Annotated in this window: 40 protein-coding genes and 1 pseudogene (1 of these 41 running past the window's edge); 21 read left to right on the top strand and 20 right to left on the bottom strand. The window is 41.5% G+C overall.

Going from position 1 to position 57,671, the window contains the following annotated elements; genetic code table 11:
- A protein-coding gene (locus LBQ60_19785; GenBank protein MDR2040170.1) for a hypothetical protein crosses the window boundary here: on the bottom strand, positions 1 to 367 show its 5' portion. 383 nt of this gene lie to the left of the window's left edge; only the first 367 of its 750 coding nucleotides appear in the window; it begins with the start codon at positions 365 to 367; the stop codon falls past the left edge of the window.
- 390 nt (positions 368 to 757) lie between these two features.
- Between LBQ60_19785 and LBQ60_19780 the strand changes: the two genes are divergently transcribed.
- From LBQ60_19780 to LBQ60_19770, 3 genes are read left to right on the top strand one after another with little or no spacing between them, the layout of a single operon-like run.
- Positions 758 to 1,918, top strand: coding sequence for an efflux RND transporter periplasmic adaptor subunit (locus tag LBQ60_19780; GenBank protein ID MDR2040169.1), 1,161 nt, complete (start codon positions 758 to 760; stop codon positions 1,916 to 1,918).
- Positions 1,919 to 5,068: an efflux RND transporter permease subunit gene (locus LBQ60_19775; GenBank protein MDR2040168.1), complete on the top strand. Its 3,150-nt coding sequence runs from the start codon at positions 1,919 to 1,921 to the stop codon at positions 5,066 to 5,068. It begins immediately after the preceding gene.
- 4 nt (positions 5,069 to 5,072) lie between these two features.
- A complete protein-coding gene (locus LBQ60_19770; GenBank protein MDR2040167.1) occupies positions 5,073 to 6,449 on the top strand; it encodes an efflux transporter outer membrane subunit in 1,377 nt (458 codons plus the stop codon).
- 78 nt (positions 6,450 to 6,527) lie between these two features.
- Here LBQ60_19770 and LBQ60_19765 read toward each other — a convergent pair whose 3' ends face one another.
- On the bottom strand, positions 6,528 to 8,513 hold the full coding sequence (locus LBQ60_19765; protein ID MDR2040166.1) for a S41 family peptidase: 1,986 nt from the start codon (positions 8,511 to 8,513) through the stop codon (positions 6,528 to 6,530).
- A gap of 441 nt (positions 8,514 to 8,954) precedes the next feature.
- Here LBQ60_19765 and LBQ60_19760 point away from each other — a divergent pair, with 441 nt between their 5' ends.
- Together LBQ60_19760 and LBQ60_19755 are read left to right on the top strand one after the other, a co-directional pair.
- Positions 8,955 to 11,720: a glycoside hydrolase family 78 protein gene (locus LBQ60_19760; GenBank protein MDR2040165.1), complete on the top strand. Its 2,766-nt coding sequence runs from the start codon at positions 8,955 to 8,957 to the stop codon at positions 11,718 to 11,720.
- Between the two features lie 47 nt (positions 11,721 to 11,767).
- Positions 11,768 to 12,472, top strand: coding sequence for a hypothetical protein (locus LBQ60_19755; GenBank protein ID MDR2040164.1), 705 nt, complete (start codon positions 11,768 to 11,770; stop codon positions 12,470 to 12,472).
- Between the two features lie 56 nt (positions 12,473 to 12,528).
- Here LBQ60_19755 and LBQ60_19750 read toward each other — a convergent pair whose 3' ends face one another.
- Complete coding sequence (locus LBQ60_19750; protein MDR2040163.1) at positions 12,529 to 12,996, bottom strand: MaoC family dehydratase; 468 nt, start codon at positions 12,994 to 12,996, stop codon at positions 12,529 to 12,531.
- A 101-nt stretch (positions 12,997 to 13,097) separates the two neighbouring features.
- A complete protein-coding gene (locus tag LBQ60_19745) occupies positions 13,098 to 14,483 on the bottom strand; it encodes a Gfo/Idh/MocA family oxidoreductase (protein MDR2040162.1) in 1,386 nt (461 codons plus the stop codon).
- A gap of 388 nt (positions 14,484 to 14,871) precedes the next feature.
- Here LBQ60_19745 and LBQ60_19740 point away from each other — a divergent pair, with 388 nt between their 5' ends.
- Both LBQ60_19740 and LBQ60_19735 read left to right on the top strand, forming a co-directional pair.
- Positions 14,872 to 15,471 carry a hypothetical protein gene (locus tag LBQ60_19740; protein ID MDR2040161.1) on the top strand — a complete coding sequence of 200 codons (600 nt, stop codon included), beginning with the start codon at positions 14,872 to 14,874 and terminating at the stop codon, positions 15,469 to 15,471.
- A 32-nt stretch (positions 15,472 to 15,503) separates the two neighbouring features.
- The gene (locus LBQ60_19735; protein MDR2040160.1) at positions 15,504 to 16,172 is read left to right on the top strand and encodes a hypothetical protein; all 669 of its coding nucleotides are present in this window, start codon (positions 15,504 to 15,506) and stop codon (positions 16,170 to 16,172) included.
- 45 nt (positions 16,173 to 16,217) lie between these two features.
- Here LBQ60_19735 and LBQ60_19730 read toward each other — a convergent pair whose 3' ends face one another.
- The 14 genes and pseudogenes from LBQ60_19730 to typA all read right to left on the bottom strand — a co-directional run bounded on the left by LBQ60_19730 (position 16,218) and on the right by typA (position 38,509).
- The gene (locus LBQ60_19730) at positions 16,218 to 17,228 is read right to left on the bottom strand and encodes a family 43 glycosylhydrolase (GenBank protein ID MDR2040159.1); all 1,011 of its coding nucleotides are present in this window, start codon (positions 17,226 to 17,228) and stop codon (positions 16,218 to 16,220) included.
- Positions 17,229 to 17,346: 118 nt separating this feature from the next.
- Positions 17,347 to 19,389, bottom strand: a complete 2,043-nt coding sequence (locus tag LBQ60_19725; protein ID MDR2040158.1) for a glycoside hydrolase family 127 protein — start codon at positions 19,387 to 19,389, stop codon at positions 17,347 to 17,349.
- Positions 19,390 to 19,499: 110 nt separating this feature from the next.
- Entirely contained in the window at positions 19,500 to 20,387 is an 888-nt protein-coding gene (locus tag LBQ60_19720) for a glycoside hydrolase family 43 protein (GenBank protein ID MDR2040157.1), read from the bottom strand.
- Positions 20,388 to 20,435: 48 nt separating this feature from the next.
- Positions 20,436 to 21,242, bottom strand: a pseudogene (locus tag LBQ60_19715) (glycoside hydrolase family 43 protein).
- A gap of 170 nt (positions 21,243 to 21,412) precedes the next feature.
- The gene (locus tag LBQ60_19710) at positions 21,413 to 22,453 is read right to left on the bottom strand and encodes an Ig-like domain-containing protein (GenBank protein ID MDR2040156.1); all 1,041 of its coding nucleotides are present in this window, start codon (positions 22,451 to 22,453) and stop codon (positions 21,413 to 21,415) included.
- Positions 22,454 to 22,762: 309 nt separating this feature from the next.
- Positions 22,763 to 25,189, bottom strand: a complete 2,427-nt coding sequence (locus LBQ60_19705; GenBank protein MDR2040155.1) for a glycoside hydrolase family 127 protein — start codon at positions 25,187 to 25,189, stop codon at positions 22,763 to 22,765.
- A 19-nt stretch (positions 25,190 to 25,208) separates the two neighbouring features.
- Positions 25,209 to 27,254 carry a glycoside hydrolase family 127 protein gene (locus LBQ60_19700; GenBank protein ID MDR2040154.1) on the bottom strand — a complete coding sequence of 682 codons (2,046 nt, stop codon included), beginning with the start codon at positions 27,252 to 27,254 and terminating at the stop codon, positions 25,209 to 25,211.
- 95 nt (positions 27,255 to 27,349) lie between these two features.
- Positions 27,350 to 28,282, bottom strand: a complete 933-nt coding sequence (locus tag LBQ60_19695) for a TraB/GumN family protein (GenBank protein MDR2040153.1) — start codon at positions 28,280 to 28,282, stop codon at positions 27,350 to 27,352.
- Positions 28,283 to 28,867: 585 nt separating this feature from the next.
- On the bottom strand, positions 28,868 to 30,679 hold the full coding sequence (locus LBQ60_19690) for a beta-galactosidase (GenBank protein MDR2040152.1): 1,812 nt from the start codon (positions 30,677 to 30,679) through the stop codon (positions 28,868 to 28,870).
- A gap of 70 nt (positions 30,680 to 30,749) precedes the next feature.
- Positions 30,750 to 33,221: a DUF4965 domain-containing protein gene (locus tag LBQ60_19685; protein ID MDR2040151.1), complete on the bottom strand. Its 2,472-nt coding sequence runs from the start codon at positions 33,219 to 33,221 to the stop codon at positions 30,750 to 30,752.
- Positions 33,222 to 33,485: 264 nt separating this feature from the next.
- The gene (locus LBQ60_19680) at positions 33,486 to 34,238 is read right to left on the bottom strand and encodes a DUF1003 domain-containing protein (protein ID MDR2040150.1); all 753 of its coding nucleotides are present in this window, start codon (positions 34,236 to 34,238) and stop codon (positions 33,486 to 33,488) included.
- Positions 34,239 to 34,304: 66 nt separating this feature from the next.
- Positions 34,305 to 34,694 carry a hypothetical protein gene (locus tag LBQ60_19675; GenBank protein MDR2040149.1) on the bottom strand — a complete coding sequence of 130 codons (390 nt, stop codon included), beginning with the start codon at positions 34,692 to 34,694 and terminating at the stop codon, positions 34,305 to 34,307.
- 672 nt (positions 34,695 to 35,366) lie between these two features.
- Positions 35,367 to 36,686: an RIP metalloprotease RseP gene (gene rseP / locus LBQ60_19670; GenBank protein ID MDR2040148.1), complete on the bottom strand. Its 1,320-nt coding sequence runs from the start codon at positions 36,684 to 36,686 to the stop codon at positions 35,367 to 35,369.
- A 26-nt stretch (positions 36,687 to 36,712) separates the two neighbouring features.
- Positions 36,713 to 38,509, bottom strand: coding sequence for a translational GTPase TypA (typA, locus tag LBQ60_19665; GenBank protein ID MDR2040147.1), 1,797 nt, complete (start codon positions 38,507 to 38,509; stop codon positions 36,713 to 36,715).
- 221 nt (positions 38,510 to 38,730) lie between these two features.
- Here typA and nhaD point away from each other — a divergent pair, with 221 nt between their 5' ends.
- From nhaD to LBQ60_19635, 6 genes are all read left to right on the top strand, one after another.
- A complete protein-coding gene (gene nhaD / locus LBQ60_19660) occupies positions 38,731 to 40,122 on the top strand; it encodes a sodium:proton antiporter NhaD (GenBank protein ID MDR2040146.1) in 1,392 nt (463 codons plus the stop codon).
- Positions 40,123 to 40,267: 145 nt separating this feature from the next.
- On the top strand, positions 40,268 to 40,924 hold the full coding sequence (locus tag LBQ60_19655; GenBank protein MDR2040145.1) for a MotA/TolQ/ExbB proton channel family protein: 657 nt from the start codon (positions 40,268 to 40,270) through the stop codon (positions 40,922 to 40,924).
- Between the two features lie 7 nt (positions 40,925 to 40,931).
- On the top strand, positions 40,932 to 41,333 hold the full coding sequence (locus LBQ60_19650; protein ID MDR2040144.1) for a biopolymer transporter ExbD: 402 nt from the start codon (positions 40,932 to 40,934) through the stop codon (positions 41,331 to 41,333).
- Positions 41,334 to 41,358: 25 nt separating this feature from the next.
- Positions 41,359 to 42,177, top strand: coding sequence for an energy transducer TonB (locus LBQ60_19645; protein ID MDR2040143.1), 819 nt, complete (start codon positions 41,359 to 41,361; stop codon positions 42,175 to 42,177).
- Positions 42,178 to 42,186: 9 nt separating this feature from the next.
- Positions 42,187 to 42,963 carry an RNA methyltransferase gene (locus LBQ60_19640; GenBank protein MDR2040142.1) on the top strand — a complete coding sequence of 259 codons (777 nt, stop codon included), beginning with the start codon at positions 42,187 to 42,189 and terminating at the stop codon, positions 42,961 to 42,963.
- Positions 42,964 to 42,981: 18 nt separating this feature from the next.
- Complete coding sequence (locus LBQ60_19635) at positions 42,982 to 44,082, top strand: MBL fold metallo-hydrolase (protein MDR2040141.1); 1,101 nt, start codon at positions 42,982 to 42,984, stop codon at positions 44,080 to 44,082.
- Positions 44,083 to 44,120: 38 nt separating this feature from the next.
- On the opposite strand, the gene pgeF is transcribed toward LBQ60_19635, so the two are convergent.
- A complete protein-coding gene (gene pgeF / locus LBQ60_19630) occupies positions 44,121 to 44,942 on the bottom strand; it encodes a peptidoglycan editing factor PgeF (GenBank protein MDR2040140.1) in 822 nt (273 codons plus the stop codon).
- Between the two features lie 201 nt (positions 44,943 to 45,143).
- Here pgeF and sufB point away from each other — a divergent pair, with 201 nt between their 5' ends.
- The 6 genes from sufB (at position 45,144) to yidC (ending at position 54,680) form a co-directional block, all read left to right on the top strand.
- On the top strand, positions 45,144 to 46,592 hold the full coding sequence (gene sufB / locus LBQ60_19625) for a Fe-S cluster assembly protein SufB (protein ID MDR2040139.1): 1,449 nt from the start codon (positions 45,144 to 45,146) through the stop codon (positions 46,590 to 46,592).
- A gap of 102 nt (positions 46,593 to 46,694) precedes the next feature.
- A complete protein-coding gene (locus LBQ60_19620; GenBank protein ID MDR2040138.1) occupies positions 46,695 to 47,984 on the top strand; it encodes a GWxTD domain-containing protein in 1,290 nt (429 codons plus the stop codon).
- 1 nt (position 47,985) lies between these two features.
- A complete protein-coding gene (gene rlmB / locus LBQ60_19615) occupies positions 47,986 to 48,729 on the top strand; it encodes a 23S rRNA (guanosine(2251)-2'-O)-methyltransferase RlmB (protein MDR2040137.1) in 744 nt (247 codons plus the stop codon).
- A gap of 130 nt (positions 48,730 to 48,859) precedes the next feature.
- The gene (locus LBQ60_19610) at positions 48,860 to 51,019 is read left to right on the top strand and encodes a DUF349 domain-containing protein (GenBank protein ID MDR2040136.1); all 2,160 of its coding nucleotides are present in this window, start codon (positions 48,860 to 48,862) and stop codon (positions 51,017 to 51,019) included.
- Between the two features lie 28 nt (positions 51,020 to 51,047).
- Positions 51,048 to 52,667, top strand: coding sequence for a CTP synthase (locus LBQ60_19605; protein ID MDR2040135.1), 1,620 nt, complete (start codon positions 51,048 to 51,050; stop codon positions 52,665 to 52,667).
- A 132-nt stretch (positions 52,668 to 52,799) separates the two neighbouring features.
- Positions 52,800 to 54,680, top strand: a complete 1,881-nt coding sequence (gene yidC / locus LBQ60_19600) for a membrane protein insertase YidC (GenBank protein ID MDR2040134.1) — start codon at positions 52,800 to 52,802, stop codon at positions 54,678 to 54,680.
- Between the two features lie 23 nt (positions 54,681 to 54,703).
- Here the strand turns inward: yidC and prmC are convergent, their stop codons facing one another.
- Complete coding sequence (gene prmC, locus LBQ60_19595; protein ID MDR2040133.1) at positions 54,704 to 55,591, bottom strand: peptide chain release factor N(5)-glutamine methyltransferase; 888 nt, start codon at positions 55,589 to 55,591, stop codon at positions 54,704 to 54,706.
- Positions 55,592 to 55,682: 91 nt separating this feature from the next.
- Between prmC and LBQ60_19590 the strand changes: the two genes are divergently transcribed.
- Both LBQ60_19590 and LBQ60_19585 read left to right on the top strand, forming a co-directional pair.
- Positions 55,683 to 56,474 (top strand): glucosamine-6-phosphate deaminase, encoded by a 792-nt coding sequence (locus tag LBQ60_19590; GenBank protein MDR2040132.1) that lies wholly within the window; start codon positions 55,683 to 55,685, stop codon positions 56,472 to 56,474.
- A 105-nt stretch (positions 56,475 to 56,579) separates the two neighbouring features.
- Positions 56,580 to 57,671 (top strand): hypothetical protein (locus LBQ60_19585; GenBank protein MDR2040131.1); only part of this gene is annotated, 1,092 nt, incomplete at its 3' end.

The raw sequence follows: 57,671 nt of genomic DNA, 5'->3' as shown, positions 1-57,671 counted from the left end.
TATACCCATCCGCACCTTCCTCAACAATGATCTCCCGATCATCTTCTTCACCTACGTTCCATGCAATCAAACGATATTTGTCGTCATAGGTAATACCCTTATACTGAAGACAGGCATTATAAGTATAGTATTCTTCTAAACTCCAGTAACCATATTTATTCTGATACCAGCTATACGCCAGGGCAAAAGGATATCCGGGAAATGATATGGTAATAGAGTCCCGGCCATCCGACATAAACCATATAGTATTATAAAATTTATGATCACCCCTGAGACTTTCCCACCGTTCCATTTCTTCATCATCTTTTTCACAAGCTACAACTATAACAGCTATGAAAATAACCAGATACTTGGTATAACGCATCATCTTATCAAAAAAAGTTGTTTACTAATATAATACAAATATTCATTTATATTTGTTCAAATATCACTCCATCTGTACAAAAATGGATGTATAAAGTGATTATATCTCTTTCCCCACTCTTTTTACCTGCGCCAACTCTCTTGTTAAATGATCCCTGCTGAAAGCATGAATAAAATCCTGATTGATCTCGTGATTCATTCCGGTTAGGTAAGACTGACACTGATCAAATAAAAAATCAATATAAATCAATGATTACATGCGTATTGCATTATCAATACAAACAGGATAGATGTATTTTTTTAAAAGAATTTATAGATAATAAAAACAATATTGTTATAGATTTGTTATTATCTTTAAATCATATTTTAATACAGGCTAAGAGATCGCATTTAGATGAAATTCAGGAAAATAGCTTCTTATTTAATATTGATATATATCATATCTTCCGGTGCATGTAAAAGGAGTGAGGAAAAGCCTCCGGTTGTAGCCGTTGAAAATGTATCCATAGATAATATTGAAATTTATGGGAAATATTCGGGATTGATCCGGGCATACCGTAGCGTAGAGATACATGCGCGTGTGGAAGGTTATCTTGAACGGATGACCTTTAGTGAAGGTAAAAGGGTAGAGAGCGGCGAGCCCTTGTTTTATATCAATGCCGAGGTATACAAGGCAAAAGTTGAAAAGGCGCGTGCACAATTGAAAAAAGATGAGGCCCAGGCTGCAAAGGCAGAGAGGGATCTACATCGTATCGAACCATTGTACGAACAGAATGCAGCCAGCCGCCTCGATCTGGATAATGCCATAGCGGCTTTGGATATGGCTAAGGCCAGCGTATCCATGAGTAAGGCAGATCTGTCCCAGGCCGAACTGGAACTGAGCTATACAGTGGTACGTTCACCGCTGTCAGGTTATATCAGCGAAAGGCATGTGGATATTGGTACACTTGTGGGTAAGTCCAATTCTTCCCTACTGGCGACAGTGGTGAGACGGGATACTGTGCTCGTGGATTTTAAACTTACGGCTCTCGATTATTTAAGAAGCCAGCGGCGTAACGTTCACCTGGGTGAACTGGATTCCACCCGGTCCTGGCAACCGACCATTACGGTTACTCTTGCCGATAATACCATTTACGGCAAAGAGGGAATTGTGGATTTTGCCTCGCCACAGGTAGATCCGCAGACCGGTACTTTCGGTGTAAGGGCCGAACTGCCTAACCCTAACCAGGAACTTCTCCCGGGACAGTTTACCAGGGTAACCCTTCTGCTCGATGTGATGGAAAATGTGATGATAGTCCCCCAGAAAGCAATCTCGATAGAAAAAGGCGGGGCCTTTTTATTCGTGGTGCGCCGGGATAGTATTGCCGAAAAAAGATTTGTGGAAACTGGACCTGAACATGATAATAAGATAGTAGTTACACGTGGAGTTAGTCCTTACGAAAAAATAGTGGTGGAAGGACATCATAAACTGACACCGGGACAAAAGGTAATAGCCCGCGACCCGGTTGTAGAACCATATTACGAAAACCAGGGAATTAAAGAGGAGTACGAATAGATGAAACCGGGATTTTTCATTGACCGTCCTGTTTTTTCAACCGTTATCTCAGTACTGATCGTACTGTTAGGTATTATAGGGTTGTTTTCCCTGCCGGTGGAACAATACCCGCATATTACGCCACCGGTGGTAAAGATCAGCGCGTCTTACCCTGGTGCTAATGCCACTACGGTATCCCAGGCGGTATCGACTCCCATTGAACAGGTACTGAACGGTACGCCGGGAATGATATATATGGAATCGAGCAGTTCCAACTCCGGCGGGTTATCCATAAGCGTCACTTTTGATGTAAATACCAATGTGGATTTTGCAGCAGTGGAAGTCCAGAACAGGGTGAAACTGGCAGAATCCCGTTTGCCTGCCGAAGTGATACAAAATGGTGTATCCATAGAGAAGCAGGCGACCAGCCAGTTACTGACCATTGCCCTTGTGTCCGATGATCCGAAGTTCGACGAAATATACCTGAGCAACTATGCTACCATCAATGTGCTGGATATTATTGGCCGTATACCCGGAGTAGGCCGGGTGTCGAATGTAGGAAGCCGGTATTATGGCATGCAGATATGGGTATACCCCGATAAGATGGCAAGTTTCGGGATAACGGTAAAAGATCTGCAGGACGCATTAAAAGACCAGAACCGGGAATCGGCAGCAGGTGAGATCGGTAAACCTCCGGTTTCGGATGTGGATGTAGCAGTTACTATTACGGCCAGGGGGCGTCTTTCTACGGTCAGTGATTTTGAAGACATTGTTGTGAAAGCCAATAACGACGGATCTTTTATTAGGATGCGGGACGTGGCCAGGGTATCACTTGAAGCTTCGTCGTATAATACGGAAAGTGGTTTAAACGGCAAGAATGCTGCTATACTGAGTGTTTACCTGTTGCCCGGCGCCAATGCTATAGAAGTGGCCGATGAAGTAAAAAGGGCAATCAATGAAATAGCTCAAAGTTTTCCTGAGGGCCTGGATTATCTGATACCTTTCGACATTACAGAATATATCTCCGAATCTATCAGTGAAGTGTATAAAACTTTGTTTGAGGCTCTTTTCCTGGTAATCCTGGTGGTATTCCTGTCATTGCAAAGCTGGCGTGCTGCCTTTATTCCTATCATAGCCGTCCCTATTTCGCTGATCGGCACTTTCGGGTTTATGTTGATTATGGGATTCTCCCTGAATATGCTCACATTGTTGGGGTTGGTACTGGCTATAGGTATTGTGGTGGACGATGCCATTGTGGTTGTCGAAAATGTGGAACGTATCATGAATTCGCGCAAAATAGGTGCACGTGCGGCAACGCATATCGCAATGAAAGAGCTTACCGGTGCGCTTATTGCTACCTCCATGGTACTGGCTGCCGTATTTATACCGGTAAGTTTTCTTGACGGAATAACCGGTTCACTGTTCAGGCAATTTTCCATTACTATTGTGGTATCGGTATTGATTTCCACAGTAGTGGCCCTGACTTTGAGTCCTGCCATGTGCGCTATTATCCTGAGACCTCACAAAAGAACCCGGAATATTATTTTCAGGAAAATCAATATCTGGTTAGATAAAGGCAATAAAAAATATACCGGTATCCTGGGTAAAATATGCGGATACCCGAAAAGAATCCTGGCGGGTTTCGGAATGGTATTGGTATTGATATTCGTTCTGAACAAATATATACCCACAGGATTTATACCACAGGAAGACCAGGGATTCTTTACCGTGGAACTCGAAATGCCTGAGGGAACCACACTCGAACGTATGCGGACGGTAACCGACAGGGCAGTTACTTTTATCAACCAATTGGATGCTGTGGAGTATGTGCAGAATGTAACCGGCTCCAGTCCAAGGGTAGGCTCAAACCAGGGACGGTCTACCCTCACTGTGATACTGAAACCATGGAAGAAAAGAGGCCAGGATGTGGAAGAAGTGATGCATATAATATTAGATGAGTTATATAACTATCCCGAAATAAAGGCGTATACCAGCCGTCCTCCAGTAGTTCCGGGGCTTGGAGGTGCAGGCGGCGTAGAATTGAAACTGCAGGCAAAATCGGATGCTCAATGGGACGACTTAGCAACGGGTGTGGATTCTTTTATCTACTATGCATCAAGGGCTAAAGAAGTTGCCAATGTGTCAAGTGCGCTGCAACCCGAGATACCGTTGATATATTTTGATGTGGACAAAGACCTCGCTAAGTTACTGGGAGTACCTATATCGGATATCTTCTCAACCATGAAAGCTTATCTGGGTTCGGTATATGTGAATGATTTCAACATGTTCAACCGTATATATAAGGTCTATATCCAGGCCGACCAATCTTTTCGTTCGACTCAGGATGATATCAGCCTCTTTTTTGTAAAGACTTCCAATGGCACCATGGTACCGCTTACTGTACTGGGGAAAACAGAATATACCACAGGTCCCGGAAGCATTACCCGGTTCAATATGTTTACATCGGCCCCTATACAGGTAACCCCTGCAGCAGGGTATAGCTCGGGGCAAGCGATGAAGGCTATTGAACGGATTTCAAAGAAACATCTTCCAAAAAATATAGGATTCTCATGGAGCGGGCTTTCCTTCCAGGAACAAAAAGCATCGGGACAAACAGGGAAGGTAATGACCCTTGTATTTATTTTTGTATTCCTGTTCCTTGCAGCACTGTACGAAAGCTGGGTAGTACCCATATCGGCCCTGCTTTCTATTCCTGTGTCGGCTTTAGGTGCATATCTCGGGATTTGGGTTCTGGGACTTAATAACGATATTTATTTCCAGATAGGGTTGGTTACCCTTATCGGCCTTGCTACCAAAAATGCCATCCTGATCATAGAATTTGCCAAGATGCAGGTCGAAAATGGCGATACCCCCATGCAGGCAGCTCTTCAGGCTGCAAAATTGCGATTCAGGCCGATCCTGATGACTTCTTTGGCGTTCGTATTAGGTATGTTACCGATGGTTATTGCTTCAGGGCCGGGATCGGCAAGTCGCCATTCCATTGGTAGCGGTGTGTTTTTCGGTATGATTCTGGCTATAACCATAGGTATTATCCTGGTACCTTTTTTCTTTGTACTGGTATATAACTTCAAGGAAAGGTTTAAGATACCCGATTTCAAATTCAGGATACCCGACAAGTATAAAAAAATATTGAAACGCAAACCGAAGTAACAGTATGAAAAACCTATTTTATATGATACTTGTCCCGGTCTTGGCACTGTTGCTTTTTTCCTGTAAAGCCGGTCGTATTTACAAAACACCGGAGATGAACATACCCGGGAAATTCGACAGCCAGGGTATGGAGCAGGGTAATATAAATGATATCGGGTGGAGCACTTTATATCCCGATACTATTTTACAGGGGCTTATATCGAAAGCCCTGGAAAATAACAAGGATATGCTCTCGGCTTATGCACGTATCAGGGAGATGATTGCCAGCCGGAGGATCAAATTTTCGGAACTGTTTCCCCAGATAGGTGTACAGGCGATTGCCGATAAGGAATACCTGAATTATGGTGGAGACAATAAGACATACAGTCCGGAGATCAATGCTTATCTTACCTTCGGGTGGGAGCTCGATATATGGGGTAATCTACGTTACCAGAATGATGCGGGTATTGCGGCTTACCTGCAGTCGGTAGAATCACAGAAGGCTTTGCAGCTAACCGTTGTTTCGCAGGTAGCACAGATGTATTTCGAGCTGAAAGCCCTTGACCGTGAGTTGAGGATCGTACAGCAAACACTCGATTCGCGTCATGAAGCTGTTACATTTGCCAAATTAAGGTATGAAGGAGGAATGACTTCGGAAATACCTTACCGGCAGAGTCTGGTGGAACATGCACGTACCGAAACGCTTGTTCCTAAACTTCAGTATGAGATCCGGCAGAAAGAAAACGATCTTTCCATGCTTTTGGGTGAATTCCCTACACATATTCACAGGGGGGAAGATATCAGCCTGTATGCCGATACTCCCGATCTCCCGATAGACCTTCCGTCGGAGCTATTGCAACAAAGGCCCGATGTGCGCCAGGCCGAACAAAAACTGAAGGAGGCGCATGCTAATGCAGGAGTTGCCTATACCAATATGTTCCCCAGGATAAAACTTACTGGGAACCTGGGCTTTGAGAACTCGGAGATCAAAGATTTCCTAAAAAGCCCGGCATGGTATATTGCCGGCTCACTCACAAGTCCCCTGTTTAGTATGGGAAAGAATAAGGCTGCCCATAAAGCTGCTCTCGCTATTTATGAACAGGAGACCTATGCTTATGAAAAAAAGATCCTTGACGTTTTCAGGGAAGTAAATAATGCACTTGAATTTTTTAACAAAACAAAAGAGATGTACGAATCAACTGAGGCACTGTACCAGTCGGCTCAGTTGTACCATGCACTGGCACGATTACAGTATGTGAATGGCGTGATCAGTTATATCGATGTTTTGGATGCACAACGCCAGTTGTTCGATGCCGAAATAGCACTCAACGATGCCATCCTGGATAAGCTGTTGGCTACGGTATCGCTTTATAAAGCATTGGGTGGAGGCATTACGGAATAACTATCTTCATCCGCGACAGGGTAAGTTCTATATACAACCCGAAAAATACATCTTAAAAGATATAAAACTCAACCGGATCTATCGATATTCCAAATACTCCTTTGCTGCATTGATCCAATCAATATCTGAAGTCAGGAATATATCAGGTTGTATTCCATAATCTAGATATTGGGTAAGTTTTGCCGAATGCCTTATTGTAGTGCCGTAGAATAGTAAAAATTGCTTGTCTGGCGACTCTATCAGTGCACAGTTTCCCACTTCTTCGGCTCCATGACTTATTTGTCCCATAACTTTAACTTTATTACTTTGCTTGGCGTATAATAGAAAACTTTCAGCAGCGCTTGCGGTTCCGCTGTTGGTAAGTATCAGGATATTTTCAGGATATTTTTGAGTTTTATTTGGCTTGTTAACGATTAAATGGCTGTTACCCGCAAATCTTTTCCCGGAATTGCTCCTGATAAAATCAGCTCTTTCTTTTTCTCCGTAACGCTCCATCAGTTTTGCATTTTCCTCACTGATTCTGAACATATTTCCACCCGTATAATATACTGGTTTGGATTCAATGTATTTACATAATGGATTCCAAGCATTATCGCTACCACCTCCATTACCGCGCAGGTCAATGATCAGGTTAGGGGTATTACTGATCAGATAATCGTTGGCATCGATCATACGGGCAATGACCTGATGGGCTTTATGTCCATTGAATGATTTAAGTTTGATATACATGGTTTTAGATGACAGTCTCCGGACAGAAAACTTATCATATACATCAACAGTGTCAGCAAATGCCGGTATATTCATAAAAAAACCAACATGCGTTTTACGGAAAAAACCTAACCAATCTGTTACCAATCGGACACAATCATGCGATGATGTGATCGAATTACTCTCAGCCCATTTTCCGGTTGTATGTTTTTCATAAGCTTCTTTACCTTTCAATTCCACAGCATAATCGAATCCGGCATCTGATTTTTCGAACTCAGTCACTGCCCAGTCAAAGATTTCCCTGCAATTGCAATTTGATTCACCCACGAGTTCTTCATATCCTTTATGTTGCTTCAAATCCTTAAAAAGATCGTTGGTTACGGTATAATTGACAGCATAAGCCCAGCCTTGTTCCTTTATTTCTTTCAGGATTTGTATTGCTTCTTCAAAATTTCCTTTCATCGAGTATGCAGCAGCCCTAAACAACAGATCATCAACCCGCTTATAAAGCGCTTTGTTTTGAAGGTCAGGAACAAGCGTGGCATATAATGAATCTTTAATATCAAGACACCTCAGCATTCCATCTGGTTTTTTATTACTGATTAATCTCTTCAATGTATCTTCTACTGGTTTTATCAGGGCGAAATATATCATCAGCGGATCATAAGTAAGTTTCACGTATTCCGGATTTTGATGCAGTGACGCAAAAGAGCAGTTGTAGACAGATTCCCGGACATATTCCGGCTTTTCTTTGTTCAATTCGCTGAGCAATCGAAGGGACTCTTCTTCATTATTATCAATTGCATATAGTTCGGCCCGGATAAATTTAATCCGGTATTTAAAATCATCATTTTTTGATGATTTGCCTGAGTTATAAAGCTCTTCGATTTTTTGTATTTCTTCAAATGCTCTATCCGGATCGAGCGCCATATAAGCTCGACGAAGCTCATCAAACGATTTTTTAATTAAATCGTCCGTTTGAGAACGGATTTGGAATTCCTCCGATGTTTTGAATGAAAAATTTTCAATCAGGTTTTTCTTGAAAGCAATCTTCATTTCCGATGTTCCTGCGTTTCCCAGTGTTACATCATAAAAAAAGGTGCTCCCTTTTTTCTTTATCAGCCTGTGATCACTGATTTTCCCCAGCCTACTTCTGAGTTCTCTGATTTCCTCGCCAGCCTTTTTATTGAAGCTGTTATAATCCTCCATATCAACATTATAGTAAAGCCTGGCAATATCATCATTTCCCCTGTTATATCTTTGAACAAACTCCTCAACCACCTTATTCTGTTCGGGCGTTTGTGCCGAAGAAACCAACGGCATGAATAATACGGAAATAAGCAAAAGTTTTTTCATATGTATATCATTTATTTTAAGATCATACGAACCCAAAGGTTCAACGAAGTTAAACCCTCATTTTTCATATTAACTCCCTTACGGTCATTGAGCTTCGGTTCTTTTTCATTGCGAGTTCCGCTCATAAGGGTTTCATATTGTTACAAATTATAGTGCAACTATTATTTACTTGATATGGGAATTACCCTGTTCATACCAATGTTACAAATATATGATTTTTCATAATCAAATATTTCATTACAGAAAAACAACATTTTAAAAAGCAACAACACACTATTAATCAATCAATTAAATTCATATTACTTTAAGTTTATTACATTCTTAACGGTTTTTGTAACTTTGTACGCAAATAAAGTATGAATTTCATACAACAGGGTCTATTTTATTCATCAGATCAGGACAGACAGAGAAAAAATCAGGTAATTATATATCAAACCTACCATGTTAAAACATCTTCATTATTTCTTTTTCCTCCTTTTATCCGGACTTTGTTTACCGGTGTTTTCCGGTATTCAGCCAACGGGTCTTAGTTGTGAATACATTGAGAACCCGCTTGGGATTGACATTACTGATCCCGTATTAGCATGGAAAATACAGTTTGATGAACGGTCACAGATACAAACCGCCTATGAAATAATGGTTGCTACATCCGAATCCGATCTGGAACAAGGGAAAAAGTTGACATGGAAAAGCGGAAAAAAGATATCAGGACAAAATAACAACATCGTTTATACCGGCAGAAAACTACAACCGTTTACCCGTTATTACTGGAAAGTACGTATATATGACCGCGAAGGCAGACCTTCCGAATGGAGTACTACAGCCTGGTGGGAAACAGCCATGCTGCAAAAGGATGATTGGAAGGCTCAATGGATCAGCGACGGTAGTAAACCACCTGCCAATGAGATAGATTTCTATAAAGACGATCCGGCTCCTATGTTTCGAAAAACATTCCATGTAAAAAAACAGGTAGCTTCAGCACGCCTTTATATCGCAGGCATCGGCTATTATGAAGCCAGAATGAACAGCGCACGCGTTGGTGACCAGGTACTTGATCCGGGCTGGACCAATTTCGGAAAACAGATCCTTTATAGTGTCTACGATATCACGAACCAGGTACATCCAGGCAACAATGCCATAAGCATCATCCTCGGCAACGGGTTTTACAATCCATTGCCGATGAGAATATTCCGGCCTTTGCGGGAATATCTTTATATCGGTCGTCCCTGCGTGAAAGCACAGGTGAGGATACATTATACCGACGGTTCCGTAGAAACGATCATTACCGATCAAAGCTGGAAAACTGCTCCCAGCGCCATCATGCGTAATAATGTTTACCTGGGAGAACATTACGACGCCCGGCTGGAAACACCGGATTGGGATACTCCGGCATTCGACGACAATCATTGGAAACAGGCTTCAGACATTGATGCTCCTTCCGGAGAATTAACCGTTCAGTTGCAACCTCCAATCCGTATCACCAGGATCTTCCGGCCTGTGAGAATGACCGAAAGCCGACCCGGCGTCTTTGTTTTCGATATGGGACAAAACTTTGCTGGTGTAGCTCGTATCAAAGTAAACGGTCCCCGTGGAACGAAAATCTCCATTCGTTACGGCGAAGATGTATATTCGGATGGCAGTCTCAACGTAATGACCTCCGTAGCCGGACAACAAAAAAGAATATGGGATGCAGACCGGGAGGCTCCCGGACAACCTCAGACAGCCTGGCAAGAAGATAGTTATATCCTAAAGGGAAGTGGAGAGGAGATATGGGCCCCTTCTTTTACTTTTCATGGCTTCCGGTATGTGGAAATCACCGGATGGCCCGGCCGCCCTACTCTTGATAATATAGAAGGCCTTCGCATGAATGCCGACCTGCCACGTACTGGAAGCTTCGAGTGTTCCAATCCTATGTTCAACCAACTGAATACTGCTATCGATCACACATTTTTGAGCAATGTGTTCAGTGTACAATCCGATTGTCCTGCGCGTGAAAAATTCGGATATGGCGGGGATATTGTGGGAGTAGCACGTACCTTTAGCTGGTACTATGACATGGAGAACTTTTACCGCAAAGTGATCCGGGATTTTGCCAATGACCAGCGCCCTCTTGGCGGAATGACCGAAACCGCTCCTTATAATGGTATTGCCGACCGCGGTCTAGGTGACGGATCCGGCCCCATCGGATGGCAATTGGCTTTTGCTTTCCTGCAAAAGCAGTTGTATGAATATTATGGGGATATACGTACCATTGAGACCTACTATCCGGCTTTACGCAAACAGGTGGAATTTCTGCGCTCCAATGCCAAAGACCATATCATAGACCGGTGCATCAATGATCATGAAAGCCTTGAAGAACGCATCCCCGAATTATTCGCTACTGCACACTATTACCACCATGTGATACTCCTGTCCGAATTTGCGACATTGACCAACCATATTGCTGATGCAAAAACGTATACCCAGTTAGCTGCAGATATTAAAGCAGCATTTATTACAAAATTTATGGATCCGAACACTGGTAAGGCCGGTAACCATACGCAGGCGGCACAGGCTTTTGCATTATATTATGAACTGTTACCCGGTGGCAGTAAAGATAAGGCCTTCGATGTATTGTTACAGGAAATCGAACACCGTAACGGGCATATAGCTGCAGGTATTTTCGGTGTCCCCCTGATATTGGATGCACTGACAAAATACCAACGTAATGACATTGCTTACCAGATGGTGGATAAAAAAGATTTCCCGGGATGGGGACACATGTTGCAATCGGGTGCCACGACCATCTGGGAAACATGGAAATATTCGGACAACATTTATTCTCAGAATCATCCGATGTTCGGAAGCGTAGGTGAATGGTTCTACCAGTCGTTGCTGGGGATCAATCCTGCCCTACCAGGGTTCAAACATATCATTGTCAAGCCGCAACCTGCCGGAGACCTTACATGGGCAAAAGGAAGCTTTGAGTCCATACAGGGTACCATCTCCTCATCATGGAAAATAGAAAACAGCAAATTCATGTTCGATGTGACCATTCCGGCAAATACTACTGCTGAAATCTGGGTACCGACACGCAACGTATCGGGCGTTATGGAAGGCGATAAACCTGCCAAAGAAGCACAGGGATTAGAGTTCCTTCGTAATGAACAGGGATATGCCGTATTTGAATCGGGATCCGGAAAATATAATTTTACATCAGAATTGTAGTATTCATTTTATAGTCTATTGAAGAAAAAACATGCAAAATATAAAGAATGAGAAATTTTATTAATTGGGCGATCATACAACGCATAGAAGATTCGCCGGAAAAATTTATTATACAACGGAAAGTATCACTAATGAATTCTTTTTTGTTCGGCTATGAAAACATCTTCTTAAGGCCTGAAAACGAAGAACATTTAGGTGAAAAGTACAAAGACATGCCCTCTATCGACGAATATGCCCGAAAGAAATACCATGCAGAAAAAATCGGAACAAGGAATTTCGAAAGTGTGATCTCATTCTCCTGTGAAGATGAACGGGATTTTTTCCGGAACTATCTTGATTTTCTAAAAGAATACGAAGATAAATTTCCTTTAGACCATCCGATTCTGTATATCCCCAGAAAAACGCCTAAGTTCAGTGTTAAAGAGTTGATGGGTGGAATGCGCAGAAGGTATTCCATGTATTTTGGAAACTATGATCTATCTGAACTGCGCGCCTTTCTTGACGGTTATTTTTTATGCAAGGATGATTATCTCCTTTCCTGGGATCAATTTGATACAGATCTGAAAAGATTTACCCAAAACATTGCATGTGAAACGCTTCACCTGACAGGAAAATTCGTTACCTGGGACAGAAAATACCGGTATGACAGGGATTGGAATGCGTGGGGAAGTGTATCAGAAAAACACGCAAAAGAGATATTGGAACACTTTTGGTCGGATCTGGAACGATTTACCGGAGAAAAAATAGGATAACAAACGATCAGCACATAGTCCCCGGCAAAATCCGTCCCCGGTAAAAATAGGCTTATTTATTCGAAATGGTACAAGAAGACCAGTGTCGCATCCAACGCAGGTTTATCATTGTCTTTGATCTCCAGGGTAACATTGACTTCCGCTTTTGATACTCCTCTCAGATTAGTCAATGATCGTAAAGATGCTTTAAGCCGTACCCCATCGTTTACCAAAACCGGCTGTTTAAATTTAAGCTTATCAATTCCGTAATTTACCAATAATTTGATATTCCTCACCTCAATGATTTGCCCCCATAAATAAGGAATGATGGATAAGTTCAGATAACCATGCGCAATAGTTGTCCCATATGGGCTTTCTTTTTTAGCTTTCTCCACATCTACATGTATCCACTGATGATCCAACGTTGCATCTGCGAACAGATCAATCTGTTCTTGTGTAACAGTGTGGTAAGCAGAAACGCCTAAAACCTTTCCGACATACTTTTCAAATTCTTCAAAATTCTGAATAACTATCCTTTCCGGCATTTTTATAATTTTATTATTATGGAATAATCATCTTCTTTCAGCTGACAATAAAAAAGACGGAATTTTATTGTTCCGTCTTTTTTATGTTAATGACAGACGGGTCATTTACCCTTTGCCATTTCCAACGCCTTTGTGGTGGTGTAATATTTGGCGATCATATTGGGTACTTCCCATTCCGGCAGTTTCCCATCCACCAGGTATTGCAGGTAACGTTCAGTCACCTGTCCGAAATGGGCTTCATGACCATTATGATATTTCTCAGGTACCAGGACTTCCCAACCGGCATCCAGTTTTTTCACTTCAATACCGGGATATTTTGTTTGGATTTTCTTCAAATTACTATTCAATGCGGTTTCAAAAGCAGCGATGTCTTTCACAACCGGCTCTATATACAAGGTTGGCCTATAAGCTTGTTCAGCACCCTGACGGATAATCAGGTTTGCATTGGTGCCCCTCATGGTAGAATAATGAGTATCTCCGGTACCTTCAGGAGGCATATAATTCCATATAACCACCACCTTGGCATGTTTACCTTTTAATTTGTAATTAATTTCCCCATTGGCATATACCAATAATGAATCATTGCGAACATCTTTCTTAAGATAATCAGGATAATCGGCTAATCCTGTCACTTGTTGGAACTGGTCTTTGCCCATATTGGTCGTCCAACGTTTTGCCGAAACGATCTCAATATCTTTCGTATAGTCCAGGACTACATCCGGAAAACACTCCCATTGTACCAGATCGACAAGGTGTGTGGTAACATCCACAATTCCTTCTCCCTGCTGTTCCACATCAAAAAACCATGCGGGACGCTTAAGGGCCGAACCGGATACATACTTAAAAAAGTGATGGACACTTTCCTTGGTCACTGAAGGATCCTCTACCGATCCGTTTTCCAAAGTTCCGAATACTTCAGGTAAAAGGGAAAACTCTTTCTGCAACATGGTAGTTATCTCAAAACGTTCGGTCATAATATCATATAACAACACTCCATTTTGCTGTGCAGAAGCAAAAGCCTGTTTTAACAACTCAAAATTCTGTACATTAATAGCCATAGGTTTATCTGCCAGTACATTGATACCCGCATCTATGGTTTTCTTTATGTATTCGGTTTTCTTGCGGTTATTACCTGCGGTAACCATTACATTTCCTTTTTTCTGTGCAATCATTTTCTCAAAGAAATCAGGCCCGCGATATACTTCTTCTTTCCATGAAGTAGGTTGGTCCGCCCGCTGGTTATATGCGTCTATCTTTTTCAGGTGTTCGTTCAGGTCATCGCCATCCGGGGCGTACACATACACTGCAGGATTTACCTGTTTATACATATTCTTCTGCACCAAAGCTGCATGAAAATGTCCGGGATCAAGTGTAATTAACTGCACTTCTCCTTCAGCTCCCGTGAACACTGCTTTTTTTTCTGTTTTACACGAATTCACAAGTACCACTGCTGATAACACTAAAATGATATATACTCTATTCAACATTGTTTTATTTTTTTGTTTTTGCAAAAGTAAAATATTTAATTGCATATTGCCATCATTTTGGATATTTTGCTTCGCCAGAACATGGCCTTTTGTCGCTTTTAACTTTATTTAACAGTTTTTAAGCACTTTATAAAAGACCTTTTTCAGTTTGTGAAAAAGAAATCTTTATAGGCTATACACTTTAATGTGACAAGGTTAAACTGTCATTAGAAAATAATAACAGTCTCAGTTAGCATGAAAAGCTTGGTAAGATATCCTTTTTATTATCCAATTTTATACTATTTTTGTCTTGTATTTATTTGATATATCCTCATAAGTGGAGATGCAGACTTTTTTTCATCCTGAAATGCCAATGTCAGATGTGTTAAAGTATAATTACCGGTTAATTATGCTGCAAACATTATTTGACATAAAAATGGGGTATCACCCGGAATCAACCATAAAAGATGTTTGTGACCGGTACAATGTCAATACGGATTTGTTCCTTTTTATCTGTAACATATATTCGTTTGATAATTATCCTCATGAAGATTTTCCATCCACCATTCCTATTAAAGATGCTTTAACCTACCTTTTAAGGTCCCACGAATACTCCAAAAAAGAAATATACCCATATGTAAATGTCGAATACAAAAGCATTGAACATCTATTACCCCTCTCTTTTAAACAAAAATTAAAAGGATTGCTGGATGATTTTTTTGAAAACATGGAAGAGTATTATGCAAATTTTGTATTAGCAGCAGATAATTACTTAAATACAGGAAAAATATTAACAAAAGATGAGTCGCAGCTATTAATTGAACAAATGGAACGTAATCTTGTTTTGATAGATATAATCATCGAAACAATATCGAATCATAAAGTAGCCTCTAAAGATGTGGAACAATATAACCATCTGAAATATTATCTAACCTTTCTGAAAAAGGATTTCCCAAAGCACACCAACATAACTAAACATACGCTTAAGCCTATCCTTTCTTACACATAAGAGTTTGCTTTAACGACTTACCAAAATCCAAAATGTACAAACAAGAATTTTATCATCCCGATACATTACTATCTGAGATGCTGAAGCAGAACTATCAACTAAATATGACACTTGTCTTACTGGATATTAAATTAGGATTTTGTCCCCGGGCCAAAGCAAAAGAAGTATGTGCCCAACACAATGTCAGTGTTGATTTATTGTTATTTATCTGCAATATGTATTCTTTTGATGAGTATAAGACAAACGATTATCCGGGATCCCTCCCTTTCGACGAGTCGCTGGAATATATTCTCAGGGTAAACAAATACACCCAAAAAGAAATATTCCCCTATGTAAAACAGGAATATAAAAGCATTGAAGGTCTACTGACCGTATCTCAAAAAAATAACCTCGAAAAAATACTCGCCGATTTCCTGGAAGTTTTTAACAAATTTTTTGTTGATTTTGAAGAAGTAACTAAAGAGTTCCTGAAAACCAGAGAACGGCTTAATTTACTACAAACAAGGATTTTATTCGAACAGATCGATGAAATTATCATCCTGATAGAATTAATGTCCAATACCCTGTCAAAGTCCCAGGCGTCCTCTGGAAATGACGAATCATACAATCATTTTAAATATTACCTGGCTTTTTTAATGCGTGGATTACCCAAACACCAAAGAATTTCAAAGTACGCCTTAAAGCCAATGTTTTCCGAATAATTATTTCTATATATGTCTTTGCAATAAAGAACGAACAAAATTCTATTATTCGTTCTTTATCACTGGTATTCCTTTCTTAAAAACAACTTCCACATTTGAAATAAGCCATGTTTTTCCCCGGTCGTTGTTTCCCTGGTAAAACAAAAATGTCCTGCCTGTTCCGGGATCGGCGAATATATGCGGATGACCGGATTCGCTGGAATTCCATTCACCCGGCTTACCATTAGGTAAAAATGGTGTACTAAATAAACGTTCCCATTTAATTCCGTCCTTACTTACCGCTACTCCCACCTGTTGCGGCTCATTATTGTAAGCACCGGCATAAAACATATATAGTTTTTTCCCCTTCTGTACGATCGATGCACCCTCGATACATTTCTTTTCCCAGTCCAGTTCCGGATAAAGGATGGAATAATCTGCCGCCTGTACCCAGTCTTCCCTTTTAAAATCCGTATTCCCGGGGGCTACTGTAACGCCCAGCATCTGTACTTTATAGTCCGGATCACGGGTAGCAAAATAAAGGTAATATTTTCCTTTATACTTACAGACCTCTGCATCAATGGCCCTTCCACAATTCCAGTCCCCCGTAGGGCTGAAAATCGGATTGGTCGGATTCCGCACAAAATTTATCCCGTCATTCGAATATGCATGGCAGATCGCATCATTGCGGCCGTTGCCATAGGTCTGATAAAACAAATGGACCTTATTATCCCTGACCAATGCCCCGGGAGCGCATAGTCCCCGTTTTTCGTATTCCGCACCGGGAAAAGGGGTGATCTCACCTACCTTGGTCCAGTTGATCAGGTCTTTACTTTCTGCAATCCCGATATTCCAGCCCGACTCCGGATGATCCTTATAAGGAGGAATAGAATAATACATCAGGTACTTGTCATTGAATTTCACAACATGCGGATCTTTTGAAAAAGGTTTCCCTACACGGGAAGTATCACCGAACATCATCATACCCGGTTCATTCGGGATCAATTCTTCAGCTGATGCTTGTCCCGGATAATGCAGGAAAAACAACATGGAAAGTACAAGAATAAAAAATTTCATTTTAATTATATATTGGTGTTTATAAATCAAGTACCCTGTGCTTTTTATTATTTTATTAAAACACATTGGTTAAATAGATTACATTCAATAAATTCGACATTCATTGGCATTACATAATTTATGGGCGTACTACCGGAAATTCGGAGATACGTAGAGTGGTGCATCCGTAAGGTATCAGGGTGATTTCCTCATCCGGAGTCACTTCTTTACTGGTCCAGTGGCCTGTGGAAAACGGCAACGGCCCTGCCATTTCACTGTATAACTGCCAGTTTGGAATAGGTCGTGCTTTTAATTTAATTTCTACAGGAGCATTTTCAAGGTTCCACGGATATGCCGAACGTTGCTTCTCCGGATCAATGGTTACCTTACAATGCTCATCAGCCTTTTTCTGGTCGAAACCGACAATACCATAATTCCATTTCGAAGGGGAAGTCACTTCTAGATAATGTTTTCCATAGGCTTTTACATCTGCTTCGGGCATCTCTTTCCTGTTCCATGTTTCTTCCATCTTCAGTGCATACACCAAGGGCCCACGTTCCAATGCAATTGAATTTTCATGCCAGGTGCTGACCTGTATTTCCATCGGCAGATACAGTTCGACCTGATCCCCACTCTTCCAGTTACGTTTGATAACGGCCGTTTTACCTCCTTCAACCTTTTGCTCCTCTTTTCCGTTCACTGACACCGTTGCCTGTCTGCACCACCCGGGAATACGCAGATGGAAAGGAAAGTCAACGGTAGAAATACGCTTGTCGTCAATTCTGATCGTAAACCTGATCTTATCATCCATAGGATAATAGGTATCTTCGGAGATCTTCACCTTACAGCCTTTACCGACTAAAGCAGACACTTCGGAAGGGGAATAAACCATAGCAGCAATACCATTATCGGGGGTTGCATACCATAGGTGCTGGGTAAACTTGGGCCATCCCTGATGCATGTTGGAAAAGCAACACGGATAACCGGACAATGTCCCGAAAAGCACATCTGTTCCTTTATGGTTGGCGTCTTCATAAAAATTACGAGGATGCCTTGTGATCATTACCTGGTTGGCCTGCTGGAAATACTGTTTGGCCATGTAATCGTCGGACACCTGGGTAGGTAAGGCATTAAATGCGATCTTTTCCAGATGATCGGCATAAGCTATATCTCCGGTAATTTCCGTGATCTTTTCCAGTGAATACATTAATTCTACAGCCGAGCACAGTTCGGAACCCTGTGTCGGATTACGGCCATGTAATCCTTCATCACCTCCATACATTCCCTGTGGTTGACCATTGAATCTTTTGAGATCGGCAAATCCTTTTTTTACAGCTTCCAGATGTGTTTTATCCCCGCTTTGCTGGTAAAATATTACCGGCTCTTTGATTCCCTGCGCCAGATTGACACAATGAATGGAATTCTGGCGGCAAAGATCCTGACTATGAAGGAACATATGGACAAAATCATGACCCTGCTGATGTAACAGGCTACCCAGATCGAGTAAAAAATCATCTCCGGTGATGTTGTATAACCAGTATACCACCTGCAAATTGTCGCATACCCTGTATCTGGCCCAGAATGTCCAGTTACCCAATGGTTTTTCAGGTAATGTATTTAATTGGTACCTGAAATATCCGGTCATAAATGATATAATGCGCTGATCGCCCGTTGCGGAATAATACTGCTGCAATATTTTGAGTACGACCATTCTCGGCCACCAGTCTTCAGCATTATCGCGCTGCAGGCCGGGTTCATAACTATAATTTTTAGCCGGACCGAAAAACCCGTCTTCACGCTGGCTTTTCAATGCCCATTCTATCCATGGCTGTACTTTTTCTTTCAGGTTCTTATCATCCAGGATATAGGCCAGAGGCAACAATCCATCGATCCAGTAAGGTCCCCTTTCCCATTGGTCGCCGTCACCGCCCAGCCATCCATTCCGTGATCCCATCACTTCCGGATACAACTTATCCATCTGCCCTGTAGCTCCATTTTTCTGCCGTTCCAGCATTTCCAGTAACCAGCCTTTTGCCTTGATACTCCCTAACGGCAACTCCATGTATGGTTTCCTTACCAAAGGATAACGGTTATTCTGATAATTCGATAGATCATTTGCCGAGATACAGAGCACAGGTAGAAAAAGGAAAACCAAAAGAAAAATAGACCTCAGACATCTCATAAACCGGACAATTAAGTATTTATTGTTATTCATTATTTTCTTAAGTTGCATTGATCGAATTGATTAGATTTATTAAATATGATATTAACTTATTGATATTATCTATCTGATTATTCTGTTATCTGTTTTACAGGTGTAATGATGTTTTCGATCCTCATTACAGGAATAGGTTCATTCCCGAATTTCACGTCCGCAATATACATTTTCCGCGGATGTATCTGGGTATCGTTGTTATGTGCATGGAAAGTGATCCGCAGATCTCCATCTTTATCTGTGAACATGGCGCTATGGCCGATCCCAAATAACCCGTTTGCCTTTTGCAGAATAGGATTACCCTCATATTTTTCCCACGGGCCGGTTACTTTGTCAGCTACGGCATAACCGATTCCATAATACTGGCTTTCATAACTATTAGCAGAATAAGTCATATAATATTTCCCTTTGTGTTTCAACACAAAACAGCCTTCATTCACACGCGGCCAGACTGTTTCCCATTCCTGTGAAACGTGGATACATGGATGCATGGTTTCCGGTTTGATCTCCAGGAGATCATCCGTCAGCTCCGCCACCCAGATGTTCAATCCATCATTGAAACGATCGAAAAACAGGTAAGGCTTACCATCGTCATCGATGAAAAGAGAATTGTCGATACATTTTTCATTTTCGATCATTGGTCTTTTAACTGCCTGTGTAAAAGGTCCGAGCGGATGATCGGCAGTAGCCGCGCAAATATGTTCGTTTGCCGAAAAATACATATAAAATTTCCCGTTCACATCGTATACTTCAGGCGCCCAGAACCACTTTCCTCCCCAGACATCATCCTTATGCAGTGCCAGTTTTTCAACGGGTTCCCATTCCATCAGATCATTCGATGTATACACTGCAATACCGTCAGCAGCCAGCGTTCCATAAGCATAGTATGTCCCTTCATGTAACAGGATGAATGGGTCGCCGAAAGGTATTTTTTCCCTTGCTTCTACCCTGAAACGAAGTGATATTCCCTTATCCGTCAGTCTAAAATCACGGATGGTTACCGTGGTAGCCCCACTATTGGGCGAATGATAGGATATTTTCTGTTTTCCCTCAAAATCCGTGAAGATCATGGCATGTCCGCCGTCATCTTTATTCAACGAGGATTCATCCAATGTCCATGGACCGGTGATCCGACCTGTTTCAGAACGGGCCAGGGCAACAGCATAAGCCCCGTCCTTGGTAAAACTGGACCATAACATCCACAGTTTTCCTTCTTTTGTTTTAAAAGCAAAAGCGCCATCAGTCACATAACCGGCTTCGATCCCGAATCCGGAAACCGTGCCCGTCCATGCAGCCTGTGATGCTGTAAAAAGAATGACCGGTTCCCCGATCCTTGTTTTCAAATCTGCCGATAATTTCTGCGCCACTACTTGCCCGTCTGTTACCTCTATCCACTCACGACAATACAACAACCATGGATCCTGCTGCTCATCTATGTACAAAGTAGCATCCAGACAGGTGTGCTCTTTGGGTGTAATGGGTTCATTGATCAACGGTTCAAATGGTCCTTGCGGATGATCGGATACCAATATGGCTGTTCCGCGCCTTGATTGTTCGTCACTGAAAGTTACCAGCAGGTAATAACGGCCATTGTAATAACAAAGATCAGGCGCCCAGAAATCTTTCTTACCCCAGAAGTCTTCGGATGGAGAAAACGATACTCCGGCCTTACGCCAATATTTCAGGTCCTTACTTTCATATACCGTAATGGTCGGATGGGTATTCAAATGTATATAATACAGCCCACTCTCTTTATCAGGAAAAACAAAGGGATCACGCCCCCGGAAATCTTCAACCGGGATATCGTAAGCTATTTCCATTTTTTTATTTTGACAAGCAGCCAGTAAAAGAAGAAACAATAAATAATAAATAAATTTTATATTTTTCATTTTAATATATGGAATAATAAAACCCGACAAGGGCACGTGCAACATTTCATTATCTCTTGATTTTTCACATTTCCGTAAAAATCATTAAAAATAACTATTTTTCACTTCATCCCCGGTTCAATAACAAGATCATATGTTCCGGCATAGCTAAAATTAATAAGATTGTCAAATCCAGTTCTTCCGTTACATGAAATACGTATTGTACCAGCACTCGATTCCACAGATATTTGTGTCTCACTAAGTAATGAGACGTATAACCCCGGCGCTGCAATTCCGGTGTCATAAACTATGTTATTTGTCATCTGACCAAAGGACACTGTATATACTCCCGATTCAGGAAAAGTCTTCTTGTTATCATAGTATACTGAGAAGGTGAAATATTTTGAACTTGTTGTAAAAGCTGTATATTGAATATAATAACCCGGTCCTAATGTGGCCTTGCCACATTTAACCTGCATCGATTCATAGTTATAGGTAAATCCGTCAAATGTCAATGTCCCTTGTATAGGACCATTAACGATTACACTGCAAATATCCGTTTTAGAATAGTCTTCGTTAGACGTTGCTTTAATTTGTGCTGTTCCTTTCGCTATAGCTGTTACTTTACCATTTGCGTCGACAGTGGCAACATCCGGATTATTGCTGAGCCATAAAACGCTTTTATCAGTGCCATCAATTATTGCCGTAAGCGTTTCACTCTCGCCTACGGTGAGTACCAAAGCCTTTTTATCCAATGTTAAATCCGTTATCGGCTTGGGAATTTCACCCGTTTGTGTCACAGCATCCTGGTCGATCGTGATTATAATCGAGTGATCATTGCAGGTAATAGTGAGTAATGCCGTCCGCTTTACCCCGGTATAGTTTTTATCAAGAACAATACTGATGGTATGTGTACCGGCATCAGCCCAACCCCGGTCAGGTGTGATAGATACCCAGTTCGGGTCTTCTACATTGGCTTGTGTAACAAACCAACCCCATGCACCTGTAGTTGTAAAGGTTACATCACTACTTCCTGAAGTTTGGTCTGCATAGGCTTTCTGCGTTAGTTGGCGCTCATCCTGTACAATAATATCTTTCTTGTCATCATCACTGCAACCAACTAATAAGCATGTTACCAATAGCACCAAAAATATTCTTTTCATTTTCATATATTTTCATCGGTAAGAAGTACGAAAAACGAACACTGATCATCAGCAAAATACGGCCAACAATAAACCGGATTTAAAAAAGCAAATACTATCAGATCAACAGGCACTCACTATTCAATAATTTATATACAACATGCTCTCTTTTGTAAACAGGAATACCGGCACTCTCCCTTGCATGATACCTAAGTGTGGATATCGGAAAAAGTTTATCCATACAAATATATCTCTTTAAACTTAACCCCCAATGCCGTATCAACAATAAAAAGTGATAAATGTTCAAAAGCCCAAACCGCCGGACCTTACTTATATATTTACACGCTGTATCTTACATCCGAATATGCCACCAGCAATATTGCCCGGAACGGATTTCAGCTTAATGGTTACTTTTTCTTTACCCTTAATTACGTCAGCCGGAATAGGATAATTACGTTCGATCATCTCAGTGAATGTTTCGGCACGTAGTTTTTGTTCACCTATTTTTCTGTCATTGGCAAAGATCTCGAAATACCGGTTTCCTCCATCCCTGCTGAGATAGGTCAGCACCAGTTCCAACGGCTCTCCCTGAACAACTTTCAGGTCATAGGAAAACCAGCCGCCATCAGATGCATCCCGCCAACCAGCCGCAGACCCTCCTGTATTGGTTTTGAACCCCTGCATATTATGCGCTTTTTCCGATTGTTCGCTGCCGACCGTTACCATATCCACAGTTCTATATGCAGCAAGAGATTTTTTCTTCAAAATTTCCGGATCTTCCGGCATCCAGACAAGCATCTCGCCTGTTCCGCGATGGGAACGCAAATGGTAAGGGACGAGTACCAGGTCTTCTTCGACACTAAGAAATTCTTTTGTTCTATCGTCAACCGAATAAACCGTTGATTTTCCTTTTAAAACATTCGTTCCACCCATCAGTTCCGGTTCGAAAACAGGAATAAATCCGGTACCCGCTGTAATGGAATAATCACTGACCGCCCTGTTGTTATCGGCAAACTCTGCACAGTATACTATAGGACCGTATTCAACAGATAACCTTCCCTTATCCGCTTCCACAAGGGGATGTGCCTTAACCATCCTTGCTTCCATCGGAATAGAAATCTCCACCTGATCGCCTTTTTTCCATTTATTTTTAATGATCGCATATCCTTTTTCAACTTGATATTGATAATCCTTCCCATTGAGTTTTACCTGCATGTCTTTATCCGAATGATTGGCAAAAACATATAAATCAGATGGAGCAACCTCATTAGCAGACCATCCCGGAATACGTATTTTCAGATCAAAATTTGCTTTTTGCGGATCAATAACCAACGAAACCCCTCCTTTCCAGGGATAGGCGGTCTTTTGTTCCACATGTATACTTTTACCCTGATAGGGTATATCAGCCGTACTTTCAGCAAACAGGTTCACATAGACCGAATGATTATCCGTGGCGTACATGTAACCGGGAACGGATGGTATGAAACGGGCCAGATTGGACGGACAGCAGGAACAATCGAACCATTCACTGCGTTCCTGTCCTCCCTGGTGGACTTCCAGCGGATTGGGATAGAAGAACCGGTTACCTGAAAGGCTGATCCCGGAAAGAACACCATTGTACAGGGAACGTTCCAGTACATCCATGTACTTTGCATCACCATGCAACATAAACATACGGTGGTTGAACATGCAATTCCCGATAGCGGCACAGGTCTCACAATAAGCGCTGGCATTGGGCAATTCGTAATTTTTCCCGAATGCTTCTCCATGCGATGTAGACCCGATACCTCCCGTGATATACATCTTTTTCCCGACAATATTTGTCCATACCGAATCCGCCGCATCCAGGTATGCCTGATCATTCATCAACGCGGCAATATCAGCCATGGCCGAATACAGGTAAGTTCCCCTGACGGCATGCCCCACTGCTTCGGTTTGTTGTGTTACCGGCAGATGATCCTGCCAGTATTGCCCGTTACGGAACATATCGGATGAGTTTTTGTCAAACCGGGTATTCTTCCCCCGGGATTCGAGGAAATAATGTGATAAATCCAGGTATTTCCGTTCCCCGGTCACCCGGTATAATTTTACCAACCCCATTTCAATGACCTGATGGCCGGGAGCAATGCACAGACCGTCCGGATTAAAGGTGGCACACATCAGATCGGCATTCTTAATGGCAATATCCAGAAAATTTCTTTTTCCTGTTGCTAAATAATGCGCGACTGCTGCTTCATACATATGTCCGGCATTATAAGTTTCATGACTGTTGTCCCACTCGTTTTCCCAACGGTTTTTTCCAATCCACCTGTGGGGCGGATCATTGATGGTCCTGTTCGTATAGAGATAACCGTCAGGTTCCTGAGCTTTTCCAATCAGGAATATCAGACTATCCAGATAGGCATCCAGTTTTTCGTCCTTTTGTACGGCCAACAGAAAGGAAGCGCCTTCCATGATCTTAAAGACATCGGAATCATCAAAAGGATATGCCCCACGAAACCGGCCTTCTTTCAGTCCGCCCGCAACAGCGAAATTATCGATCCGACCGGTTTCTTCACATTTCCTGAATGCATAAGGTACCGTTACCATTCTGGACGTTTCTATCCTTGGCGCCCAGAAATGATCATGAAGATGTACCTGAGTAAACTTAACATCCTTGTACGGATAATCTCCTTGTGAACGCTTACTGCAAGCGACAAAAACCATAAAAAAGCAAAGCAGAAATATACTTGTGTAGTACTTACCGGATAGATTCATTATCTTTTAAATTTAAACATTATTGTACCGATGGAAATGATGAAATCCTCAGTCTGGCCGCTCCCATAGGGACTAAGGTAATCTCTTCCATTTCTCCGGATGTATGCGCAGGATAAGCCGGCAATACGGCGCACAGGCCATACTGATCGATCCCCCATGAAGGGATTTTTCGTCCTTTTGCTTTGATCTCGATCGGTACACTTTCTAATGTAAAGGGAAAATTATCAGCAGGCCATGGTTTCCTTGTTACAGAAAACGTATTTTTCGGATGCTTTATATCAAAATACAGGGCATAATTCCATGCACTGCCGGGTTGTATTTCCCATGAAGGCCATTTGGACGGATCTGCTCCTTCCTGCCATTTAGAATCCCATATGGCTGAGGCTTTACTGTCATGCTGGATGTATTTTTCATCGATTTTTAATGAATAAGTGAGTGGTCCATGATTGACGCTTACACTGTTCTGGTTTACTTTCCATCGACGGGCAGTTACTGTCATAGGAAAATCAATAGTGATCTTATCCCCATCCTTCCACTCACGAAGAATACGTGCATAGGTTGCGGGCTTCAGGTCTTTTCCCAGTTTCGTTCCATTAACGCTGATCTGTGCATCTCTACACCACGAAGGTATCCTTATATATAATGGGAAATGTATATTCTTTGGTAAACTCACCTGCATACGCACCTGTTCTTCAAATGGATAATTGGTTTCCTCGGTAATCGTTACTTCAGTACCATCGGCTATTTTTGCTTTTACCGAAGAAGCGGAAAAAAGAACTGCTGCCAGGCCGTTATCCGGGGTAGCTACCCAAAGGTTCTCGGCATAATACGGCCATCCTTGCGTATGATTATGCTGGCAGCAACGGCTGCTGAAAGGATTCATCATCAGGAACGGGCCCCTGTTATCGATCCCGGGATGGTGGTTCTTGCCGTCGCTAACCACCATGTTGGGTGAAGTGATATAACGCAGGGATTTGAAATCAGGCATTACTGCAGCCGGATAGGTATTGAATGCGACGTCTTCACAATGGTCGGCCCAGAACGGGTCGCCTGTAATACGCAGCAATAATTCGTTGGACGCCATCTGCTCGACCATACCGCAGGTTTCCACTCCCTGCCGGGGGTCGATATATCCCATGCGGCTGTTTTCATCCCCCCCGAACATTCCCCCGGGAACCTGCCCGAAAGTACGCCGGATCAAATGGAAAACATTGTATGTGGCGTTCAGGTCAGAAGAATCTTTACTTTGCATCCACCAGGTGGCAGGTTCACGAAATGATTGTGCAATGTTAACATTGTGCCAGTTGGGAAGGCTGGTATCCTGACGCCAGTTGGCGGTATTACGGTGGGTCTTTTCGGCAAGGTCGAGCAACCACTGGTCGCCGGTAATATTATACAACCAGTAGATACTGTACAGGTTGTCTCCTCCCCTGCTGTTTTCCCAATAATCTTTCAGGAACATTTCATCCGGCAATGCGGATTGCCACTGGAAATATTTTGTCAGGAAAGGGATCACCCGTTCATCACCCGAATGTTCATAATAAGACTGCAGGCACCAAACCATAATCATATTCCCCCATAGGTCAGGCTTACCGTTTTTCTCGATCCACGGACCAAAATATCCGTCCGGACGCTGACTGTTCAACGCAGCATCTATCCATAATCTGGACTCTGCAATCACGGCAGGATCATTCAGTATGTATCCCATATTGGCATACCCTTTCAGCCAGTAAGGAACTTCTTCCCATCCCCATTGGCCTTTTCCGTCGATACTTAGCCATGCGTTATCTTTTTTCTGCAACCACGCGCTGATCTCTCCCAGATGTCCGGTGAGTCCATTCCGCTGGCGTATCAGGTATTCTTTTAGCCATCCCTCCGGTTGAACAGATCCTACCGGAAGTTTAATGAAATGAAGCGGTTGCAGGGGTGGTCGGTTCCCAGTGTAATGAGTATTGGAAACATCGGTTGACGGACGGTCAACACAGGTAATTTCTGTTTCCGAGGATCCGGAGCAGGCATTCAATAAAATAATCCCTGAGACAATAAAAATTTTAAAATATTTCATTCTTATAAAAATTCAAGATTCAAAGTTCAAAGTTTTCAGATGTTTGTCAGCATTCTCCATTCTCAATTCTCCATTCTCCATTATCCATTGCGCTATTATTTCTTCACTACCCTTACGGTATATCCCTTTTCGCGGAGCTGATGGATCAACCCGTATTCTCCCGGTAGATGGAGTGCACCTACTACGATGATCGACGGTTGCTCTGTAATCAAACCGGGTATTTTCTCCATCCACTTCAGGTTACGGCCTTTTACCAGGGCATCCTCTTCTTTTTCTTCGGGAGTGGGCTGACAAGCAATGTCTATCTTCTCTATTTCTGCAAGCTGATCCTGGTATATTTTCCAGAGTTTATCCAGATCCTGCCTATGGTAGGCGGGTTCCAGTTCTACCTGAGCTTCCATCAGCGCCGGATATTTTAATGTGCACATCAACTCAAGAGCCTGTTCTGTCAATGACCCTTTGAATAGCAACTGATACTGACTATCGGCACTTTCCAGGGCAACCACAGGATATCCTTTTGATAAGGCTTCATTGGTCAAATGGCCATCCAGGCCATTCTGTAAGATATCTTTAGGAATATCCCGGTCTTCGAAATAATACATCATCATAATGGAATAACTCAGTATGGATGGTTTCATGGACATCTGACCGGATGTTACTTTAAAATATTTCAATAAAACAGAATCCAGTATACGGAGGTCTTCATCTCCCAACAGATCCCTGTATGTGGTATCGACGGGCATCATCATATCCGGAAAGCTGTTCATCATTTCTGGAGACAGTTCCGCACCTACTTCGGAAATTAACTGGGATACGGAATTAAAAGCAGGATAAAATCCTGGCACACTATCCAGAAATTGCTTAAGCACCAGATGATGGGTACCAAAAAGATAAGATGGGTTTTTCAATCCGTTCCCGGATATCTGCCACAATAACCCGGTACCTTCTCCTGTGGTAACTGTAGATGAACATGATACAATCCCGATAAAAAAAACGGTGTAGACCAGGTGACGAACAAATTTTTTCATAACTGACGGTTTTATACAGATTCCAATAATATATGTGTTTCTATAAATACTCAGCTGAACTTACGAGCCTGACAAAGTCAATATTCAAAAATCAATCATCAATAATCAATAATCAATAATCATTTATAAGATTATCTACTGGCATTGACCCAGAATTCCGCTCAAAACGACTGGAAAAACTCTATTTTTACGATTATGGTATCAATAAAAATAACCTGCCGTAAGGTAAGCATTTTTTCATTTAATCCGGCAGTGATCTTTTTTGCCTCATTTTAAGGAATTCACTGTTATTATTTTATTTCCTGATTCCCTTTGCCAGTATCTCTATTTTCTTTCCCTGCTCTTTTGTAATATCACATCAGATAAAATCAATCGGGCTTGATTGATTGTTTCTTCATAAGTAGGAGTTGCCATTGCTTATATTTTTTACTTATGATCAATATGCAACACAAATAATTACTCAGTTACAGACCAACAACCGGATTTAATTCCTGAAGAGTCCGGGAAAGAAACTTAATATCCGGGCATTAACTATCGATCATTAAAAGAAAACCGGAAGGAACTTCTTCCTTCCGGCCATCTTACTTATTTCAATATTTCACAAATTTCGGTATTTATTTTTTTCAGGCGGGCTTCGTTCAGTTTGATAACCTTACGGTCGTATGTCATCAACCCGTTTACTTCACCTTCCACATCGGTGGTCTGTGTATATACGGCAGCCGAGAATCCTGTTTTGATGAACTTTTTAAGTTGCTCAGCATACTTTACATATTCATCAGTGGTTTCTTCGGAATTTTTAAACTGAATATATCCCCAGTTTTTATCTGTCTGCCAGAGATGTCCTTCCAACGGAAGGCCGATCCCTCCATACTCACCCAATACTGTAACTCTTTGGGCATCGTATAGGAACATTTCCGGTCCGGGATAATTATGAAGGTCGAGTATATCGCCCGTGCGATAATGGTTTCCTCCACTTGCAGGATTTACTAAACGGGAAGGATCATACGCTTTGGTCCATTCTGTAATTTCCACTGTCTTGAATTGTCCCCATGCTTCATTGAAGGGTACCCATACACCGATACAGGGATAACTGATCAGGTAATCCATGATGTCTTTCCATTCCTGACGGAAATTAGCTTCCGATTCAGGTGAACGACGTAATTCAGATCCATCAAAGTACTGACGCATCTGCCACTGCGGAGAACGGTCTCCGTTAGGCATATCCTGCCATACAATGATACCGAGGCGGTCGCAATGCGTATACCAGCGAGCCGGCTCCACTTTTACATGTTTACGGATCATATTGAAACCGAAATCTTTGGTTTTCTTAATATCATAAACCAATGCTTCATCAGAAGGGGCTGTATATAATCCGTCAGGCCACCATCCCTGGTCGAGCGGACCGAACTGGAAAAGATCCTTGTTATTCAGTTGCATGCGTACAATACCGTTGGCATCGCGTTTGGTAGAATATTTACGCATTGCAAAATAACTTTTCACCTTATCTGTTACTTTGCCTTTACTGATGATGCTTGCTTCCATATCATACAATACGGGAGAATCGGGACTCCACAATTTCTGATCGGGTATATTGATACTGGCTGTCTGGCAAATAGCAGCCTTTGCCGTAGCAATCACCTTTCCGTTTTCCATGACTTTTACTTCCAGCACATCGCCGGGAGCCACATTTTCTGCCTGAGCAGATACAGTGATCCTGGATTGGTCGATATCAGGAACAACTTTTAATGCCATGATCCTTTTTGCAGGTACAGGTTCCAGCCATACGGTCTGCCAGATACCGGTCACCGGGGTATACCAGATACCGTGCGGATTATGTACTTGTTTTCCTCTTGGGTTATATCCCTTGTCGCTAGGATCCCATACTTTCACTACCAGTTTCTGTTCCCCTGACGCATTCAGATAAGGTGCAATATTAAAGGAGAAAGGAGTATATCCTCCCTGATGCGATCCGATCATGATATCATTAACGTATACTTCTGTTTTCCAGTCAACAGCACCGAAATGCAACAGGATATCTTTATCCTTCCATGTTTTGGGAACAGTAAAAGTACGTTTGTACCATAACTCATTCTTCTCTCCAACGGTTTTCTGTACTCCGGAAAGACTTGATTCCGCTGCAAAGGGCACCAGTATTTTTCCATCAAAAGAAGCCGGTTCATTCTGACCTACAGGTTTAATGGCATAATCCCACAACCCATTAAGATTTTGCCAATCAGAACGCTCCATGATGGGACGAGGATATTCCTGCCATACTTTATTGGGGTCTATCTTTTCCGCCCAGCTGGTTTTGATCTTATCGCCCTGAGGCTCCCACTGCGCTGAAACACAAAGGACAAGCGCTGATAAAAAAGCAATCGTTAAGAAAGGTTTTTTCATTTTAAAGATTTAATTTATTGATTTTATGTTTATTTGTTGTTTATCTTCTATACGGATCATTCCTATTTACTCATTTCATTTCGCCTTCCAGCATTTTAATGAAATACCCCCCGACTACTGCTCTGGCACGGAACCCTGTATGCTTTGGCTTATCGGTATAATACCAGTCGGACATGGGAATCCTGTCGGTGGTTTCATTCATAAAGAGGTATAAAGGATCTATGAACTTCTGAAATGTTTCCTTGTCATTGGCCAGGGTAGCCGTCCAGATGATCCAGTCGGCTTTGGTATATGTTTTCCTGTTATCCAACGGCAAACCGTATTTATTCTGTTTGGTCTGGTAATAAGCAATCTCTTTGGCTGCTACTTCTTCCGGGAAAATGCCCATGTTCATCAGTTTATTCCATACAAGATTGTATTTCTGGCTCCATGTTCCCGGCTGGTCGAATGTCAGGCGATAATGATCACCATCATCGGCCATTCTCATCCATTCTTTGGCCATTTCCTTTGCTTTTTGGGTATATTTTTCCGATATATCCTTTTTTCCCAGCATAGCTGCGAGTTTTCCGTATGAAGCGATCCCCATTATGGCCTTTGCGGACAGGTTGACATTATGTGCAAAATGTCCGGCAAAATCATCCGTACATAATTGGTTTTCCGGATCCAGCCCGTTTTCTACCAGGTAATCCGTCCATACTGTCAATACATCCCAATGTTTTTCCGCATACTTTGCATTTCCTTCTACCGCCGCAACAGCTGCCGTAAGAATCAACATATTTCCGCTTTCTTCCACCGGCATATCCCCGCCATAAGTTTGTCCGTTAGCCATTGGATAAGTTCCCACATCGTGTGCAGCAAAAGGTTTGGTCCATTTTCCGCTCTCGCTGTAATAAAAAATATGATTCATCAGGCCTTTGACTAATTCCACATTGTACAGTAAAAACAAAGGAGCTGATGGATAAGTGATGTCTACCGTACCAATGGATCCGTTGCTGAAATTTTCCTTGGAAAGGAACAGTAAATCACCATTCGGCGCCTCTACTAATTTATGGGCGGCAATAGCCTGACGGTAAGCCAGAACACATAACTCGGCATATTTCTTACCACCTGCCAACGTTGCTTTTTCCATTAATTGTTGATCAAAACGGTAACAACGATCTATCAATTGCTGGTATTCCCGGTCAGCTGCCTGAAACTGCATCAGTATATCCTGGTCCCCGGAACGGTTCCAATAGGGCCGGAGGTTTACACCAAAATACTGTATGGAATAAATATCATCATAACCGATCATTATTTTTCCCGAACCTTTCTTTATTTTTCCCAATGACTGTATCAACGCCATCCGTGCATTTTCTTTTTTTACGGAAGAGGCATTGGCTGCTTTATCCACAAAATTCTTTCTTAAATCAGCTGCATTTCCAACAAGGTAAGAAGTGTTTTCTTTTTTGGCCGCCATATAAAAGTATCCCCAGTCGATACGTACATCATCGCCTTTTTTTCCTAAATAATTCTGCTCCTTACTGCCTGTTTTCAGGAAGACAAGCCCTCCGTTCTCAAAACTTTCGCTCACCGACGCCTGTCCGGGATGATTCAATGCCCAGTTGGGAGAACTTTCGAAATATACATCCACTTCATGTTCCTTACCATCGTTGGATACAACTTCATAAGAGAGGTAATTCACCGGACGAGAAAGAAGATCGAGCTGTTCCATAAACAGCGGGGCAGCAAAAGAGAGTTTCAGGTCAACACCGCCACAAGTAAATGTATAATGCGTCTGTGTAGCCTGCACATTCACTGATTTCTGTTCTGCTGTCCTTTCCAGTTTCACCGGCATGGATTGTTCCGTGAAAAGTCCGAAATCGACCAAAGCCCCATGTGAACGATTCGTACAATGAGCGGCAATAACATTCTTTCCTTTTTTCAATGATGCCAGGGCTTCGCCGGTAACAGGCTCAGTGACGTTTTTCCGCCACTTATACCCGGTATTGACCACTTCTATTCCGTTGATATATAACTCAAAATCATCATCATGCGAATATTCCAGAAATACTTTCTTCCCGGAAAGGTCTTCTTCCAGATTGATTTCACGCCGTACCCAAATCTCCTCGGTTTCCCATGCTGTCTTCACTGTAGATTCGTCCCGTGTTCCGAAAGCAGCAGGTCCTTCTTTCCATTGTTTATCGTTAAAATCTTTATTATTCCATCCTTCACGCGGACGGGTAAAAGTATATTTCCCGGTCCACATTCCTTGTTCGGATGTATTGAATACTGTTAAAAGCGGAATATCCTCCAGTCCCATGAAGCGATAATTCTCGCCATCTACACGGATAACACCCAATAAGGGAAAATCTTTTCCTGTCCAGTGTTTTAACGAACCCTCATATAACTTATCACCGAACGACCAGGCCGAAGTATAAGGATCGATAGTAACCAACGGGTATGCCGGTGCGCGCAAATCGTTTTGAATGACTTCATGTCCGGAAGAACCACATCCGTATACAAGTGATACCATCATTAAGAGGGAAACAATAATTTTTTTCATCTGTCTATATTTTAATTTTCACGTCGATAAAGGAGTTTTCAAATGAATCATTGATCTACAGGATGCATATACCTGCAACTGGAATAACAGTTCTTCACAGTCACTTCTGTGGAGATTATAGAAAATTCATTTGATCAGAAATACAATAAAAACGATAAAAATATCTTTTTTTATCCAATGTTTCTAAAATGACAAAACATTTTTTTGACATCCTGACTATACAGGTTCCCATAAAAAACACATTGCACACTAACTGACAAAAAGTTATGTTTTTTTATTTTCCGATTGTTTTTTGGAGCGAACAGGTTTTCGGGGCGCTTCTTTCTTTTCTATCTGGTTTAAGATAGCATCCAACAACTCTAGCTGGACATTTTGTACTTCCATCAATTCCTGTTGCTGGTGAAAAATCAGGTGATCGATTTTTTCATGAAGGCTCCTGATCTCTAATTCTGATTTCAGGTTGATCATATAATCCTTTTTGGAACGTTCCCGGTCTTTATCTTCCTGCCTGTTCTGACTCATCATGATCACCGGAGCCTGTAACGCTGCCAGACAAGACAACATCAGGTTCAAAAGAATAAACGGATAGGGATCAAATGCTTTATTGGCCAACCAAATCACATTGATCGTTATCCAAATAAATATGAATACACCGAAAGAGATAATAAACGTCCAACTCCCTCCGAATGTGGCAACTTTATCCGCCACTTTTTGTCCCAACGTCGCTACAGCATCGTCATCACCGTCAATTTTATCTGAAAGTGTAGTTTGATTCGACAAGGAATTCAATACCGTTTTTTCAAGGGACGACATATCTCCGACCTGCTTACTGACCGCCTCGGAAATATATTTTCGCCTGTAATGATTCAATTCTTCAGTAGCCAGATAATTGTCTTCCTTAAATTCAGGATGTTCCTTTAGTATCACATTCATGATGGAACGACGGATGGACCGGCCTGATATCCTTTCTGATAGCGGATACTCTTTGTGGGAAAGATCACTCTTAAAAGTCTTCAATGTTCGCAATTTTAATAATTTATATCTGAAGCGTTTTTTTTAACTCTTATTTTATTTTTGAAAAGATTATAGGAATTTATCGGATTTTGATTGTTTGAGAGATAATATTGTAATTATTGCTGTAATTAAAAATGGCAATACTGAAATCAATATTTTATAATTCATAGCCAGAATTCCAATGAAAAATATAAGAATTAATAGTAACCCCAAACAGACTATGCTAATATAAATAAGAATTTTTTGTGGCTTTTTCTGAAATAAAGTAATCAAAAGTAAAATTTGTCCGAGAAGTGGAAGTAATATAAGAGGATGGACAAAAAGTTTTTGGGCAGTAAATATTTGCTTGAAAACCTCATATTCGATTTCAAATAAAAATGATTTATTGCCAGCTCCCCACTCCAGATAACAAATGAGAGAGGTTGCTATTAATGTGAGAATTAAAAATTTTGATCTCATAATTCAACCATTTTTTGTTGATGTTTTTTTAATCTCCCTGTAGAGTATAATATTAAAGTATCGAATTCATTTATTGAGGATTTTGAGAAAATTGTGAACTTTATTAGATAATAGATTTTCATATTCTCAACGGATTACAGGATTAAGTATAGATTTGATTTATAGTCCCGATTTCCTTTTCAAATTTAATAAATTCATTTTTTCAACATATTTTCTTTTTCAAATCTCCATCAGAATTAAGATATTAAAGAACTAGAATTCCATCTTGACCATCTTTCTAAAACTTTGATGTTATCAATTTGCATATTGCCATCCAAGAATCGTATAATGTTCTTTCTTTGCTGTGTTAACTAATGGCATTTAGGATAAAAGAGTTTTGTTGCTTTTTTCCATTTACTGTATTACTAGTATTCACCTGAATATGAATATCAGTATCTATTTTCCTTACTTCATCCATAAGTATTCTTTATAAAGCACAAACTTACATAAAAATCACGATTATATAAATGAGTGAAGGAAAATTAACTTAATCTATGTAAACCAGCAAATATGATCTTTATTTCTATACAGTAAATAAATGATCATTTGATTACGAGGTAATATCAATATAACATTTTCATTATCAGAAATTAATGAAAAATAAAATACAATAATGAGAAAAATTATGCTTCTTTACCTCGAGAATAATCTGATGATATCATTTCCGTTGGCTATCAGAAGCAAGCCTATCAAAATAACCATACCAACGATTTGCGCCCGTTCTAAAAATTTATCACCTGGTTTTCTTCCTGTAATCATCTCAAAAAGAAGGAACAATACATGACCTCCATCAAGCGCCGGAATAGGAAGAATATTCATAAATGCAAGAATAATTGAAAGGAAAGCCGTCATCGTCCAAAAAGACAACCAATCCCATTCTGCAGGAAATATATTTCCAATAGCAATAAAACCGCCCAATTGCTTCAGGCCGCCTTTATTGAAGAGCTTACCAAGATTACCCACATAGTTGGATAGAATATCCACGCCATAAACGATCCCTGCAGGAATAGATTCAAAAAAGCCATACTCAATACGCTCCGATTTCAGTATTTTAGTAGGTAACTGACAATATACACCAATGGTTCCGCTTTCGGAGACAGTCATATCCATCGTTTCCTGCATACCATTGCGTTCTATGGTCAGGTTAATCTTTTTATCTGCGTTATTTTTGGCTTCACCCATGAACAAACCGGCTGTAGGGGTCGGATGATCATTAACAGCTGTTATGATGTCGCCGGATTGTAATCCTGCTTTAGCCGCCGGAGAACCGGACTGGGTCTTATCTATGACAAAAGGGTAAAGCGGTGAAGCAAATACCTTATCCTTTGAGGATGAATACTGTGCAGAAAAATCATATGGTAATGCTATATCCATTCTTTCTCCGTCACGTTCAATGGTTACATTTTTTGCCCCTCCATGAATGATTTGTTCAGTAAGATCAGCTAACATATCGTAACTTACACCATCTACCGCTATAATTTTATCTCCGTTCCTGAATCCGTTTTCCAGGGCCGTTTGGGAAAACTCATATCCATAAGCTGCATTCTGTACCGGTATGTATTCTTTTCCCCAGACAAAAAGGATCATCGAATAGATAAAAAAGGCCAAAACAAAATTGACCAATACACCACCCACCATGATCAATAGACGTTGCCATGCCGGTTTGGTACGGAATTCCCAAGGCTGGGGCGGTTGCGACATTTGCTCCGTATCCATGGATTCATCTATCATCCCGGCTATCTTCACATATCCTCCCAGCGGTAACCAGCCGATACCGTATTCCGTTTCCCCCTTTTTAAATTTGAATAAAGAAAAACCTGCATCAAAAAACAGGTAAAATTTCTCAACGCGGACTTTAAACAATTTAGCAAAAAGAAAATGCCCCATTTCATGGGCAACAATCAGTATGGAAAGGCTAAGAACAAACTGCGAGGCTTTTATAAGGATTTCCATTATCTTAATCTATCATAATTTAGTGATTATTTCCCCTGGCGTTTCCTTTCATTTTCCGTCAGTAAAATTTTACGCAGACGGATATGCAAGGGGGTTACTTCCACATATTCATCTTCCTGAATATACTCAAGCGCCTCTTCCAGGGAAAACTTGATAGCCGGCGTTATTTTAGCCTTATCATCTGTTCCGGAAGCACGTACATTGGTCATTTTTTTTGTCTTCGAGATATTTAATCCCAGGTCTCCTGCACGGTTATTTTCACCGACTACCTGCCCTTCATAAATTTCTTCACCTGGATCTACAAAGAAATGGCCCCGGTCCTGCAATTTATCCAGGGCATAAGCAATAGCACTGCCTGTCTCGATAGAGATCAAAGATCCGTTGATGCGTTTTTCAATTTCTCCTTTCATTGGTGCAAATTCCCTGAAACGGTGTGTCATTACAGCTTCTCCAGCAGTCGCAGTCAGTACCTGGTTCCGCAATCCGATAATTCCACGCGAAGGGATAGAAAACTCAAGATGGATCCGGTCTCCTTTGGTTTCCATCTTCTCCATCTCTCCCCTTCTCCGGGAAACCATCTCAATTACCTTTCCGGAAGATTCTTCTGGAACATCCACCGTCAATTCTTCAATAGGTTCACATTTCACACCTTCTATTTCCTTAATGATCACTTTAGGCTGTCCTACCTGTAATTCATATCCTTCACGACGCATGGTCTCGATCAACACGGATAAATGTAAAATCCCACGGCCGTACACCATGAATGAATCCGCCGAATCGGTTTCTGATACGCGAAGAGCAATATTCTTTTCCAATTCCTTGTCCAACCGGTCCTTAATATGGCGGGAAGTTACATATTTACCGTCCCTGCCGAAGAAAGGTGAATTATTTATGGTGAACAGCATACTCATCGTTGGTTCGTCAATAGCAATGGTTTCCAGTCCTTCGGGGTTTTCCAGATCAGCTACGGTATCTCCGATGCTGAAATCATCCAATCCTACCAATGCACAAATATCCCCCGAACTTACCGATGAAGCTTTTTTCTTATTCAAACCCTCAAAGGTTAATAGTTCTTTTATCTTAGAACGCACTATAGCGCCGTCACGTTTTACCAATGCTACGTTTTGCCCTTCTTTCAGGGTTCCGCGATGTAATTTCCCAATAGCAATCCGCCCCACATAATTAGAGTATTCTAGTGAGGTAATCAATAACTGCGGAGTACCTTCCAGTGCAACAGGCGCTGGGATATGCTCGATAATGGCATCGCACAATGCGGTAATATCTGTCGTTGGGTTACGCCAATCCTTAGACATCCATCCTTGTTTGGCAGAACCGTATATGGTGGTAAAATCCAACTGATCTTCGGAAGCATTCAGGTTAAACATCAGGTCGAACACTTCTTCCTGTACCTCATCTGGCCGACAATTGGGTTTATCTACTTTATTGATCACCACAATAGGTTTTTTGCCTAATCCCAAAGCCTTTTGCAGTACAAAACGGGTTTGCGGCATAGTACCTTCAAAAGCATCAACCAGCAATAACACGCCATCAGCCATATTGAGCACCCGTTCGACTTCTCCTCCGAAATCAGCATGGCCGGGGGTATCTATGATATTTATTTTTACACCCTTATATTCAACGGAAACATTCTTGGCCAGAATCGTGATTCCTCTTTCACGCTCCAGGTCATTGCTGTCCATAATTAATTCGCCGGGGTCTTCATTATCCCTGAAAAGCTTTCCAAGCTTGATCAGATTATCTACTAATGTGGTCTTTCCGTGGTCTACGTGCGCTATTATGGCAATATTTCTTATTTTGGACATGAAGAATAATATAAATTTCGGGCTGCAAAGGTATGGTATTTTTTGCTTTTTTTATACAGGACCATTACAAAATACACTTACGATCTATAAATCAAAAACATAAACATCTGCGACCAAAACATACATCAATATAAATTGATCATCAAAAATGTTTATTTTATATACATTTTTCGTACATTTGCAGCCGTTTATTAAAATCCTCTTATCCATAAAATATAACGATGTTTTACCTGATCATTGCTATTTTCATTATAGGCTATTCTGCTATTGCACTGGAGCATACATTAAAAATAGACAAAGCGGCTTCTGCCCTGATTACGGCTGCTTTAGTATGGGTATGTATTGCTTTTGGCGGTGATACGATTTATCCTGAATTAACCAGTTTCCAGGATTACACAAAACTGAATCCGGGAGCTTCGGTAATGGATTTTGTGACCCATCATGAGTTAATAGAACATCTTGGCGAGATCAGCGAAATCCTGTTTTTTCTTCTGGGTGCTATGACTATTGTCGAAATTATCGATAGTCATGGAGGGTTCAGCATTTTATCCAAAATAATCAAGACCACCAAAAAGGTGAAGTTATTATGGATATTCTCATTCCTTACTTTTTTTATGTCGGCGGCACTGGATAACCTCACGACCACTATTGTGATGATTGCTCTCATGCAAAAATTAATCGGCGGCAAGAATACGCGTTGGTTTTTCGCCAGTATGGTGGTTATAGCTGCCAATGCCGGCGGCGCCTGGTCACCGATCGGGGATGTGACCACCATTATGTTATGGATCGGCGGACAAATTACCGCTGCCAACATTATCAAACAATTATTTATACCCAGTTTAATCTGTATGCTGATACCCCTTATCATTGTATCATTTACTATGAAGGGAAATGCAGTTCCACCGTCCCGTACGGACCGGGCGAAATCAAAAGTCCCGACAACCGACCGGGAACGATGGATAGTCCTGGTATCAGGAGTTTTAGGGCTATTATTTGTCCCGGTATTTAAATCCATTACCCATCTTCCTCCTTATCTTGGGGTTTTACTGGTATTAGGATTTATGTGGGTCATGACGGAAATTTTGCATCGCCGCAAACAGAAGGAATTAAGGATGCGCCTGACCCTGGCCGGGATACTGAAAAAAATCGATACGCCTACGATTTTCTTCTTTCTAGGTATCTTACTGGCCGTTGCAGGTCTGGAATCTGCAGGACACCTAAACATATTCAGCGCTTTTCTCGATGAGAAAGTACACAATATCTATGCAATAAACATTGCTATTGGTACGTTATCCTCGATAGTGGATAATGTACCTCTGGTAGCAGGTACCATGGGGATGTATGACGTAATGACCCCTGAAACATTAGCTACGATCGCCGATCCGGCCAGAGCAGCATATATGAGTCATTTTGTTACAGACGGAACATTCTGGGAACTGTTGGCATACTGTGCCGGAACCGGGGGAAGTATGTTGATCATTGGTTCTGCTGCTGGTGTAGCTGCAATGGGATTGACAAAAATAGATTTCATATGGTATGTAAAAAAAGTAACCCTATTGGCAGCAGCAGGATATCTTTCCGGGGTCGCAGCATATTATTTGTTGATGGGATGACAAAGTATCCGGGGTTTTATTATCTTTGTCATCATAAAATATTAAACCAATATCAGACAAGCACATAACGATTATTTTAAACTCAATTTTAATGCTATACAATTTTTTATTACAGGCTTCAGCGCAGATATCAGGTCAGGAACAGATGGTGAATGCCTTAGATGCGGCACCGGAAGAAGTTAGTATGCCATTATGGGATCTTGCCCTCAAAGGAGGATGGATCATGATTCCTATTGCAGCATTGTCAGTTCTTGCTGTCTATATTTTTGTAGAACGTTACTTCGCCATACGTAAAGCGGCACAAACAGATGAAAACTTTATGAACCGTATCAAGGATTATATCCATGAAGGTAAAATTGAGTCTGCCCTAGCCCTTTGCCAATCTACTGATAGCCCTATCGCACGTATGATCGAAAAAGGGATTCAACGTATCGGACGCCCGTTAAGTGATATCAATACTGCTATAGAAAATGTAGGACGATTAGAAATATTTAAACTGGAAAGAGGGTTACCGGCATTGGCCACTGCCGCCGGAGGTGCTCCCATGCTTGGGTTCTTAGGAACTGTTACCGGTATGGTAAGGGCATTTTATGATATGTCGATGGCCGGGAACAATATCGATATCCAGATACTATCATCCGGTATCTATGAAGCAATGGTCACAACAGTAGCTGGTCTATTTGTAGGTATCATTGCCTATTTTGCCTACAATATATTAGTAGCCAGCATTGAAAAAGTGGTCAATGGACTGGAAGCCAATACCACCGAATTTATGGATTTACTCAATGAACCGGTAAAATAACTGATCTATGGCTATCCGCTCATCAAATAAGATCAATCCGTCATTCAGTATGTCATCGATGACCGACCTGGTCTTTTTATTGCTCATATTTTTTATGATCACCTCTACCCTGGTAAGCCCAAATGCTTTGAAATTACTCTTACCCCAAAGCAATAACCAGACTTCAGCTAAAGCAGTTACCAGTGTATCCATCTCCAAGGACCTTCATTATTACATTGAAACCACTCCTGTTCCACTGGCAGACCTGGAGCGTCAGTTGCAGTTAAAACTCATGGATGCTCCCGATCCGACCATTTCCCTGCACATGGATGAAACTGTACAGGTGAAGGACATGGTGAAAGTAATGAATATAGCGGCACGGAATAAATATAAATTAATCATGGCTACCTCACCCGAAAGGAGACGGTAATTTAATTGTGTATTAATCAGAACAAATGGCAACACCGGTCAAATATCGTAACGGATTAGCTGGTACCCTTATTTTCCATGGTATCTTGTTGTTCATTTTGTTATTCATGGCTTTCAGGACTCCCTTACCATTACCTGAAGAACAAGGCATTATGGTCGATTTTGGAAATAGTAATTTTGGAATGGGAAATTATGAACCCCGGAGAAACGATCCCGCGCCGGTTCAACCAAAACCTGTTCAAACATCACAACCCGAACAGGAAGATCCGGTCTTAACACAGGACATAGAAGAAGCCGTAACCATTCCTCCAAAGCCAGAAACCAAACCTAAAGAAAAAGAGACCAAACCCAAAGAAGAGCCTAAAGAAACGCCCAAAGAGGAACCGAAGCCGGTTGAAGAACCGAAACCTGTTGAAAGAACAGTAAACCAACGGGCACTTTATCCCGGAAGGGGAGATAACGCCAGCACAGCCACCAGTCAGGGAGAGGCCGGAGGAGAAGGCAATCAGGGAGTTACCACCGGAGCACCGGATGTACACGTTTATGGAGAAGGCGGAGATGACGGCAGAGGTACTTTCTCATTAAGTGGAAGAGGTTTACAGGGAAGACTTCCCCTACCAGTTTATAAATCCCAGGAACAGGGTAAGGTAGTAGTAGAAATCACTGTCGATAAAGATGGAAATGTAAGTAATGCCATTGCAGGAGTCAAAGGATCGACCACTTTGGATAAAACACTGCTCGATGCTGCTTTAAAAGCCGCTAAACAGGCTAAATTCACACGAAAACCCGATGCTCCCGTACAAAAAGGGACCATTACCTATATCTTTAAATTACAGGGAGAATAAGTTGTTGCTTTGTTAAGTAAAGCCAAAATAAAACTGATCCGTTCTCTGGAACAAAAAAAATACCGTTATCAAAACCGGTTGTTTTTGGTGGAAGGAGATAAAAATGTCCGGGAAATGCTGGGCTCTTCATTGTATGTTCGCTGTATTCTGGCCAAAGCCGCCTGGATAGAAGAATTACCCGGACACCTAATTTCTAACCAGGTAGAAGTAATAGCTGTAGAAGAAAAAGAACTATCCCAGATCAGTTTCTTAAAAACCCCTAATCAAGCTGTTGCCCTGGTTGAAATACCTACCCATGAGATAGTTTTTACAGATATTGTATCCGGACTTTCACTATTCCTTGACCGGGTGCAGGACCCCGGAAACTTAGGTACCATTATCCGGATTGCCGATTGGTTCGGAATACAGCATGTAATATGCGGAGAAGGCTGCGCTGACCCGTATAACCCTAAAACCGTACAATCGACTATGGGGGCGCTTACCCGCGTCAAAGTATATGTATCCAACGTACTTTTCTTTGAACAATTGAAAAACTCATTTCCCGATTTTCCTATCTATGGAACATTCCTGGACGGAAACAATATTTATAAAGAATCTTTGAATGAAAAAGCGGTAATCATAATGGGAAATGAATCAAAAGGGATCAGTAAGGATATAGGTTTTTATGTAAATAAGCGCATATTAATACCGTCATATCCGGCCGGAGAAGATACTTCCGAGTCATTGAACGTAGCTACTGCAGCAGCAATTGTTTGTTCCGAATTCAGAAGAAAGTTTTCTTATTGAACATTATTTTGACAATTCATGAAAAGATGGCTACATATTATTATCATTTTAATTACGGGAGGAATGATAGCCGTTGCCTGCTCTGCTATCCGTTCTACCGGCCGGTATCCGTCAAAAAAGCAACAACTTGTATTTGAATCATTACCCAACTACCTGGACGGAAAATTTCAAAACCTGTATCCTCCTTTAGATACTACAAGAAAGGCTGTTCCGAAAAGCAGGTTCCGAAAAGAACGCTACAGCAGGTTCAAAAAGCCGGTACTGTCACAAAAGATGCCCTCTGTAAAAACCAATCTGAAAGATACCGTATATACCGCACCGACCATCACATGGTTCGGACATTCGTCATATCTCATCCAGTCCAAAAGATTCAATATTTTAGTCGATCCTGTTTTTTCAGGGTACGGATCACCGTTATGGTTCATCAACCGGAATTTTGACGGAAGCAATATATATTCACTGAAAGATATGCCGGACATAGACCTGTTGATCCTGACACATGACCATTATGACCATATGGATTACAAAACGCTCCGGAAATTAAGAAAATCCGTCGATCAGGTAGTTGTTCCGTCGGGCGTTGACAGAACCATGCTTTACTGGGGGTACGACAAAGATCAGCTATATGTCGTCAACTGGTCCGATACTGTTCCTATATCACCGGATATTATACTCACGTCCACTCCGGCACAACATTTCTCCGGAAGACGTAATAAAAAAAATAAAACACTTTGGTCGTCCTATGTACTGGATATTCACGGGTATCGCCTCTTCCTTGGCGGAGACGGTGGTTATAATCTCCATTTCAAAGATATTGGGAATAAATACGGGCCTTTCGATCTGGCATTACTGGAAAACGGTCAATACAGTCCGTACTGGCCATCCAGCCATTGTTATCCGGAACAAACCGCTGCGGCGGCATTGGACTTACAGGCCGATATGCTATTTCCCGTACATTGGGCCAAGTTTTCAGCAACCTATCATTCCTGGAACGATCCGATATACCGGCTGCTTCCTGTAGCCGACTCGCTGAATATCCCGGTAACCGTTCCAAAAATCGGTGAACCCTATACTATCGGTGAACCTGTGAAACGAACTGTCTGGTGGAATTTTGATTAACGCCTTCCGATAATAAGCCACTTTCCAGAATAAATTATTCAATTCTGTTTCCCGGAATGCATACAGATTCCGGTAAGCATCCTGCCTGAAGATATCCCCAGTTCTCTTGCCGAAAAAAAAGCGTCCGTATGCTGCCGGGTACATATGCCTGCAATTTCTATTTTTTCCTGTTGTACTCCTTCGGATATAAGTTGTAAACGGTTAGCCTCCCACAGATCGATGTGATATTTCCCTGAACTCTGATGATACCGGGCAATCAGCTCCATATCAAAACTTTCTTCAGCAAAAGAGCGGTATACCTCATCTCCAACTTCAAAAGCATCCGGACCGATGGAAGGTCCAATGGCAGCATATAATTTTGATGGATCAGATTCCCATATCGTTACCATTTGTCTGATCACTTTTTGTAGGATACGTTTACATGTTCCCCGCCAACCGGCATGCACCGCCCCAATTATTTGTTTCCCGGGGTCATAAAGCAACACCGGCACACAATCGGCCGTAGATACGGCAATGCATATATCTTTAAAAGATGTGATCAATGCATCCTTTCCATTAAGTAATGGATCCTTCCTCTCAGCTTTTTCATGCAAAAAACATTCATCGATGATGAATATTTCGTCACCATGTACCTGATATGGGGCGAACAAACGATCCGGTAAAATATGTATTATCCGGCATAATTCCTCGCGGTTCTTATCCACATTCCCGGTTAAATCACCCGAATAATAACTCAGGTTGAAAGAAGCATAATTACCGGAACTATATCCGCCATAACGGGTAGTCGTGAATGCTGTGACATTCCCTGATGCTTCAATCGATTCGAAATGAAGGATGGGTGGTTGATTGATCATATTCATGTAACAAAGATAAAATTGTTACTTCAATATAGGATTTTTAAAGAGTAAAAACACACGGACTTTTCCCAAAAAGCGACTGAAAACATGATCATGTCATAAAAGATAAAAGAGCAGTTTTCAAATAATTGCACCAAAATCTTTATCTTTGCATCTTCGTTATACGGAACGGATGATCCGTAATGTACCGAAAACCGATCAATCATGAGTACTGAACAGGACGAAATATTAAATAAAGTCACACAGAGGGAATATGAGCATGGGTTTGTTACCGAAATTGAAACGGAGACCATACCCAAAGGGTTGAATGAGGATGTGATCCGTTTAATTTCCCGAAAAAAAGAGGAACCAGCATTTATGTTGGATTTCCGCCTGAAAGCCTACCGGCATTGGCTGAATATGGAAATGCCGGAATGGGCCCATTTGGAAATACCTGAAATCAATTATCAGGATATCATTTACTATGCTGCACCAAAGCAACGTCCGGCATTGAACAGTATGGACGAGGTGGATCCGGAACTTCGTAAAACTTTTGAAAAGTTGGGCATTCCGCTTGAAGAACAGAAATTATTGGCCGGAGTAGCCGTAGATGCAGTCATGGACAGTATTTCAGTAAAAACCACCTTTAAGGACGAACTGGCCAAGCATGGAATTATTTTCTGTTCGTTCAGTGAAGCTGTACGCGAACATCCGGAGTTGGTACAACAATATATGGGTTCTGTGGTACCTCCAGAAGATAATTACTTTGCCGCCCTTAATTCGGCTGTATTCAGTGACGGATCATTTTGTTACATCCCGAAAGGAGTACGTTGTCCGATGGAGTTATCCACCTATTTCCGGATCAATGCCGCCAATACCGGACAATTTGAACGGACCCTGCTGATTGCTGACGAAGGAGGATATGTGTCTTATCTTGAAGGCTGCACAGCACCTCAACGGGATGAAAACCAACTGCATGCTGCGGTAGTGGAAATTGTGGTATTAAAAGATGCAGAAGTAAAATATTCCACTGTACAAAACTGGTATCCGGGAGACAAAGACGGGAAAGGTGGTATTTTTAATTTTGTAACCAAAAGGGGAATTTGTAAAGGAGACCGGTCTAAGTTATCCTGGACACAAGTGGAAACGGGATCTGCCATCACATGGAAATATCCGAGTTGCATATTACAGGGGGACCATTCTACCGGAGAGTTTTTCTCGGTTGCATTGACCAATAACCGGCAACAGGCCGACACGGGTACCAAAATGATACATATCGGGAAAAATACCCGGAGCAGGATCGTTTCAAAAGGAATATCAGCCGGGCGTAGCCAGAATAGTTACCGGGGGCTGGTAAAAGTAGTGGACCGGGCTGAAAATGCCAGGAATTTTTCACAATGTGATTCGCTGTTGCTGGGAGACCAGTGCGGTGCCCATACATTCCCGTACATGGAAGTAGCCAACACTTCTTCCGTAGTGGAGCATGAAGCGACCACCTCAAAAATAGGAGAAGACCAATTGTTTTACTGCAACCAGAGAGGAATCAATACGGAAGACGCTGTAGGACTCATTGTTAATGGTTATGCGCGGGAAGTAATCAACCAGTTGCCTATGGAGTTTGCCGTGGAAGCCCAAAAACTACTCGCAATCAGTCTGGAAGGAAGTGTGGGATAAGATCAGGCTTTGCACGCAAAATGCAACTATCCGATTTTGTCAAAAGAAATATTACCTTTGTCAGGTGTGAAGGAATAAATCAAAAAAACGAGATCAGTTACAATGCAAAAAGCTTTTTTTCACTGTTTTTTGATAGGTTTTATCATATTATTTTCAGTGGCTTGTGGTTCTTCCAGAAATAAACAAGCACCTAAAATCAATAAACCGATACTGTATAATCCCGCATCATCATCCTTACATCCGCTACTAGGAGTCTTTCATATATCTGAAAAGGAATCCCAGTTATATATCCAGCTAAACACAAATGAACTAATTGTAAATGAAGCAAACGCGGAAGGGGTACCCAAAGCTGACCTGAGAATTCATTACCAATTATTTGATTGCACGGAAATAGAAAATAATAAAATTGTCAGCGATAGCGCGACTTTTATCAATTCAATAGAAATAAAAAAGCAACAACGGACGATTGTATTTCCCATCATGATTCCGGTTGAACAAGGGCATCGCTATTTACTGCTCGTGCAGATCACTGATCTGATCAGGCGAAATACGGTACGTGAATTCATTACAGTCAATAAATTATCTGAAACTTCCCCACAAAACTTTAAAATTACAGCGCTTAACGGAGCACCAAAACTTGAAAAAAACATCAGGATAAATGACGTTTTCAGGATCGTTTACCAGAGGCGTCCGGTAGATCGTATTTTCATCAAATATTCAGCCAGCCAGGCGCCGATTCCGACTTCCCCGCTGGCACCGGCTCCTATTACAGATTTATCCTTCAAACCGGACAGTATATGGGAACAGTCTTACAGTCCGAACACTAATTTCATGTTCGGCTATGAAGGTATCTATTTAATACAGACAGATACGACTCATCAGGAAGGGTTATTGTTGCGGAATTTCGGACCTTCTTTTCCCAGGGAAAACCGTACTGCAATACTGGTACAACCCATCAATTACCTTGCTTCGGAGAGTGAATACCGAAAATTGAGTGAAGCCGAAAATCCCAAAAAAATGTTGGATAATTTCTGGCTGGCAACTACCGGAAGTACGGATAAAGCCCGAATGCAGATACGCGTTTTTTATACACGTATGTCGTACGCCAATCAATATTTCAGTGATACAAGAGAAGGATGGAAAACCGATAGGGGGATGGTCTATATGGTATATGGCTTGCCCAATAATGTTTTTAAAGGATCCGATTCCGAGACATGGGAATATACCCGAAAACAGTCCAATCCGGTTACCTTTACTTTCGATCGAAAACCGTTACCGTATTGTGACGAATATTATGTATTGCGTAGAGGGGATCCGCAAACTACATACTGGTCACTGGCTATTGAAAGCTGGCGAAACGGACGAGTATTCAGCCTTAATGATATAGAATAGAATGAAATCTTCCCAACAAATAATTTTCGGACTGCATCCTTTAATGGAAGCAGTGGATGCCGGCCAGGAGATAAGTAAAGTATTTTTACGCAAGGGCCTTGAAGGCGATCAGTACAAAAAACTACTGGGTTTGTTACGCAACAACAGTATACCTATTCAGATCGTCCCGGTTGAAAAACTGAACAGGATTACCCGCAAAAACCACCAGGGTGTCATTGCTTTTGTTTCACCCATCGAATACGCCCGTATAGAAAACCTGATCCCTGCATTATTCGAATCTGGTGAACAACCTTTTATTATCGTCTGTGACGGAATTACCGATACCCGGAATATCGGGGCCATTGCCCGCTCCGCGGAATGTGCCGGAGCACATGCCATACTGTTTCCGGTAAGGGGGTCCGCGCTGATCAGTGCAGATACCGTAAAAACGTCAGCCGGAGCACTCAGTCATATTTCTGTTTGCCGTACTGACAATCTAAAATCCACACTTTCATTTTTGAAAAACAGCGGACTGAAAATAGTCGCAGCTACTGAAAAAGGAGAAATCATGTATAACCAGCCGGACCTCTCCGGCCCGGTGGCATTATTATTGGGTGCGGAAGATACCGGAATATCCCCGGAATATCTTCAAGTGGCAGATGTGCTGGTCAAAATTCCGGTGAAAGGGAAAATAGGCTCATTAAACGTTTCAGCAGCGGCTACCGTGTTGATGTATGAAATAGTACGGCAGAACGAAAGCATTTGATTCGACAAGGCTATTCCTAAAAGGCACATAAAACCGATAACCGACAGAAACTTTCGAAACTTCTTGGGGATTTGAGGTTAAATACCTATTTTCGTGGGCTAAAAAGTTTAATTTTTTGATGTAAATAGCTATGACAAATCATCCAAAAGAACAATCCGGAATAGTAGACGGTCAGGACAATCCTCAGGAAACCAACGACGTACAAATGCCGGAAGGACAATCTGTCAAAGAGGACAATACGGATCAAACCAGTACTGATATAGTACCTGAAAACCCTGAAAATGACTCCATTGCCCCTGAAAATGTCATTGCTTCTGATGATATAAATATCGAAAAGTCATCTTCCGAGGTTGAGGACGAAGAACCTCTGGCAGATCTGCCGGATGAGACAGGTAACGGAATGCCTGAAAATCCGGAAATTACAGATGCGGTACAAGATACAACAGAAGCCGCAGAAGATATCTCTTCTGATATACCTGAAGATACATCAGCAAAAGAAGAAGAAGAAGAAGAAGAAGAAGTCCAGGAAATTCTTGATAATACCCAGGAAAAAGAGGTAGAAGTAATTGATTATTCTGAATATGACCGTGAAAAAATGGTGGAACGCTTGCGTAAGCTGGTTGATCATGGCGAAGTGGATGCAATCAAAGATGAAATAGACACCATAAAATTCCATTTCTACAAGAAACTAAAGGCGGAAAATGACCTGAAACGCAAAGATTATGTAGAAAATGGAGGAAAAGAAGATGATTTTGTGTATGAAGAAGATGCGCAAGAATTGATTCTGAAAAGTCTATTGAACAAATACCGTGAAATGCGGAATGTTCAGAGGGAACAGCTTGAAGTAGAAAAACAACAAAATCTTGAAGAGAAGCTGAAAATTATCGAAGAACTGAAGGAATTGACCAACAGCAGCGATTCCATAGGAGACAATTTTCAATCATTCAGGGATCTACAAAATCGCTGGAGAACCATTGGGTTGGTCCCGCAATCAGAAGTAAAAAACCTTTGGGAAACTTACCATCATTATGTGGAAGTTTTCTATGATTATATCAAGATCAACAAAGAACTCCGTGATCTTGATTTTAAACGTAATCTTGAAGCCAAGATCAATTTATGTGAAAAGGCAGAAGCATTAATGCTGGATGATTCAGTCATTAATGCCTTCCATGTACTCCAGACGTTACATGATCAATGGCGAGAAATAGGCCCCGTACCGAAAGAAATGCGGACAGAGATCTGGGAACGTTTCAAGGCAGCATCTTCCCAAATCAATAAAAAGCATCAGGAACATTTTGAAAACCAGAAGGAACTGCAACAGAAGAATCTGGAAGCAAAAGAGGCTTTAATTGAAAAAGTAGAAGAAATTGCACAGCGTCCTATGACCACGATGTCGCAATGGGAAAAGAATTCCAAAGAAATTATCGAAATACAAAAACTTTGGAATACCATCGGATATACTTCTAAAAAAGACAATTCCAAGTTATACAAACGTTTCCATGCATCATGTGATGATTTCTTTAACCGGAAAAGAGAGTTTTTCGGTAACGAAAAGGTCGAACAGGAAAATAACCTTCAACTAAAAGAAGATCTTTGCGTTCAGGCTGAAGCCCTTAAAGACAGCACAGAGTGGAAATCGGCCACTGAGGATATGATCAATCTCCAGAAGAAATGGAAGGAAATAGGCAGTGTTCCTGCAAAATACCGGGAATCGATCTGGAAACGTTTCCGTTCGGCATGTGATTACTTCTTCGAACAAAAAGCAAAACATTTCTCATCTGTTGATTCTGAATATGAAAATAATTTAAAAGCAAAACAGGATTTAATAAAAAGGATACAGGATTTTGCCCACTCTAATGATGCCGAGAAGAACTTTGAACAATTAAAGGAATTCCAGCGTGAATGGAGTGAAATCGGTTTTGTTCCCATCAAATATAAGAAGAAGATACAGGAAGAATACAGAAATGCTGTCAATAAACAGTTTGACTCATTAAAACTGGATAAAAAAGACCGCAATCTGTTGATGTATAAAAATAAGATCGAGAACTTAAAAACGACATCCCAATCACGGGGAAAACTGGATTCCGAACGGGATAAGATGGTTCGTAAATACCAGCAATTACAAAATGACCTGATCGTTTGGGAAAACAATATCGGATTCTTTTCAAAATCGAAAAATTCCGAAGCTATGATCGCTAATGTAGAACGGATGATCGAACAAGGACGTATCGACATGAAGGAACTGGAAGAAAAGATCCGGTTGATCGATAATCTTGACGACAATAATTAAAAAAGATAATCAAATAGAGGGCATTTAAGTGAAAAACAACAACAAAACGACATCCACCAAGTATATTTTCGTCACAGGCGGTGTTGCATCTTCATTGGGTAAAGGGATCATTTCTTCTTCTATAGGAAAGTTGCTCCAATCCAGAGGGTACAAAGTAACTATTCAGAAAATGGATCCTTATATAAATATTGATCCGGGAACACTTAACCCTTATGAGCATGGTGAATGTTTTGTGACGCAGGATGGAGCCGAAACCGATCTTGACCTGGGTCACTATGAACGTTTTTTAGATTCACCCACCGTCCAGGCAAATAGTGTTACTACGGGAAAGGTTTACCAGGAAGTAATATCCAAAGAACGTCGTGGCGATTACCTGGGAAAAACAGTACAGGTGATCCCACATATTACCGATGAAATTAAACGGCGGATCTTATTGCTGGGTAATAAGGGGCAGATAGATGTCGTAATTACCGAAATTGGCGGAACAGTAGGTGATATAGAATCATTACCATACATTGAGGTAGTACGGCAATTACGTTATGAATTAGGCGCAGGGCAGGTTGCAGTAGTGCATCTGACCTTTGTTCCTTATTTATCTGCAGCCGGGGAATTGAAAACCAAACCCACCCAGCACTCGGTAAAAATGTTGTTGGAAGAAGGAGTACAACCGGATGTTCTGGTATTACGAACCGAAAAAAAATTATCTGAAGATATCCGGAAAAAAGTGGCATTATTCTGTAATGTGGATAAAGATTCTGTAGTTGAATCCATCGACTTATCGACCATATATGAAGTACCATTACGGATGCTGGACCAGAAGCTGGATGAAACACTTCTGAGAAAATTGAACCTGGATTTCAGCAAAAAGCCTGAACTGGACGACTGGCGTGAATTCATCAATAAGCTGCATCATCCAAAAAAAACGGTATCTATTGCTTTGGTCGGAAAGTATGTGGAACTGCCTGATGCATATAAGTCAATTATCGAATCATTCGTACACGCAGGAGCCAAAAATGAATGTAAAGTAAAAGTTACCCCTATACAATCGGCGTCGATTACAGAAGAAAATGTAGAAGAAACGCTTAAGGGATTCCAGGGGATCATGGTCGCTCCAGGTTTTGGGGAACGTGGATTTCAGGGAAAGGTATGGTCCGCCAAATATGCCCGGGAAAATAATATTCCGTTTATGGGCATTTGTCTGGGTATGCAGGTAGCTGTCATCGAATTTGCCCGGCATGTATTGGGGATGGTCGACGCCCATTCAACAGAAATGGTCCATTCCACCCCGTATCCGGTCATCGACCTGATGGAGCAACAAAAAGGGATTACCGAGAAAGGCGGGACCATGCGCCTGGGAGCTTATCCCTGTAAGCTGGAAAAAGACAGCAAGGCATATGCTGCATACGGACGGATAGAAATATCCGAACGTCACCGGCATCGTTATGAATTCAACAATGCGTATTTAAATGATTTCGAAAAAGCCGGGATGAAAGCTACAGGGTTTAATCCGGAAACCGGTCTGGTAGAAATTGTTGAAATCCCTTCCCATAAATGGTTTGTTGGTGTACAATTCCATCCGGAATACAGCAGCACTGTATTACATCCGCATCCGTTATTTGTCAATTTTGTAAAAGCAGCATTGGGATAAAGGATACCGCCTGCATTCAGCACGCATTTCTCAGTTAACAGATATAAAGCAATATCATTCGTTATTTAGTAAATATAAAATATAATTATCACAACCGGCTCTCATAACCGGTTGTTCGTTTAACAAACAAAGATGGATAGGAATACGATTATTGGGTTAGTGCTTATTTTTGGAATATTATTCGGCTACTATATGTGGAGCAAACCTTCGAAAGAGGAGGTAGAGCGGATCCAGCATAAAAGAGACTCCATAGCACTGGTAAACCTTAAAGAGAAAGAACGGCTGGCAGAAGAAATCCGGCAGGCAGAAGAAAGGTCCTTACAAACCATTAACACTGGCGAAAAAAATGATTCTGTAAAAATACAAGGACTGAAAGATATGTTCGGGGCTTTTGCCGAAGCGGCAGAAGGGGAAACCCGTTTCATCACCATGGAAAACGACCTGATGAAAGTCAAATTTTCCAACAAGGGTGGACGTCCGTATTCCGTTGAACTCAAAAATTATAAGCGCTTCGACCAGACTCCTTTGATTCTCTTCGATGGGGATTCTACCATTTTTGGATTTAATTTCTTTGCGCAAAACCGCAGTATTGCAACCAATCTTCTTTATTTTGAACCGAGTACACAGCAATCAACCATACAGGTAACCAATGATTCTTCAACATTGAGTATGCGCCTGAAAGCCGGGGACAATGTTTATATAGAGTATCGTTATACCATGAAACCCGGAGACTACATGATTGGGTTTGATGTACAGTTAGTCAATATGGGACAATTGATAGCCGCTAATCAGACCGTTATTGACTTTAACTGGCAGGTATATTCGCCACGCCAGGAAAAAGGTGCGGACAATGAAAATAATTATACTGCACTCTTTTATAAATACTATAAAGACGATGTAGAAGAGATGGGGCCGACCAAAGATGTGGAAGAAAAGAAAGTCAGCACACGACTGGATTGGGTCGTCTTCAAACAACAGTTTTTTTCATGGGGGTTGATTGCCAGGGAGAGTTTTGCCAATGCCGAATTAAAGTCCCAGAAAATGGCCAATCAGCAAAAATATATAAAAAAATATGATGCCATCATTGGAATGGAGTTCAATAGCCGCCAGCAGGTACAAAACATTCCTATGGAAATGTATTTTGGTCCGAATCATTATAAAACACTGAAAAAATACGACATTGGCATAGAAAGACTGGTTCCGCTCGGAAAAAATATCATCCGCTGGATCAACCGTTTTGTGATCATTCCTATTTTCGATTGGCTGGGTGGATTTATTAATAGCTATGGACTGATCATCCTTCTGATGACCATCATCATTAAAATCGGTATCCTTCCCATGACTTTCAAATCCTATATGTCATCGGCCAAGATGCGGGTGTTGAAGCCACAGATCGATGAGATCAACGAACGGATCCCGAAAGACAAAGCCATGGAACGCCAGCAGGCTGTTATGGCTTTGTATAAAAAAGCAGGCGTAAGTCCTATGGGTGGATGCTTACCTATGTTATTGCAGATGCCCATCCTGATTGCCATGTTCCGATTCTTCCCTGCATCTATCGAATTAAGGCAAGAGTCATTTCTTTGGGCCACCGACCTTTCCACGTATGACTCCATACTCGACCTGCCATTTACTATTCCATTTTATGGCGATCACATCAGTCTGTTCACTATCCTGATGACTGTTGCTACTGTGATCAGTATGCGCATGAGCAGCGGACAAACGGATACCTCGGCCATGCCCGGTATGAAAACGATGATGTACATCATGCCTGTCATGTTCATGTTTATCCTGAATAATTTTTCCGCAGGTCTAACCTATTATTACTTTCTGGCCAACGTGATCACCATTATTCAAAATGAAATATTCAAACGTGCCATCAACGAGGATAAAATCCTGAAAAAGATACATGCCAATAGCGCCAAGCCTGTGAAAAAATCAAAATTCCAGCAGAGACTGGAACAGATGCAAAAACAGCAACAGGCGCAAGCCAAAACAGCAAGAAAAAAATAAGAAGATAAATTTAGGAACGTATTTCAGGAAGCAGGGTGGATATCCATCCTGCTTCCGCGTATCATCCTCCAACGGTTCCGGATATCTTTCCGGGCATTGACATCCGAATAATGATGTTTCGTTAATATATTTCCGGTTTCTTCAGGAAAGTGCTCATTGATCTCAAAATAAATGGTTCCGTTTTCTTTTATCCGGTGTGCGCCGAAAGCTGCAATTCGATCATAAAAAACCAGGGGATCATCACCTAAAGGAAACAACGCCCGGTGAGGTTCGTAATTCAACACATTAGCTGACATATCTTGTTTTTCAGGCAAAGTGACATATGGTGGATTGCTCACAATCACATCGAAACCTGTTTCCGGAAAAAGCACATCAATATTTTCTGAAAGGATATCTGCCTGCACAGTATGTACACATACCCGGTTTATTTTTACATTTTCTTCAGTAATCTCCAGTGCCGGTTTTGAAATATCTACCGCCCATACCTCTGCATCAGGGATATTGGCGGCAAGAGATATGGCGATGCAACCACTTCCACAACCGATATCAAGTATTTTGGGGTTCTCCGTTTTATTAGAAATAATATCATGAATCACCCAGTGTACCAATTCCTCTGTTTCCGGCCTGGGTATCAACACATCCGGCGTAACTTTAAATACCAGTCCATAAAAAAAAGCTTCACTGGTGATGTATTGGACAGGACAATATTTCTTAAGGCCGGCAACAGCTGTTTTTATCCTGGCTTCGTCTTGTATATTTATCTCTTTATCCGGCTCAAGGTATGCTGTGATGGTTGATATTTGCAGAAAATGTTCAAGAAGAATACGGATAAAGCTATCTATTTCATTTGAAGGATAATATCCTGTCAATTCATCTTTAATACCGGATACGATATGGGCAATGGGAGGCATTAGCTGAAAAACTCCTTATGTTTTAACTTTTGGACAAAAAGAACAAAGATATTACATTTGTGTTTTTAATAAAGATATAAAAAACAATACCATGCGACTTATTATTCAACCTGATTACAAAAGAATATCACAATGGGCTGCCAGCCACATCGTTTCCAGAATCAATGCTTTTGCTCCCGGTCCTGATCGTCCTTTTGTACTGGGACTGCCTACCGGCTCTTCCCCCATAGGAATATATCAGGAGTTGGTACGGATGAACAAAGAAGGAAAAGTATCTTTCAAAAACGTTGTTACCTTTAATATGGATGAATATGTCGGCATCCCGAAAGATCATCCTCAAAGTTATCATTCCTTTATGTGGCACCACTTATTCAGCCACATTGACATACCGGCAGAAAATGTGAATATACTGAACGGAAACGCACCTGACCTTGATGCGGAATGCCGGCGTTATGAAGGAAAAATCAAATCATACGGACAGATACATCTGTTCATGGGTGGAATAGGTCCCGATGGCCATATTGCATTTAATGAACCGGGATCCTCCCTATCTTCACGTACAAGAATTAAATCCCTGACAACGGACACCATCATCGCTAATTCCCGCTTCTTTGACAATGACCTGAATAAGGTACCCAAAACAGCATTAACAGTAGGAGTAGGAACAGTGCTTGATGCACAGGAGGTGCTGATCATTGTAAACGGACATAATAAAGCACGGGCATTATACCATGCTGTTGAAGGTAGCATCAACCATATGTGGACCATATCCGCATTACAGATGCACGCTAAAGGAATCATTGTGTGCGATGAAGATGCAACAGCCGAATTGAAAGTAGGAACTTATAAATATTTTAAAGATATAGAAAAGAACAATCTTTAAAACTTTTATCCATTATATTACGTAAAACGGTTAACAGGGGAATTATATTCCCCTGTTAACCGTTTTTGTAATAAAAATCAATTACTTTTTTATCTTTGCAGTAGCTTGCAGAAAGAACCAATGAATGTGATCAACAAACACCACCATATCCACGGAAAAATATTCAGGAATTATTTGGATCCACAGCAAATAAAAAATGATATGGTCAGGATTGCATTACTTTTCTTTTTTGTTTGTAGCATCACATCTTTGCATGCACAACAGGCTGTACAATTTGAAGAAATAGAACAATACCCGGCTTCCGTGGAAGCCATGTTCACCACATCGAAACCTACAGAAGATGATAAACTACTGATTGCCCGTTTTTCTGAAGCCTGGCAGAACGGTACTCTTTCGGAAAATGAAAAAATGAAAATTGTACAGCTTTCAGGACTATTCCAGGTCAAGAAAGCCCGCAACATACATTATCTTTTACTGTGGCGTTGTATCCTTTCATTTAAGGATCCGCTCAATACCGGTAAAGGATATGATACATGGATGGATGCTCTTTACAAAACCACCCAGGAAAGGCGCACCACTCCTACAAGCCTGCAAACAATAATGAATGCAACAGAATTGTTGCTCAATAAAAAAATTATCTGCTCATCGCCAGGGAGCGAATGGAGAACCAATGGGAACGATTATCGTTTTGAACAAACCGATGACGGGTTAACAGTCGTGTTCGGTACTGCAGATATCTTTTGTTTTTCAGTAGGAGACAGTATCCAGATCGGGCAAACGACCGGCCGTTTCAATATGGCGACCCAACAATGGACCGGCAGGGGTGGAAATGTAACCTGGGAACGCACAGGGTTTGAAGCTTCTGAAGTATATGCCACCCTGGATCAATATAAGATCAATATGAAACAATCCCGATATGAAGCTGATTCGGTGATGTTCGTACATAAAATATACTTTCCCACTCCTGTAAAAGGGAAACTTTCAGATAAAGTGATGCGCAACCAGAGTCCGGAAACTGCTTTATATCCTGAATTTCAAACACATGATAAAACATTTGTTTTCGAAAATATTTATCCTGATGTCTCCTTCGAGGGAGGAATCCTGATACAAGGCGCCCGTACCATCGGTTCGGGTACTGATACGGAAAAAGCACTCATCCGTATAGAAAAAAGCGACAGCCTGAAATTACATGTACAT

The sequence above is a fragment of the Bacteroidales bacterium genome, assembly GCA_031275285.1.
Lineage (GTDB): Bacteria > Bacteroidota > Bacteroidia > Bacteroidales > UBA4181 > JAIRLS01.
This window is presented reverse-complemented; position numbering and strand designations above follow the sequence as displayed.

What these genes read in the sequence shown, in the direction of transcription:
- typA (MDR2040147.1), bottom strand. Translation starts at nt 38,509, where the DNA reads ATGTCCAAAATAAGAAATATTGCCATAATAGCGCACGTAGACCACGGA.
- LBQ60_19725 (MDR2040158.1), bottom strand. Translation starts at nt 19,389, where the DNA reads ATGAGATGTCTGAGGTCTATTTTTCTTTTGGTTTTCCTTTTTCTACCT.
- LBQ60_19750 (MDR2040163.1), bottom strand. Translation starts at nt 12,996, where the DNA reads ATGCCGGAAAGGATAGTTATTCAGAATTTTGAAGAATTTGAAAAGTAT.
- LBQ60_19780 (MDR2040169.1), top strand. Translation starts at nt 758, where the DNA reads ATGAAATTCAGGAAAATAGCTTCTTATTTAATATTGATATATATCATA.
- LBQ60_19690 (MDR2040152.1), bottom strand. Translation starts at nt 30,679, where the DNA reads ATGAAAAAACCTTTCTTAACGATTGCTTTTTTATCAGCGCTTGTCCTT.
- LBQ60_19695 (MDR2040153.1), bottom strand. Translation starts at nt 28,282, where the DNA reads ATGAAAAAATTTGTTCGTCACCTGGTCTACACCGTTTTTTTTATCGGG.
- rlmB (MDR2040137.1), top strand. Translation starts at nt 47,986, where the DNA reads ATGAAATCTTCCCAACAAATAATTTTCGGACTGCATCCTTTAATGGAA.
- yidC (MDR2040134.1), top strand. Translation starts at nt 52,800, where the DNA reads ATGGATAGGAATACGATTATTGGGTTAGTGCTTATTTTTGGAATATTA.
- LBQ60_19755 (MDR2040164.1), top strand. Translation starts at nt 11,768, where the DNA reads ATGAGAAATTTTATTAATTGGGCGATCATACAACGCATAGAAGATTCG.
- LBQ60_19590 (MDR2040132.1), top strand. Translation starts at nt 55,683, where the DNA reads ATGCGACTTATTATTCAACCTGATTACAAAAGAATATCACAATGGGCT.
- LBQ60_19760 (MDR2040165.1), top strand. Translation starts at nt 8,955, where the DNA reads ATGTTAAAACATCTTCATTATTTCTTTTTCCTCCTTTTATCCGGACTT.
- pgeF (MDR2040140.1), bottom strand. Translation starts at nt 44,942, where the DNA reads ATGAATATGATCAATCAACCACCCATCCTTCATTTCGAATCGATTGAA.
- LBQ60_19775 (MDR2040168.1), top strand. Translation starts at nt 1,919, where the DNA reads ATGAAACCGGGATTTTTCATTGACCGTCCTGTTTTTTCAACCGTTATC.
- LBQ60_19650 (MDR2040144.1), top strand. Translation starts at nt 40,932, where the DNA reads ATGGCTATCCGCTCATCAAATAAGATCAATCCGTCATTCAGTATGTCA.
- LBQ60_19635 (MDR2040141.1), top strand. Translation starts at nt 42,982, where the DNA reads ATGAAAAGATGGCTACATATTATTATCATTTTAATTACGGGAGGAATG.
- LBQ60_19765 (MDR2040166.1), bottom strand. Translation starts at nt 8,513, where the DNA reads ATGAAAAAACTTTTGCTTATTTCCGTATTATTCATGCCGTTGGTTTCT.
- LBQ60_19620 (MDR2040138.1), top strand. Translation starts at nt 46,695, where the DNA reads ATGCAAAAAGCTTTTTTTCACTGTTTTTTGATAGGTTTTATCATATTA.
- LBQ60_19685 (MDR2040151.1), bottom strand. Translation starts at nt 33,221, where the DNA reads ATGAAAAAAATTATTGTTTCCCTCTTAATGATGGTATCACTTGTATAC.
- LBQ60_19705 (MDR2040155.1), bottom strand. Translation starts at nt 25,189, where the DNA reads ATGAATCTATCCGGTAAGTACTACACAAGTATATTTCTGCTTTGCTTT.
- LBQ60_19675 (MDR2040149.1), bottom strand. Translation starts at nt 34,694, where the DNA reads ATGAGATCAAAATTTTTAATTCTCACATTAATAGCAACCTCTCTCATT.
- LBQ60_19735 (MDR2040160.1), top strand. Translation starts at nt 15,504, where the DNA reads ATGTACAAACAAGAATTTTATCATCCCGATACATTACTATCTGAGATG.
- LBQ60_19700 (MDR2040154.1), bottom strand. Translation starts at nt 27,254, where the DNA reads ATGAAATATTTTAAAATTTTTATTGTCTCAGGGATTATTTTATTGAAT.
- LBQ60_19745 (MDR2040162.1), bottom strand. Translation starts at nt 14,483, where the DNA reads ATGTTGAATAGAGTATATATCATTTTAGTGTTATCAGCAGTGGTACTT.
- LBQ60_19645 (MDR2040143.1), top strand. Translation starts at nt 41,359, where the DNA reads ATGGCAACACCGGTCAAATATCGTAACGGATTAGCTGGTACCCTTATT.
- LBQ60_19770 (MDR2040167.1), top strand. Translation starts at nt 5,073, where the DNA reads ATGAAAAACCTATTTTATATGATACTTGTCCCGGTCTTGGCACTGTTG.
- prmC (MDR2040133.1), bottom strand. Translation starts at nt 55,591, where the DNA reads ATGCCTCCCATTGCCCATATCGTATCCGGTATTAAAGATGAATTGACA.
- rseP (MDR2040148.1), bottom strand. Translation starts at nt 36,686, where the DNA reads ATGGAAATCCTTATAAAAGCCTCGCAGTTTGTTCTTAGCCTTTCCATA.
- LBQ60_19740 (MDR2040161.1), top strand. Translation starts at nt 14,872, where the DNA reads ATGCTGCAAACATTATTTGACATAAAAATGGGGTATCACCCGGAATCA.
- LBQ60_19710 (MDR2040156.1), bottom strand. Translation starts at nt 22,453, where the DNA reads ATGAAAAGAATATTTTTGGTGCTATTGGTAACATGCTTATTAGTTGGT.
- LBQ60_19610 (MDR2040136.1), top strand. Translation starts at nt 48,860, where the DNA reads ATGACAAATCATCCAAAAGAACAATCCGGAATAGTAGACGGTCAGGAC.
- sufB (MDR2040139.1), top strand. Translation starts at nt 45,144, where the DNA reads ATGAGTACTGAACAGGACGAAATATTAAATAAAGTCACACAGAGGGAA.
- LBQ60_19730 (MDR2040159.1), bottom strand. Translation starts at nt 17,228, where the DNA reads ATGAAATTTTTTATTCTTGTACTTTCCATGTTGTTTTTCCTGCATTAT.
- LBQ60_19655 (MDR2040145.1), top strand. Translation starts at nt 40,268, where the DNA reads ATGGTGAATGCCTTAGATGCGGCACCGGAAGAAGTTAGTATGCCATTA.
- nhaD (MDR2040146.1), top strand. Translation starts at nt 38,731, where the DNA reads ATGTTTTACCTGATCATTGCTATTTTCATTATAGGCTATTCTGCTATT.